The 41,119-nt window shown below is 47.2% G+C and carries 32 protein-coding genes; 9 read left to right on the forward strand and 23 right to left on the reverse strand.

Features of this window, described 5'->3' with window-relative positions; translation table 11 throughout:
• Nucleotides 1-152 precede the first annotated feature (152 nt).
• Together ACQSGY_RS29150 and ACQSGY_RS29155 are read right to left on the reverse strand one after the other, a co-directional pair.
• Nucleotides 153-716, reverse strand: a complete 564-nt coding sequence (locus tag ACQSGY_RS29150; RefSeq protein ID WP_427182057.1) for a hypothetical protein — start codon at nucleotides 714-716, stop codon at nucleotides 153-155.
• Nucleotides 717-868: 152 nt separating this feature from the next.
• Nucleotides 869-2,449: a hypothetical protein gene (locus ACQSGY_RS29155; protein WP_427182059.1), complete on the reverse strand. Its 1,581-nt coding sequence runs from the start codon at nucleotides 2,447-2,449 to the stop codon at nucleotides 869-871.
• A gap of 723 nt (nucleotides 2,450-3,172) precedes the next feature.
• On the opposite strand from ACQSGY_RS29155, the gene ACQSGY_RS29160 reads away from it, so the two are divergent.
• Nucleotides 3,173-3,751 carry a TetR/AcrR family transcriptional regulator gene (locus tag ACQSGY_RS29160; RefSeq protein ID WP_426334190.1) on the forward strand — a complete coding sequence of 193 codons (579 nt, stop codon included), beginning with the start codon at nucleotides 3,173-3,175 and terminating at the stop codon, nucleotides 3,749-3,751.
• 76 nt (nucleotides 3,752-3,827) lie between these two features.
• Nucleotides 3,828-6,014, forward strand: coding sequence for a YhgE/Pip family protein (locus tag ACQSGY_RS29165; protein ID WP_427182060.1), 2,187 nt, complete (start codon nucleotides 3,828-3,830; stop codon nucleotides 6,012-6,014).
• A 418-nt stretch (nucleotides 6,015-6,432) separates the two neighbouring features.
• On the opposite strand, the gene ACQSGY_RS29170 is transcribed toward ACQSGY_RS29165, so the two are convergent.
• The 4 genes from ACQSGY_RS29170 to ACQSGY_RS29185 form a co-directional block, all read right to left on the reverse strand.
• Entirely contained in the window at nucleotides 6,433-6,780 is a 348-nt protein-coding gene (locus ACQSGY_RS29170; RefSeq protein WP_427182061.1) for a DUF4190 domain-containing protein, read from the reverse strand.
• A gap of 1,255 nt (nucleotides 6,781-8,035) precedes the next feature.
• Entirely contained in the window at nucleotides 8,036-8,788 is a 753-nt protein-coding gene (locus tag ACQSGY_RS29175; protein ID WP_427182063.1) for an amino acid ABC transporter ATP-binding protein, read from the reverse strand.
• A gap of 33 nt (nucleotides 8,789-8,821) precedes the next feature.
• Nucleotides 8,822-9,481: an amino acid ABC transporter permease gene (locus tag ACQSGY_RS29180; RefSeq protein WP_427182064.1), complete on the reverse strand. Its 660-nt coding sequence runs from the start codon at nucleotides 9,479-9,481 to the stop codon at nucleotides 8,822-8,824.
• Between the two features lie 180 nt (nucleotides 9,482-9,661).
• Nucleotides 9,662-10,432 (reverse strand): amino acid ABC transporter substrate-binding protein, encoded by a 771-nt coding sequence (locus ACQSGY_RS29185; protein ID WP_289375267.1) that lies wholly within the window; start codon nucleotides 10,430-10,432, stop codon nucleotides 9,662-9,664.
• Nucleotides 10,433-10,762: 330 nt separating this feature from the next.
• Here ACQSGY_RS29185 and ACQSGY_RS29190 point away from each other — a divergent pair, with 330 nt between their 5' ends.
• The 3 genes from ACQSGY_RS29190 to ACQSGY_RS29200 all read left to right on the forward strand — a co-directional run bounded on the left by ACQSGY_RS29190 (nucleotide 10,763) and on the right by ACQSGY_RS29200 (nucleotide 12,954).
• Entirely contained in the window at nucleotides 10,763-11,278 is a 516-nt protein-coding gene (locus ACQSGY_RS29190) for a hypothetical protein (protein ID WP_111270582.1), read from the forward strand.
• Nucleotides 11,279-11,348: 70 nt separating this feature from the next.
• Nucleotides 11,349-12,026 carry an ATP-binding cassette domain-containing protein gene (locus tag ACQSGY_RS29195; protein ID WP_427182066.1) on the forward strand — a complete coding sequence of 226 codons (678 nt, stop codon included), beginning with the start codon at nucleotides 11,349-11,351 and terminating at the stop codon, nucleotides 12,024-12,026.
• Nucleotides 11,998-12,954, forward strand: a complete 957-nt coding sequence (locus ACQSGY_RS29200) for a hypothetical protein (RefSeq protein WP_427182067.1) — start codon at nucleotides 11,998-12,000, stop codon at nucleotides 12,952-12,954. Before ACQSGY_RS29195 ends, ACQSGY_RS29200 begins: the two co-directional genes overlap by 29 nt.
• A 95-nt stretch (nucleotides 12,955-13,049) precedes the next feature.
• On the opposite strand, the gene ACQSGY_RS29205 is transcribed toward ACQSGY_RS29200, so the two are convergent.
• From ACQSGY_RS29205 to ACQSGY_RS29230, 6 genes are all read right to left on the reverse strand, one after another.
• A complete protein-coding gene (locus tag ACQSGY_RS29205) occupies nucleotides 13,050-14,555 on the reverse strand; it encodes an alpha-glucosidase/alpha-galactosidase (RefSeq protein ID WP_427182068.1) in 1,506 nt (501 codons plus the stop codon).
• A 148-nt stretch (nucleotides 14,556-14,703) separates the two neighbouring features.
• Complete coding sequence (locus ACQSGY_RS29210; RefSeq protein ID WP_427182070.1) at nucleotides 14,704-15,468, reverse strand: ChbG/HpnK family deacetylase; 765 nt, start codon at nucleotides 15,466-15,468, stop codon at nucleotides 14,704-14,706.
• 27 nt (nucleotides 15,469-15,495) lie between these two features.
• Nucleotides 15,496-17,418, reverse strand: a complete 1,923-nt coding sequence (locus ACQSGY_RS29215; RefSeq protein ID WP_427182071.1) for a beta-glucoside-specific PTS transporter subunit IIABC — start codon at nucleotides 17,416-17,418, stop codon at nucleotides 15,496-15,498.
• A gap of 186 nt (nucleotides 17,419-17,604) precedes the next feature.
• Nucleotides 17,605-18,456 carry a BglG family transcription antiterminator LicT gene (licT, locus tag ACQSGY_RS29220; protein ID WP_216515830.1) on the reverse strand — a complete coding sequence of 284 codons (852 nt, stop codon included), beginning with the start codon at nucleotides 18,454-18,456 and terminating at the stop codon, nucleotides 17,605-17,607.
• A gap of 237 nt (nucleotides 18,457-18,693) precedes the next feature.
• Nucleotides 18,694-19,785 carry an AraC family transcriptional regulator gene (locus ACQSGY_RS29225; RefSeq protein ID WP_427182073.1) on the reverse strand — a complete coding sequence of 364 codons (1,092 nt, stop codon included), beginning with the start codon at nucleotides 19,783-19,785 and terminating at the stop codon, nucleotides 18,694-18,696.
• 74 nt (nucleotides 19,786-19,859) lie between these two features.
• Nucleotides 19,860-20,474: a Type 1 glutamine amidotransferase-like domain-containing protein gene (locus tag ACQSGY_RS29230; protein ID WP_427182075.1), complete on the reverse strand. Its 615-nt coding sequence runs from the start codon at nucleotides 20,472-20,474 to the stop codon at nucleotides 19,860-19,862.
• Between the two features lie 151 nt (nucleotides 20,475-20,625).
• Here ACQSGY_RS29230 and ACQSGY_RS29235 point away from each other — a divergent pair, with 151 nt between their 5' ends.
• Nucleotides 20,626-21,243 carry a histidine phosphatase family protein gene (locus ACQSGY_RS29235; protein WP_427182077.1) on the forward strand — a complete coding sequence of 206 codons (618 nt, stop codon included), beginning with the start codon at nucleotides 20,626-20,628 and terminating at the stop codon, nucleotides 21,241-21,243.
• A gap of 407 nt (nucleotides 21,244-21,650) precedes the next feature.
• Here the strand turns inward: ACQSGY_RS29235 and ACQSGY_RS29240 are convergent, their stop codons facing one another.
• From ACQSGY_RS29240 to ACQSGY_RS29255, 4 genes are all read right to left on the reverse strand, one after another.
• Nucleotides 21,651-22,139 carry a hypothetical protein gene (locus ACQSGY_RS29240; protein ID WP_427182078.1) on the reverse strand — a complete coding sequence of 163 codons (489 nt, stop codon included), beginning with the start codon at nucleotides 22,137-22,139 and terminating at the stop codon, nucleotides 21,651-21,653.
• A gap of 245 nt (nucleotides 22,140-22,384) precedes the next feature.
• Nucleotides 22,385-24,826, reverse strand: coding sequence for a rhamnogalacturonan lyase (locus tag ACQSGY_RS29245; RefSeq protein ID WP_427182080.1), 2,442 nt, complete (start codon nucleotides 24,824-24,826; stop codon nucleotides 22,385-22,387).
• A gap of 6 nt (nucleotides 24,827-24,832) precedes the next feature.
• Nucleotides 24,833-24,976: a hypothetical protein gene (locus tag ACQSGY_RS29250; protein ID WP_427182082.1), complete on the reverse strand. Its 144-nt coding sequence runs from the start codon at nucleotides 24,974-24,976 to the stop codon at nucleotides 24,833-24,835.
• A gap of 75 nt (nucleotides 24,977-25,051) precedes the next feature.
• A complete protein-coding gene (locus ACQSGY_RS29255) occupies nucleotides 25,052-26,035 on the reverse strand; it encodes a LacI family DNA-binding transcriptional regulator (protein ID WP_427182084.1) in 984 nt (327 codons plus the stop codon).
• An 86-nt stretch (nucleotides 26,036-26,121) separates the two neighbouring features.
• Between ACQSGY_RS29255 and ACQSGY_RS29260 the strand changes: the two genes are divergently transcribed.
• On the forward strand, nucleotides 26,122-26,949 hold the full coding sequence (locus ACQSGY_RS29260) for an HAD-IIB family hydrolase (RefSeq protein WP_427182085.1): 828 nt from the start codon (nucleotides 26,122-26,124) through the stop codon (nucleotides 26,947-26,949).
• 139 nt (nucleotides 26,950-27,088) lie between these two features.
• On the opposite strand, the gene ACQSGY_RS29265 is transcribed toward ACQSGY_RS29260, so the two are convergent.
• From ACQSGY_RS29265 to ACQSGY_RS29295, 7 genes are all read right to left on the reverse strand, one after another.
• Nucleotides 27,089-29,530 carry a glycoside hydrolase family 6 protein gene (locus ACQSGY_RS29265; protein WP_427182087.1) on the reverse strand — a complete coding sequence of 814 codons (2,442 nt, stop codon included), beginning with the start codon at nucleotides 29,528-29,530 and terminating at the stop codon, nucleotides 27,089-27,091.
• A 653-nt stretch (nucleotides 29,531-30,183) separates the two neighbouring features.
• Nucleotides 30,184-31,260, reverse strand: a complete 1,077-nt coding sequence (locus tag ACQSGY_RS29270) for an efflux RND transporter periplasmic adaptor subunit (RefSeq protein WP_427182089.1) — start codon at nucleotides 31,258-31,260, stop codon at nucleotides 30,184-30,186.
• Between the two features lie 71 nt (nucleotides 31,261-31,331).
• Nucleotides 31,332-32,699: an ABC transporter permease gene (locus tag ACQSGY_RS29275; protein WP_427182090.1), complete on the reverse strand. Its 1,368-nt coding sequence runs from the start codon at nucleotides 32,697-32,699 to the stop codon at nucleotides 31,332-31,334.
• Between the two features lie 23 nt (nucleotides 32,700-32,722).
• The gene (locus ACQSGY_RS29280) at nucleotides 32,723-33,406 is read right to left on the reverse strand and encodes an ABC transporter ATP-binding protein (RefSeq protein ID WP_145403616.1); all 684 of its coding nucleotides are present in this window, start codon (nucleotides 33,404-33,406) and stop codon (nucleotides 32,723-32,725) included.
• Nucleotides 33,407-33,643: 237 nt separating this feature from the next.
• On the reverse strand, nucleotides 33,644-34,801 hold the full coding sequence (locus ACQSGY_RS29285; protein WP_427182092.1) for a hypothetical protein: 1,158 nt from the start codon (nucleotides 34,799-34,801) through the stop codon (nucleotides 33,644-33,646).
• Nucleotides 34,798-36,264: a sensor histidine kinase gene (locus ACQSGY_RS29290; protein WP_184189264.1), complete on the reverse strand. Its 1,467-nt coding sequence runs from the start codon at nucleotides 36,262-36,264 to the stop codon at nucleotides 34,798-34,800. The genes ACQSGY_RS29285 and ACQSGY_RS29290 overlap by 4 nt, the downstream gene beginning before the upstream one ends.
• Nucleotides 36,261-36,974: a response regulator transcription factor gene (locus tag ACQSGY_RS29295; RefSeq protein ID WP_110898261.1), complete on the reverse strand. Its 714-nt coding sequence runs from the start codon at nucleotides 36,972-36,974 to the stop codon at nucleotides 36,261-36,263. The genes ACQSGY_RS29290 and ACQSGY_RS29295 overlap by 4 nt, the downstream gene beginning before the upstream one ends.
• 210 nt (nucleotides 36,975-37,184) lie before the next feature.
• Here ACQSGY_RS29295 and ACQSGY_RS29300 point away from each other — a divergent pair, with 210 nt between their 5' ends.
• Both ACQSGY_RS29300 and ACQSGY_RS29305 read left to right on the forward strand, forming a co-directional pair.
• A complete protein-coding gene (locus tag ACQSGY_RS29300) occupies nucleotides 37,185-37,661 on the forward strand; it encodes an RNA polymerase sigma factor (protein WP_427182095.1) in 477 nt (158 codons plus the stop codon).
• 183 nt (nucleotides 37,662-37,844) lie between these two features.
• Entirely contained in the window at nucleotides 37,845-40,667 is a 2,823-nt protein-coding gene (locus tag ACQSGY_RS29305; protein ID WP_427182096.1) for a DUF5689 domain-containing protein, read from the forward strand.
• The last annotated feature ends 452 nt before the right edge of the window (nucleotides 40,668-41,119 follow it).

The following is a 41,119-nucleotide window of genomic DNA, read 5'->3' on the forward strand; positions in this document are numbered from 1 at the left end:
TTTCCCCTGCTCGTTTTGCAAAGAAATTTACGGACAAATCCGTAGCGTAAGTGTCTACTTTCTTGACATAGGTCCATGGTGATCGTTAGAATTGGAAAAGGTCATAAACTGACTCAATAAGCCCGCCTGTGATCGTTAGCGTTCATTCGAGACTAATTCATTGCATCAGCTATACTGCTCAAGCTGCTCCTAACTTCTTCCACACTTCTATGAGCTCCAGCGATCTTAACCAGCTTCCATCTATTTTGCTGCTTTAAATAGTGTAAAGTCACCGCGCTGGGCAACAGGCACACTCGTTCATCACCCATTTCGAACCACTCCAGCTCCATTCCCACATTTGCCGCAAAACGTTGAATACGTTCTACTGTCTCCAATGCAGCTAACTTAGAAGTACCTGAACCTGAATCTGGCTCTGACTCTAAATCCATTTCTATTGCTAATCCTACGCTGTTTCCCACTTCGGTCCAAACATCCATACTATCGAACAAGTAACTCCCGTCCGTCTGAAATGTTAGATTTACCGTGTATCCATCGTAATCAAAGCTGACCACTTCCAGTTTCTCCTTTTCCACAATCCACACTTCATCCGCCTGCGCTTTGGCCTGCTCCAGTGTGATCTGAGCAGCTGCTGGTAAACATTGCGATAACTTCCCCTTTTGCACATACTCTTCCATAGAGATCGCGTCAATAAGTGACTTGGTTTGCTCGGTATTCATCGTTTGTTCGTCAGCCCCTTTCTGAGTCTGTCTATCTTTATCTATCTTTGCTCCTCATTAGCTTGCTCCACTCTTCTACAGAAATGAACAGATAAAGACGCTCGGTCAGGTGCAATATCCTGTCTGGGCGTCTTATTTTATAGTGTAGTCTTTTATTTCAAGTATCCTTTAGATTTCCAATATCGCTTCGCAAAGGACTCAACAGCATAGGGTATTTCCCCATCCAGCAAATCCTGATTCGCTTGCATCAGCTCTTTGCTTCCGCGTTCCAGCAATTGAACGGCAAATAGTAATTGGGGACCGCCTACATAATGAAGTTCAAGCAACAACGACTCTTCCTCATCCTCTTTCTCCTGAGCCGAGTATTCAATTAACACAATTTCCGTGCCGTCCGCATGCTGGTGTAGCGTATAGAAGTATTTCTCGACCTTCGTCTCCCCTTGTGTACCCGTATACTCTCTACCAATACGCAGCATAGCTGGCTGAGGAACATCATTAAACATTTGACCTGCTTGTCGAAATGCAAAGTAGAAGTCTTCAATCCACAACCCATGTCGGTCATCATCATAATAATCGTCATAGGGCTCCACGATAGGCAACGCTAATAAATCACGAATACGTTGCGGCGAAATTAAGGTGCGGGCATACTGGTAATTCGATACGGACTGCAGCAAGGTATCCCATCCACGGTTGCTTAATTGCTGAATATCCGAAGGTGAGTCTTCCGTAAATACGCTCCATTCGGAGTTCTCACTGTTCACATAACGATATGCGCCTGAGATCATCCAGACAGGAGTGCCCCCTTGCTCGGCAAGTTCATTAGGAAAGCCTGAAGCTTGGTCTGCTAGCTCTATTTTGAGCAACAATGCACAATCATGGTCGTCTTGAAAATACAGACTCCGGAAATAGCCCTCCGTATGCTCATTCCCGTAGACAGAACCTCGGCAAAACTGTCCATCCACCCAAAACTCATAGCTGTTCAGCAACTCACCCTCCTCTCTTACAGGTAATAATGAAGGGTGAGTAAGACGCTCAATGTTCGCAGCTGTGAACTGATGATCTTCGAACCAATCCGGTACATCTGGCGCTAGTTCTGCGGCATAAATATACTCTCGTTTAATGATAGGCTGTCCCTGCTGCAGTCTCTTTATCATCTCTTCTCGCCATGGAAACGGCTCTTCTGTATCTTCGTCAATTACACACTCAGGAACAAATAACTCCATCATGTCAAAGCCTTGCCATGGTCCGAGATCCTCCCACTCTTCAAGCTGACGCTTCACTTTCCGCTGTCCTTGAACCTGAATTCCATATTGCCCTGTACTTACTAGCAGCCCACCTTCTACGTTGCCTCTCACCGTCAATTCTCCATGGTTGTAATCTCCCCAGAACATATCCTCCACATAAAGATTACCTGTAATATATATTTCCTGCCCTCCCACGAGCATATAAGGCGTTGTAAGATCACCAAGCACAACCAGATTAGAAGTGGCCGCGTCGGATCCTGTGTTTCCAATATAACGATCAACGATCAGATGTCCCTCCACCATAATTAAAAAAGGCCCCTCATCCAGCAACAGCTCACTGATATGAAGATCACCTGAATGTAGCCATACTTCCTCGGCATTAAATTCACCATCATGTGCTTCATTCTGTGTATACATCCAGCTTTCGTGAGGCAACCTCGTTTTGATATCGGCAAAAGTAACCTTTTGACCTATGTGATGTATGGACATGTCCTGACACTCCTCATCGGTAGATATATGGATAACATCTTCAAAACTTCTAATCTCAGAGTGAGTAGCCGATTGCTCATATTGATCTCTCGATTACTCATTTTGATACCGACTAACCTCTATGATTTCAATTCACACACTCCATACGGAGTGCGACAGTGAAAAAAACGCGTATAGTACGTTCGTACACGTCACAAAACTACATTATTTCACTACTATTCTATGTGTTCCCGCCAACGAATTCAATCTTTTTCCAGCCCATGTTGCCAAAAGGCATCAAAACACTCTATTTTCACTACTTTCAAGGTGCTCCCGGGGGGATTCATGTGAGCTTCACATTCGCACCCTATAAATCACTTTCTGCCCTCTGCTTAATCTTCCTACGTTTCAATATTCAATATCCTTCTCTCTTCTACTATCCTTTTAAGTCTCCCCCTTTCTCTACTCTTCCATCTACCCACACCATCACAACGTTCACTCTCCAAACTATGACATAGATCACATCCAACCTCATACACAAGTGCTACATTAAATAACGACCAAATGACCAAAATAGTAAACTGGTCAATCACAAGTTAGGTTTATCTTTTTTCAAAACCTGTCACTATTGCTTCAACTGGCTTCATCTTTTAAAATTTTTTTTTCACTGCTTCACAGTGCTTCGCACGTGTTTCACCCGCCTCACCCATTAAACATATCTCACATCAAGGAGGTGCATATGCCGTGAAAACGATAGATCGAAGGCAACAGGTAATGGACTCTGCCGAGAAATCCTTTGCCCTGTTTGGCTACAAGGCCACAACGATGGAGCAAGTTGCGAGACTGGCCAATGTGGGCAAAGGAACGATCTATACCTTTTTCGAGAATAAAGAAGAATTGTTCGATGAGATCCTGCGCTCGATTATTGCCGATATGAAACAGATCACGGAGCAGACGGTGAATGAGGAAAACTCTTTTTTGGATAACGTACATCAGAGTATGGACTCTTTGCTGGAATATCGGGAGGAGCATGAGCTGCTGATCAAGCTGTTCCAGGAGGTCAATGAGTTCGGAACGCCGCAAGCGAAGGAGGGTCTGCAAAAGGTAGAGAAAGCCATCCTCGAATACCTCGAGCGTCAGATCAGTCGTGCCATGGAATTACAGCAGATTCGCACGGATGATCCCAAGCTGGTTTCGTTTGTGCTAATGAAGCTGTACGTCAGCCTGACATCCGATTGGAACAAAGCGCATCCTACGCTGCACAAGGATCAGATCAAAGCATTTGTAGGCCTCTTTCTCAAAAATGGATTGTCCCCCACTTAGAGAAACGCCCACAGACGCACACATACCATACTAGAGATAGAAACAAGGGATTAGCGTAAGATAGGGAGAGAACATCATGAAATCATTGCGTGTATTTGGGCAGGATTTGAAGTCCGCCTTCAAGAAACCAAAAGTGTTTATTCCAATTCTCGTTGTACTGTTCATTCCGGTATTATATAGCGGGCTGTTCCTGAACGCCTTCTGGGACCCGTATGGCAAAATGAATGAATTACCTGTAGCCGTGGTGAACACGGACCAGGGTGCAGTTTACAATGATAAATCGCTTGAGGTCGGTCAGAATCTGGTCGATGAGCTGAAAAAAAGCGATGATTTCAACTGGCAGTTCGTCACCCGCGAACAGGCAGAACAAGGCATGAAAGACAACAAGTATTACATGACCATTGTCATTCCAGAGGACTTTTCCGAGAAAGCAACCACGCTGATGGATGAGCATCCAGAGCCCGCAGAGCTGATCTACGAGCCCAACGAAGGCTACAACTTCCTTGCAGGCCAGATCGGCGGTACGGCGGTCAAGCAGATTCGCACCAAAGTCTCTGCCAAAGTCACTGAATCGTATACAGAGTCCCTGCTGGATAAGGTCGGAGATGTGTCGGACGGTTTAGCTACTGCCGGAGAGGGAGCGGATAAAATCCACGATGGAGCAAGCAAACTGAATGAAGGGGCGGCTACGTTAAAAGAAAACCTCGCGAAACTGGCGGACGGTGCAGGCAAGCTGCAAAACGGCACAGTTTCGTTAAAAGAAGGCACAGCCTCCCTTGCCAAAGGCACAGGTGATCTTCACACGGGCGCGAGCACATTATCCAGTGGACTCGCTCAATTAGCTGCTGCCGGCACCAAGCTCGGTGACGGTGCAGCTCAGGCAGCAGCCGGCGGCAAGCAGCTGCATGCCGGCGTGCAAGCGGCGCAGGAGGGCGCGTCCAAGCTGGACGCCGGAATCGCCGCTACCGAGCAAGGCAGTGCGAAGCTGACTGCCGGGCTGCAAGCCTCTGTTGAGGGCAGCGGCAAAGTCAGCGAAGGCGCCAAAGCGGTCGCTCAAGGTCTGGCACAGTTAGCCAAATCCAGCCCTGAGCTCGCGGCCAGCCCGGCTGTTCAGCAGCTGCTCGCAGCCAGTCAGGCTGTAGCCGCTGGTAGTGAGCAGGTATATCAAGGCGGACAGCAGCTCGTTGCCGGAAGCCAGCAGCTTCAAGCTGCACAGCAACAGCTGCACCAAGGCAGCAGTCAGCTAGTGCAAGGTGAGCAGCAGCTGGTGCAGGGCGCTGCTCAGTTGTCTGGCGGGCAAGAACAGCTTGCCGCTGGACTGGAGCAATTCAACGCCAAATTAAATGAAGCGGCGGCGGGTGGTGCCAAGCTGGCAGCAGGCTCAGAGCAGCTGAATGCTGGTGCGGGTAAGCTTTTGCAAGGTGTCGGCACACTGGAAGCTGGAGTCTCCACTCTGACGGACGGTTCTCAGAAGCTTGCAGACGGTGCGGGTGAATTGAAAGAGGGCACGGTCAAACTAACCGACGGCTCCGGGGAGCTCGCCACCAAATTAAACGATGCAGCCGAGCAAACCAGCAGTGTGCATAAAACAGATGAACTCGTTCAGATGTATGCTGAACCTGTGAAAGTCGATGAACACAAACTGAATCCGGTCCCGAATTACGGCACAGGCTTCTCGCCTTACTTCCTGTCTCTTGGTCTGTTCGTTGGTGCATTGATTGCAACGCTGGTCGTGCCAACACGCGGCAGTAGTGTAATTGAAGCAAGCGGTTGGAATCGATTTGTGAGCAAAACGCTTGCCTTCACGATCATGAGCGGTGTTCAATCGCTTCTGGCTTCTGGCCTCGTATTATATGGGCTGGGTCTGAAGGTACAGAGTGTGCCATTATTTCTGTTATTCAGCTTTGTAACAAGTCTGAGCTTCATGTACATCATTCAGGCATTGGTGACTTGGTTGGAAAATCCGGGCCGCTTCCTGGCGATTCTCATGCTAATCTTCCAGCTCACCACAAGTGCGGGTACGTTCCCGCTGGAGTTGATTCCGAACTGGCTAAAAGTGTTTAACCCATGGCTGCCAATGACTTACTCGGTAACCGGATATAAAGCCGTTATTTCCAGTGGAGAGTTTGGCGTCGCCTGGGATCAGATCGGAATCTTGTGCCTCTTTGCCATCCTCGGTCTGGCCGGTACGTTATCGTATTTCCTGAAGCATCGGACTGCCGAGGACAACAGTGTTAGTCATGAAGCCGTACTGCAGGCTTAGATTCATTTTTTGATATATGCAAGAATGCCAATCTCCACATAAAGGCGGATAATAGCGATTGGAAGGTTATTCTGTCATCGGAACGTAATAAAAAGGCATATCCCTCGTCCTGACCTGCTGTGTGTAGCAAGTGTGACGTGAAGGATATGCCTTTTACTGATGATGAGCTTGGGGATATCAACTCGTTGATAAACTAGAAAATTTACATGGATTACTTAGAAGACAATGACAAAGTATTTCTTCCATTGCTGAATTCACCGATATTTGTGCCACTCTTTTCGATAGGTAAACGCTAGCTCTAGTAACAATCCTTTGCTTCGGATACGGCTTTCTTTCAAAAAGCTTTTAGGCTAATCCACCCTATACTGGACTTGCTTTCTAATTAAACTATGCTAAACCGTCGTCATGCTCTGAGTACCTAGTATGTAGAATACATTTCAGCGCTAGAGAAAAGGAGTGCTGCAAACAGTACAATCAAAATAACAATCGCATAGAGCGCTGTACCAACAATACCACACACAAGTCCTGCAACGGCTAATCCTTTACCCTGCTCCATGCGCATGCGAATTTCCTTGAAGGATATGGATGCAAAAATAATAGCCGCGATCCCGATCAGAAATCCAAGGTATGGAATCGTAATTGACAAGATGCCCAGAACCAGCGACACAATTGACTTCGAGTTTGTTTTTGGCGGTGGTGCATAAGGTGTTGGCGCAAAGCTGTTATCGTAGTAACGATCAGCACTGTTGTAATTTTGTTGATTCAAGGTAAATCCTCCCTATATTATTGTATTCTCACATTATAAACGATAAGCGGGAATACACCTTTCCATTTAATGGTTTTTACCAAAAAAATATGATACATCGAATGCTGCTATAACCAGGTCGTGTCTTGAATACCACTGAAGCGCAATTTGAAAGGCCTTTTCTCCCGCTGCTGCGTCACTTTCCATTAACGTGCTCCGACATAACTGCGGGGAACTTTCTGGCTTGGAACGAAAGGCATGCCATTGATAGCAAAGACTTCGCCTGAATTGGCTTCCTTCAGCATCTCCAGACACACCCTAAAAGTGTTAACTTCCCACTGCTGACAGCTGAACTTCATCATGAGTGCCGTAAAATGGACCGCCCTCCTCAGCTACCTGCCCAGGTACAACACAAACTGAACTTTCGGCAAAAAACTGGACACTACACACTGGAGTGGACCCATGTCACAAAACTGACGCTACGCCGCTAATTAATCCATAAATTTCATCACAGCTAGCCAGTTTAAGCAGCACATATGAGCACCGGAAGTTGTAACGATTCCTACAGACGCTATTTTGCTCTTTTTAGCCGATTTAAAATTCTAACGATTCCCACAAACCTTATTTACTCAAAATACTGCAATTTCAGCTGCTTTTTGGTCATTTCAGTCTAAATAGCGCTCCTGGGAATCGTTAGATTTACAAACACTGCTTAGGGAGCCAAATAAGGCTCCGTGAGATCGTTAGCGTGTTAGGTGCAGTCCAGTGCAATAGGTTAGTTTATACGCAGCTTGGTATGTCTTTCAATTTTACGAAGAGGAGTCGCAGCCTGGCATTACGCAGACCAGAATCACTAAAAGGTAGCATGTATGTTTCATGGAGCGCCCCCTTGAGCATGGAATTTAAAGGAGGTGCCTCCTCGTCTCAATTCCCGCATTCTATACGAGGTGCCACGGGCACTATCGGCACTTTTGGCACGATCGGTTCAATCGGGAGTCCACCGCTACTAATTATGAAGGATTTCTATCCATGCACTCCATTGTAAAATGCGATAACAAAAAACACGTAATCAAAGCATATCGTATGCATTCGTTACGTGTTTTCGTACAACTTTATTTAGTTATATGAGCTCAACCGAGTACCATATTCCTCGCTACTCTTGCTCTTGCCCATACTCTCATTCTCATTCTCACTATTACTATTTCCCTTACTCTCACTCTTACTCTTACTCTTACTCTTACTCTTACTATTTCTCTTACTCCTGTGCCTCGCCCTGCTAATCCATATCTACCCGCTGGAGGAAGGTTTGTGTGCGGGCGAGTTTCGGAGCACCGAAGATTTGTTCTGGCGGGCCTTGCTCCGCAATTTCGCCATTGTCCATAAAAAAGACACGGTCTGCGACATCACGAGCAAAGCTCATCTCATGCGTCACGATCATCATTGTCATGTTCTCCTGCGCCAGCTGTTTGATGACACGCAGCACTTCCCCGGTCAATTCCGGGTCGAGGGCCGAGGTCGGCTCATCGAAGAGCAGGATGTCGGGCTGCATCATCAGGGCGCGGGCAATCGCCACGCGCTGCTTCTGTCCACCAGACAGGTTAGCCGGATACGCATCGGCCTTGTCCGACAGCCCCACTTTCGCAAGCAGCTCCATGCTGCGGGCGCGAATGGCTTTCGTATTTTCCTTTTTCAATGTCTTCGGTGCGAGTTCCAGATTCGCCAGTACAGTCAGATGCGGGAACAAGTTAAAATGCTGAAACACCATGCCCATACGATCCGTAATTTTTCGAATCTCGCCAGCACCCGCATACCGTCCTTCGTCCACGAGTGTCTGATTCTGAATACGAATTGTACCGCCCGTAACATCTTCCAGATGGATCAGGCTGCGCAGCATCGTGCTTTTGCCTGAACCGGAAGGTCCAATCACCGCAATCACTTCACCTGGAGCCACGTCAAAAGACACCTGTTTGAGCACATCAAGTGTGCCAAATGATTTTTTCAACTGTTTAACTTCTATACTATATGTCATATGCAGACAGTCCTTTGATTAATCAGATTGGATTTATTCATGGGAGAAGCGTTTCTCCAGAGCCTTGAACAGCAAAGTAAGCACCAGGGTCATAAGCAGATACATGATCGCCGCTACGAAAAACGGAATCAACTGCAAATCCCGATTTACTGCAGCTTGCGCATAATACAGCAGCTCAGGTACAGCTACTGCATAGAGCAGTGCCGTATCTTTCACCAACGTAATCGCTTCGTTCGCTGTCGCAGGCAGTACGACACGAATCATCTGCGGGATAATGACTTTGACCATCGTCTGCCACTTCGTTAATCCAAGCACCTTCGCCGCTTCATGCTGGCCTTTATCAATCGACAACAAGCCGCCTCGGAAAATCTCGGCAAAATAGGCTGCATAGTTCAGCACAAAAGCAATTCCCGCTGCCACGACTCGATCGAACACCAGATATTCTCCGATGACCGGAAGGAGCGGCAGTCCAAAGCAGAAAAACAAAATTTGCAGCAGCAGCGGTGTCCCGCGCATCAAATAAACATACGTATGGGCAATCCAAGCCAAAGGCTTGAACCTGCTTCTCATTGCTAACGTGATAATGAATCCAAGTGGAACCGACAGAATGATCGCAACCAGAAACATAAAAATGGTCGTCTGAGCACCCTCAAGCATTGGTTTTAAAATGGTCGATATATAATCCCAACTCATATTAAGTCTCCTCTAATCTGTTAACCCCGCACTCCTCGGAAGCTTATCGCTCCAGCGTGGAATACGGGGTCATCATTTTCGTGAGTGCTCTCTATATAAGAGAACGGCCCACATCGTTATATGTCAGGTCAACGGACCTGTCTGATCTCATCCCAAATGCAAATACTTTATCGCGTCAGATTACTTTAGAACCTTGTCTTCACCAAGCCACTTCTTGGAGATTTCAGCGGCTTGGCCATCTGCGTTCAGCTCATCCAGCGCCTTCTGCAGCTGGTTCAGCAGTTCTTCATTGCCTTTTTTGATCCCGATGCCGTACTGCTCAGGGGCAAGTGATTCATCCAGCAGCTTGAAGGTGCCTTCTTCTTTGGACATATAATATCTTGCAACCACTTCGTCAATGATCACAGCATCCAGACGTTTCGTCTTCAGGTCTGTCAGAGCAAGCACGTTATCCTTGAACTCGGACGCTTTGACCTTGTCCTTCAAAGGACTTGCCGCAAGCGCATCTGCCGCTGAGGACAGTGCTTGTAAGCCAACATTTTTGCCATCCAGCTCATCCAGCTTTGTAATCGGAGAGTCCGCGAGTGTAATTGCAACCTGACTGTTCTCCAGATAAGGCTTGGTGAAAAGAACCTTCTCTTTGCGCTCATCGGTAATGGTATATCCGTTCCAGATCATATCGATTCGTCCGCTGTTCAGCTCCGACTCCTTGGAAGACCAGTCAATTGGCTGGAACGTTACCTTTTTCCCCATTTTCTCGGCAGCAGCACGAGCATAGTCAATATCAAATCCTACAATTTCATTCTGCTCATCCCGGAATCCCATAGGTGCGAATTTATCGTCAATCCCGACAATAATCGTGTTATCGTCTTTGCTTGCAGAGCTCGAACAGCCTGCCATAATGACCATACATATGCTGATAAATAATAGTAAAATCGCTTTTTTTCTCATCTTCCGTACCCCTCCATGTCTATGACCAAGCCAAACGCTTTAGTTCGTTACCACGTTATCAGAGCCTTATAATAACATAGCATGAGAGAAGAGTCGAGCATCTTGCCCATTTTTCAGCGATGTATACCTAATATTTGTAAACGATTTGTGAAAATGCAGCCTGCACTTGCGCCGGTTCCACCAGCTATAGTTCATTCTATCTAACACAAAACAGTACAATAATAGATTTAAAAGAAACTTGATACTTTTTTTCTAAATATAGGTACACAAAAGCATTATTTTATGGTAAATTATAGATGTAATATAAAAAAAATAGTTGGAGGTTACTGAATGAAATTATCACGTATTACCACAAAAGTTGCATCAGGTGCCTTAGCTTTAAGTTTATTACTTTCTGTTTCTCCAGTGCTTGCTTCAGATGCTCCAGGCCTTACCGCTAATCAACTTGAAGTAATTGAAGCCGCAAACATCGGTGTACTAAGTGAGGTAAAAACTGTTAATAACGATGGTGTTAACTCACTAGCAGCAACCAATAAAGCTTACACAGTAAAGTATACTAGAGGAAGTTTCTTAGCTTGGTCTGACGCAGTAGTAGATTGGACTTCAAATGGTGATCAAATTACTTCAAGTAGTGGCAGTCAAGATGCAGGATATGTGTTCCCTAACATAGTAAGAAAAGGTGGGATAACCAAACAGAGTTCTTCAGCTGCTTCTTATCACATCTATCTTTCTAAAACAACCATTGGTGCCGGTGTTGTATCTCCTTGGGGAGATGTAACCGTCTACGAATCAGACTTTTCTGACTACATCAAAGTTAATAAGGACGGATCAGCTAGTAACTACTAAAATACTTATAACAACTGAAAACAACGACCAAAAAAATGGTCGTTGTTTTCAGTTACTAGAGGTGAAAATCATGATAACTATTTCTAACTTGTCAAAGGAATACAAAAAAAAAGTTATTTTCAATAATTTAAACTTAAAAATTCCAGAAAATAAAATTACATTTATCTCTGGACCTAATGGTTCTGGAAAAAGTACCCTACTAAAATGTCTCTTGAAACTCGAAGATTACAATGGGGAAATTAGATATGATAATTGTCATTTTGAAAAGGTGAGAGAAGAAGTAATGGTCGTATATGATAATAGCCCACTCTATCACAATTTAACTGGATCCCAAAATTTGGAATTATTAACCAATAATTCCTTTAAAAATATATATAAGAACAATCATGATATTCTTATGCCTCATTTTCTTAAACCAGAAATTTTAAAAGATAAAGTAAAAAACTATTCTTTAGGACAAAAAAAAAAATTAAGCCTAATGAGAGTTTTGCTGACTAAACCGAAATACTTATTTCTTGATGAAGCTTCAAATGGATTAGATCATGAGACTCTTCTGGATCTTAAATCTCTTTTGAGAAAGTTGTCAGTAGATACCACCATTATAGCAATAGGGCACCACTTTGAATATTACACTTCTATTATTGATGATCTTATTTTGATTAATGATCAATCCGCGATCCAAATTAAAGATTTCGAACTTCAAGAGGGGGAAGGATTGAATGACATCTACGAACGTTATATTAAATAGAACAAAAAAGGAATTAAAGTATCAGTGGTATTCACGCATTATATGGATCACTATGATTATTTCAGTTTTCATTTCTTTATTGAATATATATGGTTTAAAATCGAAGGCTTCGAGTTCTTACGATCTATACGTCAGAACCTATAATTTGTATAAAGAAGAAGGCATGGATGTTGATAAAATGCTTGATATGCCTATAAATATCAGCGGCACTGGCAATGAACAAGTTGTAGATAACCCTGTTCGCCTGCGTTTGGAAGAAGCAGCGACTTCGATAAATCATCTTACTATAAATTCAATTGTTATAAATACGTTAGAATGGATGACTTTTGTTTTCTTTCCATTAATATTTGCTATTTATTCTATATTCATAGCTTCTTATGATTATAAATATAAAACGGTCAGTATTAAAGCCACCCTGATGGCTCCATCACAATTAATTACCTCAAAGATACTCTCTATTTACTTAGGAGTCTTGATTGTTTTTGTTGTTACTTTAATTACTTCATTGATTACAGGAGTTATTTTCCATAATCAAATTATTTCTGAAATCCCAGAGCAAACTTTAACAAGATTTGATTATGCCATTGTTCCGAATAACCTTATGCTTCAAATTTTATTTAGCTTATTAGTCAGTCTTATATTTGCATCAATAGGTTTTTTCATGGGCATATTATTTAAATCCGCTCTTCTTCCCGTCATTTTATTTTTTGTATATGATTTTATAGTTCCTGTACTTGGTAAATACGATTTACGTAACTTAGTCTCTGTAATAGCTCATGATATCTTCGAATTTAAGGGAAGGTTCCAACTATTCAAACCTACACCTGTTTCAGAAGTGACTTCTTTTACAATTCTAATTATTGTTTTTGCCCTATCAATTTTTTTATCTTATGTTAGCTTTAATAAGCAAAGTAAGTACAATATGTAAATTCAAATTAAACCGCTACCTGAAACAAGCGAATACTAAAATCTACATCCGCTTGTCAGGTAGCTGTCTTAACCAAATAATTCTATCCTAACAAACTATTGCTGCACCTTCTCGCGATCCTTGCCTTTATCGGAATCGCCTGCGTTTTTGTTCGCGGCCTCCCGGTCCTGCTGCATCTCTTCCACGGTTTTGACTTTCAGACGTGCAGTGCCTTCATATGCCTTCGTTGGAATAAGATTGCCCGCAGCGAGTCTCGCTTCTGCAGCTGCAATCGCATCACCGTATTGCGGCAGCCACTGCGCCTGCGCTACCAGCATCTCGTCAACCATCTGCCAAATTTCCTTCGGATTGCAGACCGCACCGACCAGCGGGTCCATCATAAATGCCTGTCGCAGCAGCTTGTCGTCTCCACGTACTGCCGCTTCAACCGCAAGGCGCTGTACCGAAATGCTCACATTACACACCGCTGCCGGCCCCAGCGGCAGATCACCCACATGCGGCATCGAGATGCCATTGCGGTCCACATAACCCGGTGCTTCAATAATGGCATCATCCGGCAGATTGGAGATTACGCCATTGTTTACTGTATTGAAATGACCGCGGTACACACGCCCTGTCTCCAGCCCTTCAATAATGTACGAGCCATGTTCTTCACCACGTTTTTCTGCTATATATTGCATCGGCTCATCCTTCAGCCAGTTTGGAAAATCGGTCTCAAACCAGTTGCGTCCCTCCGTACAGACTCGCAAATAGCCGCCTGTCTCCCCGTTAATCCAGCTCCCGAGATCAATCCAGTCGTTGATTTCCTCCGGGCGTTTCCGATACCATGGCACATATTCGCTCAGATGTCCGTTGGATTCCGTGCTGTAATAGCCGAAGCGGCGCAGCATGTCGATTCGAACTTTCTCGGTACGGCTGTACTCCGTGTGCTTCTCAAACGCTTCAAGCAAGTCGCCGGTAAGGTCCTTGCCTTCATGCGACGCCTGAATATACCACGTTTGATGATTGATGCCTGCACATACGATATCGACTTCACTTTTTTTCAACCCGTAAACTTCTGCAATCTGATGATGACCATGCTGTACCCCGTGACAGAGCCCGATCGTCCGCACACCACCGTATTTATTGCAAGCCCATGTCAGCATCGCCATCGGATTAGAGTAGTTCAGGAGCAATACATCCGGCGCACTCTGTTCACGAATGTCCTTGCATATTTCGAGCATCTCGGCAATACCGCGCTGTCCGTACATAATACCGCCTGCACATAACGTATCACCCACACACTGATCCACACCATATTTCAGTGGAATATCTACATCGGTTGCAAAAGCCTCCAGCCCGCCCACGCGAATGGTACATAACACATACTTCGCGTCTTTGAGTGCTTCTCTCCGGTCTGTTGTCGGCTGAATTTGAATGTTCAGTCCATTCTCCCGAATGTCACGCTGACACAGTTCCGTTACCATGTCCAGATTATGCTGATTAATATCGCAGAAGGCGATCTCGATGTTATTAAACTCCGGTACAGTAAGTAAATCCCGCAGCAGTCCACGGGTAAATCCAATACTGCCTGCTCCAATAAACGCCACTTTAAACGACATGCACATGTCCTCCCGTAATCCGAACCTTGCGGCTTCGGTTAATGACTTGCTTCATGGGTTCATTGTAGCAATGGAGCGATAGAGAGCGTTATCAAAATCATGACCTGTTCACAGGCAAGTTGTCAAAAATCCTAACTTATATATTCTTCTACAGCTGGCTGTAGCTGATGAGTTCAATACCTTGATCTCTCACATACTGTCGCAGTGCCGGATTCATCAATAAAGCGAGATCGTGCTCACGCTCTTCTACCAGTGATGAGATACTGCGCAGTTCCTCATCCGCATATCCTGGATGTCCAGCAATTTCAACGATACAATCGGTATCTTTATACTGTTCCAACACACCACGGAACCAGGCTTCCTGAAGAGAAGGCATAGCCGGATCACCACATAACATATCTGTAGATTGAATACCTGCATCCGCAAGCCTTCCCTCCAACTCGGGAGATAAGATATCATCTCTTCTCATGGGAACGTTATATTCCCGAGCCAGCTCTATGATTAACTCAAGCATTTGCGCATCTTTTACACTCACCCCATGATGGGTGTCCAGATGGTTCAACCTTAACCCGGAAGCCAGAAACTTCTCAATCTGTGCCTTCAGCTCAGCTCTGACCTCCCCGGGATTATAGGACGCAGGGATAAGTTCAGGTTTTCGATAGAAGCGACCTGATTCGTTGACGATACTCTGAACAGCTGAGGCTTCCAGCACAGGGGTCATGAACGTCAGGTTTAAATGCACGCCCATAGCTGTAATGCCCGCTTCAAGGGCCATGGCACTGCTTCGCTCAAAATGTACCGAATTCACCAGGGCTGAGGTATCTGTAATCAGACCTTGTTTCATCCCCAGAACGATACCTTCGCTGACTTTCATGGTGATCCCATAATCGTCTGCATTGACAATCAGCTTCATCTTGCTTCTCTCCTTTTCTGTTTACTATTAGGATCGAACAGATAACAGTTCCTCTTTTACAGCAACCGTACCTTCTGACAGCAGCGGTGTGATGACACGGAATTGATCGGAATTGGTTACCACAATCGGAGTTGTCAGTTTAAAGCCTTCGTTCTGGATACGATCCATATCAAACTCAATCAGCACCTCACCTTGATGGACCCGATCACCTTGCTGAACCTTCTGTGTAAAATACTGCCCTTTTAATCTCACCGTATCTATGCCGATATGCATGAGAATTTCAACCCCTTCATCCGAGGTGACTGCAATGGCATGTGCACTTTTCATCGTGACCGAAACGACGCCGTCCACCGGGGATACCAGCTGACCTTTGGACGGAATGATGGCTATGCCTTTGCCCATCGACTCCGAGGAAAAAACGACATCCTCCACGTCATGAAGCGGAATAACCGTACCTTCGAGCGGACTTGTAATCAAGCATTCCATCGCTGTATCCGTGTTGATGCCAGCTGCGTTTTGTTCCATTTTTCTCGTAGATGATTCAACATTCAATAACCGCTCACTTTCACCTTCCAATAACTGCTTATTTTCATCTTCAGCACCCTGATCCGTCTTCTTACTCTCATAACCAAACAGCACAACACATAAGGCTCCGCCAGCAATAGCCGTTAATACACCAATAATGTAGAACAGCATTGGACTCTGTGCCGGCAGTGTGAACACATTAAGGAAAAAATTGAATACAATCAGCTTCACGCCGAGATAACCCATCAGACCGCCGCCGATGGCTCCAGCCGCCACCAAATATATAAGTGTTTTACGATAACGCAGAATGATCCCATACAGAATAGGTTCAGTAACCCCGGACAGTATTGCAGAAAGGAAAGATGAACCACTTAAAGCCTTGAGGTCCTTATCCTTCGTTTTCAGGAATACCCCGAGACCGATTCCCATAGAAGCCGCTACCGATGTCCCTGCAAGAGGTGCAATGAGATCTCCCCCTGCACTCAGATTCCCCATAATAATAGGCACTGTCGCCCAGTGTAATCCAAGCAGCACAAGAAAGGACCAGGTTCCCCCCAGAATAATTCCGGCGATGACAGAGTTGCTGTTAATGAGGAAATTAACGATATCACCAATCCACTGGCCTACATATTGACCGAATGGACCAATCAGCATAGCTGTGAGCGGGACCATAATAACAAGGGAGAAGAATGGAACCGCGAATAGCTGTACATTTTTATGCATGATTTTTTTCAGAAACTTCTCCAGTACCGCATAGATGCTAACGGCGATGAACATCGGAAAGACCGATGAAGCGTAATTCATTAACGATACGGGAATCCCTAGAAAATGAGTTGTACTGCCTGCTGCTGTCAATGCTGTAAAATTCGGTTCCATTAACGCGGCTCCGATCGCTGCCGCCACATAAGAATTCACATTCAGAACTCTGGCAATCGTGATGCCGAGCAGGATGGGCAAGAAATAAAAGATGGAGTTGCCTGCCGCAGCCAATATGGCATATGTTCCACTATCTACAGCAATCCAGCCCGCTCTTTCGAGCACAATTAACAGCGCCTTGACCAGACCAGCTCCGGCAAATACCGGGATTAATGGCGTAAGACTTCCTGATATCAGGCCAAAGATGGCTGAACGGATGCTCTTCTTTTCTTGTTCAGAACCAGCAGCAGCCCCTGCTCCGTCGAATTCCCCTTCCGCAACGATATGTTTGTACACCTCGGAAACGTCATTGCCTACAACAACCTGAAATTGGCCGCCGCTTTCAACGACCTTCAGGATGCCCGCCGTGTTTTCCAACGTCTTGCTGTCGGCCTTCCGGTTATCGTTCAAGACAAATCTTAAACGGGTAGCGCAGTGAGTCAGCGATTGAATGTTCTCCCTTCCTCCAACGCGGTCTACAATGTTTTGAGCCAATTTGAGATGATCCATGTTGTTCCCCCCATACTGTTGTTATATCACTACAATTCACGTCTTACTCCATCATCATCTACGATGACAAAATAAAAACCTGAACTGAAGCTCGTCTACTGACCTTAGTCAATACACAAGCCTCAATTCAGGTTTCGCCTGCCGAACAGTCACAATCCCTTTATATAAAATTTGTATGAACACCGTTCATTCTTCCGCAAGATCATGCTCACGATTGGTGACCCGATGAATATGGATCATAAAATACACCATTTCTTCATTCGTTGTTTTCTTCTCGTAGTTAATCTCCAGATAGTTTCTAATCTTTCTCGCGCATGCATATGATTCGGGATACTTGTCCTTCACATGATCATATAACGAATCTCTTTCTTCCGGTATCAACTCATCATGCAAAATTCTGTACGCAAAATATCGCAAGTGTGTGAGGAAACGGCTGTAATTAATCGAGCTTTCGTCCAGTTTGATTCCGAAGTGATATTTGACGATGTTCGCCAGATCGTTAACAATCTTTGTCATCTGATAGGTTTGTTTCATATCCTGCCCGCGCTGCTGTGCATTGACAAAATGAAGGGCAATAGAGCCCGCTTCATCCTCTGGCAGCTTGATGCCTGTTTTCTGTTCAATAATGTGTAATGCATTCAGCGCAACCTCGTATTCGGCTGCATAGAATTTTTTGATCTCCCATAACAAAGCGTTCTTTACAATGATGCCTTCAGGAAACCTTCTGATTGCGAAGCTGATATGATCCGTTAGCGTGATGTAGATGTTGTCACTGAATTTAAGAGCAAGCTGTTGTTCGGCGTATTCAATAATTTCATTGGATAACTCCAGATGTTCGGTTGGGATCTCACCAATCAGACTCATCAATTTATCAGACGTCGCTTTTTCAACGACAAACTTTTTCTCCACTTGGGAAAAATCAATAACATCACTATTATGTTTGTTGTATCCGATCCCTTTTCCCATCACAATCATTTCGTTCCCGTTATCGTCCGTCAATAAAATTACGTTATTGTTAAAGATTTTCCTGATCTTCATCTCCATCACCCCCATCTCATCACTTGCCTGCATAAAAAAAACCTAAATTGAAGCAGCAACATGTACAACTCATGTCTACTACGAACAATTTAGGTATCGCCTGCCGAACAGTCACAATCCTCAATATATATGATATTAAACGCTACACAATTGTCAAATCCGTTGCTTTGAACAAAGGATATCATGAATACCCTTTCAATTCAACATTAAGTTTCTACCAGCCCATCAATCCGTTCCTTACCTTGAATCATCAGGGTAGTTCCACTGAGTGCGCTCTATGGAAGCCCGATATTGAACAGGTGTGCTGCCCGTATATTTTTTGAAAAGCATGTGAAAATATTGCCGGCTTCCTACGCCAACGTAGTCCGAAATTTCGGTGATCGGGATGTTGGTCTGCTGCAGCAGCATCTTGGCCTTCTCCATCCGCAGCATCGTTAGATACTCCGTGGGGGTCTGCCGGGTATAGTTACGGAAAATGCGGTGCAAATATCCCGGATGCAGATTAACTGCAACGGCCATGTCCTTCACCTGAATGCTGCGATCCATATTGTGATACATGAATTCAATCGTACGTTTCACATACAGCTCTGTATGATCCAGTGCACTCCGTTCCATCTCTCCTCGCAGTCTGGCGATCCGAACGAGCAATTGCATAAATAACGAGCGTACCAGCGTTCCTTGCTCCGGGGAGGTCAGATTTCTTGCCTCACGATGAATGGTGCGCTCTTCAGCGGGAATTACACCCATTCGAACAGCCTCACTCCCTGAAGCCTCTGAAGCCTCCCAACCTTGGGGTGGCTCTTGTCCTAGCTTGCGCTCCCTGCGCTCCTGTCTTTGCTCCATGAGACCGCGCTGGTCCAGCTCCAGCACCAGGCTTTTCATCGTGTGATACACATCTTCCGGGTCTGGCAGCACAAGATAAGGAGCGGCACAGGTAAGTAAGGTGTGCAGCTCTTCCTCTTCAAGCGCAAGCTGCCGGATAGAGGGCTGTCCGGGGGCCAGACGGACAAAACCAAATTCAACATTCAGCATTCGGCATGGCACGCCGTCCTGCACCAGCAGCCGATGAGGAACCCCTGCATCCAGCAGAATGAATTGTCCTTTTTTCAGCACAGCCTGTTCCGAGCTTCCGTCCTTCATCATCACATCCACCCGGCACATACCTGCCATGATGTACATAATCTCCGTGGAATCATGGGTGTGATAGGACATCTGGTAATTCTCCCACTGCTTGTAATAGTACGCAAAAAAACGCGGCCCACAATCCTCTGTTCTGAGCTGTTCCTGAAAAAGACTGCCCGTCCAGCAGCGAGCCGGATGCATCTCCATCCTGTACACCTCCCTATACCTGCTGTATGGAGTACAGCAGCCTTTATTTTGGAATAAACCTCAAGAGACTGACGTTAGATTTCAACGATTCGATGCTGCTCTCCATTCACGACAATGACCTGCGCATTCGTAATCGGAACAAGCGGCAGGGTGGACTCATATTCCGCAATGACTTGTGCCGCCGATTCAACAAACGGGAAGCAGCCCACATGCGGCACAGGATAAAAATCAACCGCATTCAGCCCCCGGTAATCGGACAACTCCGGAGCTGCAGCACAGTCATCCATAGCCTTCACATACGCAATATCCGGAGCCAAGATGATGGAGCCGGCCGACTCTCCGATATAAATTTTCCCCTCTTGAATATGGGACTGGATTAACAAATCTGCTCCGCTTCGACGAAGCTCCTGTAACAGAAAAAAGGTGTTGCCGCCCGATACATAGATCAGATCGCTCTGCTGCAGCTTGCCAGTCACTTCTTCCGGTGTTGCAGTTGATACGTCCAGATCCTCTACGATAAGTCCCCATTTCTCCAAAGCTTCTCTGCCCGCATGGACGTAAGCGTCATAGGACTCCGTGGCAGCAGCTGTAGGGATAAATGTAACTCTTCTGCCTGCGAGCTCCTCCTCCAGTGTATGTAACAAACTAGCTGTCTCCTCAAACGAAGCTGATAAAAACAATTTTTTCACGTTCTTCAACCTCCGGCCTTTTCGATTTCATGATATGATTTCATTATAACCCTTTGAAAACAGGATTCCATTATGCATTATCACAGCTTCTATGGAAGTGAAACCAAAAAATTGTGCATTCCCAAGACAATTCGTAAAGGAGAATCCATGGATGAGTACAACCTTTTATCTGGTCAGACACGGTATCAAAAAAAGTGATATCGGTGATGTGCCGCTTACCACGGAAGGCAGCCATCAAGCCCAATTAACTGCCCAATACTTTGCAAACGCTTCATATCCTGTGCATCGTATCGTGGCAAGTCCGCTCCGACGGGCACAAGAAACGGCCCAGGCCATCGCTTCCCTTACCCAAGCTGCTGTAACGGAGGATGCACGGCTGCGTGAGCGCGCCAATTGGGGCGATGATCCTGAGCAAACCTTTGAACAATTCGTAGCCTTGTGGGACCAATGTACAGCCGACCCCGAATTTATTCCGCATGTCGGTGATTCCGCCAAAAAAGCAGGCATGCGCCTCGCCTCTCTTCTGGCCGAATTAGCCGCGCAGGAGCCGGCCGGCAGTCACATCGTACTGGCTACGCATGGCGGGCTGATTACCGATTTTCTGGTGCAAACCTTCTCGGAGCAGGAGCTGAATGGCTGGCATCCCAATTTTCTGATTGAGCAGAAGCGTTTGATTCCCGAATGCTCCATCACCAAGCTGATTTATAAGGATGCACAATTTACGCTGGAGTCTTTTGCTTCAGCAGACCACTTGATGCAAGTGAACTGAGGATTAGTTTAGACTTAATTTTAGTGTTACATTAATCCGGATATAGGGAATGGTAAACTAAAAAAGAGCCATAATTTTATGGCTCCTTCCTGTATACGTATGCATTCTCAGAGATGGACACTTTTTAAACTTGTAAAAAATATGTTGCCGCAATAAATATAATCATGTTACATGGCATAACGTACACGGCCATTTTTTTAGCTTTTGTTTTTGTTTCATATTTCGCCTTGTTAAATAAAGATTCTATAAAAAAAGTGGATGAACAGGTTACCGCCGCAAGAAAAAAGTAAAGCACTACATTACTGGTGTAAAATTGAGTATAGGCCAGAGATAATATTAATACCAACAACAAAAAATTAGTTGAGATTACATAACGATCAAAAAAAATTTTCATCTTTTACTCTCCTTTATGGGCATAATAACGAACCCCCAACCCATATAGCTCCTGTAACAGCAGTAATTGCAAACAGCACTGGTGTAGTTGCGACACCTAAAATCAGCATTGCTGCATTCATTTGTATTCCATGGAACAAGCCAAGTAAACTCAGAGCAGTTGAACAAGCACTAAATGGTTGAACAGTCGGGCCATCTTTTTGTTTCTCTTTAATGAGACTATTTATTTGATCAATATCATTTCTTATCTTTTCATAGCTGGTATTTGGCGCTTTATTAAGTATATCTTCTTTTAGTTGAGACTCATTAACTAAGTAAAATACCCCTGTTGATGAATCAACTTTTAAATGTTCCATAATTAGGTTAGCAACAAATACCTCTTCTTTTGTCATACCATTTGCATCTAAAGTATTTTGATTTTGTGCATAGACACTGCCCACCACGCTAAAGAACATCACGGACACCAACATCATGATAGAGAACTTACTTTTTAAAATCCTCATACTTCAAACAGCTCCTTTATTTGATATGAATCAATTGTATGATTAGATTCCAAAAATGTAAAATATATATAAAAGATATAAATATTTATATTTTTTTTGGGATAAACTATGAAGTTAATCACCTACTGGAAACAAACAACGTCCTATGATCGGATTTATGTTAAAAGAAGAAATGATACATAAAGCTCTGGTGTTAACCGACGTAAAAGCACACAATATTTCCAGAGCTTTTGACATTTCACTTTTCACTTATCCCCTTTCCCTTTCCCCGGAGTGTAGTAATGAGGCAGTGTCACTTTCGACCAGTCGATATCAGATGCCATATAGAAGGATGGGTAAGATGGCTGGTTATACCCGCTATTCTGTCCGGCAATGCCTACGCGGTACATCGCATCATGCATCAGCGTATACAGCTTGCGGTTAGTTTTCTCCGTGCTCAGATAGATGCGGATGGCTGAGCTGTCCGCTGTACGAACCAGCATCTCTTCTCGCCAGTCTCCGAAGATATCTGCCACCAGCGATGGCGTGCCTTTCGTATGGTTATTCGTCAACGTGCCTGTCGCAGTCAGCAGCGTGCCGCGTTTCCAGTCCTTAATCGAAGGGGTGACATCGATAGAACCGTCTACAATCTGGGTTGTCATGTCGGCAGCCCAGCGAATGCTCATGTTGGTTCCGGGCGCCTGATCACTTATTTTTTCACCCTGTGCCGTCCATAATCCTACGGCCCATGTTTCCAGTCCGCGCCGGGTTGGATCAACATCTCCGATCATGCCGCGTCCCGTGTCTTTACCCGTGTATCCACCATAGATTACTTCGCCCGTCTTTGCATCACGCAGAGAGTATCCATACGGCGCCCAAGGTCCCCCCTCATGCACCATAAAAATCTCCAGCCCCGGGCGATCCGGGTCGATATCTGCAACATGCAGTGCATCGCCGTGCCCCAGACGGGCAATCGTTCCCGGTGCGGCACTCTGAGGTGGCATCACATCGGTGGAGCTATACAACACGCTTCCATCATGGTCGATCGTGGCCGAGCCGTAGATAATCTCGTGTTTGCCGTCACCGTCCACGTCCGCCACACTGAAATAGTGTGCACCTTGCGTTGTAATTGAACCGTACTGCGGGTCTGTGCCATCTACTCCGTGCGGCCCGTCATTAAACGGATTTTTCATCGGTGTCCAGCCGCTGTCTACCATCCATTCCTTCTGCAGCTTTTTGCCATCCCAGTTGTAGGCAACCAGAGTGGAGCGGGTATAATATCCCCTTGCAAAAATCGCAGACGGTTTCTTGCCATCCAGGTACGCAACCCCTGCCAGGAAACGGTCTACCCGATTCGCCGGCTCAATGCGTGCCATAGCATAATCGCCCCACATCAGGCCGTCATCATGACGTTCCGGCTCGTACGGGACCGTTTGCAGTTCTTTTCCCGACTTGCCTTCAAACACGGTAATGTATTCCGGGCCATCCACAATAAAACCTTCAAACTGCCGCAGCTCATTGCGAGCGCTCCGCTGCGGTGCGTACACATCCATAAAGTAGTCTGCCAGACTCTCCGCATCCTGCCGGGATAGAGGATAGTTATACCTTTTCTCGATGCCAAATGCCTCTTCCAGCGTTGCAGGCCAGTTGCCTTTGACAACCTCCTCATGCTTATGCCAGTTCCTGAACATATCCACAACATGATCATAGTACCCCTCAGCACTAAGGCGATAATCGTGCTCGTTGGTCACTCCTGCCTTGCGGTCTTCCTTCGGCAGTGTGATGTACTTCTGCGAGGTGGGTTTGCCCTTTTTGTTATATTTGATGATCTGTGTGCCCGGCGCGGTCTTGAACATCAGCTCGGCTTTGCCATCTCCGTCAAAATCATAAACCAGCATCTGGGTGTAATGCGCCCCCGAACGAATGTTAACCCCGAGGTCGATCCGGTACAGCAGTTGTCCGTCCAGCGTGTAACAGTCTACATAAGTGTTACCTGTGTAGCCTTTTTGCGATACGTCCTTGGCGTTGGAGGGGTCCCATTTAACGAAAAATTCATACTGTCCATCACCATCCACATCCCCTACGCTCATATCATTCGCTGAATAGGTGTATGCTTCACCCGCAGGTGTTACCCCATCAGCCGGCTTCTGCAAAGGAATATCCATGTACCCGTTTGCCCAAGGTTTGACGGATGTACTGCGTTTGCTTTCTTTGCCTTTGCTGTTGACCGCTGCAACTTCATAACGAGAAGCTGTCGTGCCTGTGCCGTCCACATAGTTCGTGCTATCTGTAACCGTAGCAATCTTCCTGCCATCCCGATAAACGTTAAAATCCGTGCCCGTCAGTCCCTTGTCGCTGTGACCCGTCGCCTCATCTCCAAGTAATCTCCAGCTCAGAAAAACACCTTCGGATGTCGATGCCGCTACCAGCCCGCGATCCAGCTTTTCGAGTTGAATGCCTTTCACCTGGCTGCCTCCTTTGTCTTTGGAAAATATCCCGGCCATGGCTTCCGTATTTTCATTTCCTTGGTTCTGCGAAGCCTGCACTCCGCTAATGCCAGCAGTCCCGCCCAAGATCAGGGCCAGACTGAGTGTAGATGAGAGCACCTTGGCCGCAAATGGTGAACATAAAGCCCCTATTCCTCCACGTCTGGATTGTACTCCTGAAGACGATCTTTGATGTACCGGTGCAGCTGTTTTTGAATTCATCTGCCTTCACGCTCCTTTGGACTCGATGTTTGCGCTTTCATAAATAAAGAACGTTTTTCCAGGCAGCACTGCCCGCTCCTTCATCCATTCTTTCAATGGATTCCAGTGCACGCATTGCTGCCCACCCGGTACTATTATAGACAGCTTCATCTTCTGACCATAGGCAAATATCCGTCTAAAATAATTAATTATCAGTGTATATCCAAGCGTAGAGTATCATCGGAATCATCCGGACTCACGAATAATCAGGGATGTTTTATACGTTTGCACAACCGGGTCAGACTGCAAACCTCCCAGCCTTTGAATCAGGCATTCCGTAACATCCCTGACCATATCCGGGATACGGTTAGGCAATGTGGTCAGTTCCGGATTGGTCATCCGACTTACAGGATGATCATCGAAACCGATCACAGACACCTGCTCCGGAATGGATACCCGATACTTCTGAGCTGCCTTCAATAAACCCGCCGCTACGTAGTCACTACCCGTTATGATTCCATCCGGCCATGCTGACGAGGCAAATAATTGTTCCCCCCACGCATACCCGTCCTCCATCGTGACCAATCCTGAATGGCACTGGGAGCTTGAGCAGGGTAGTCCTGCTTCTTGATGGGCCTGTTGAAACCCGCACCATCTTTTCTCCTGCAGCCGTGTCTCATGATCCATACCAAACAACAGTTGACGATGCCCTCTGGAGAGCAAATAGGCAGTCGCCTGGTACACTGCATCCTGCTCATCCAGGCGAAAGACATCCAGCAGTTCGCCTTCCATAGCTTCATTGCAGATAATGGCCACGCCTGGGCCTGTAAACTCTTTAATTTCTTTTTCGGTGTACTGTGAGTGAGCAATAATGACCGCATCCATCTCCCGGTGCAGCAAGCGGGCATATACTTCACGTTCAAGCGTTTGGGATGACTCGGTTTGATAGATGACAACCCGGTATCCTCTGGACCCCAAAGAACGACTTAACTCACTCACGAGCTGACTGAAATAGGGATGCTCCACATCCGGAACAAGCACGCCAATGTGACGGCTCGCCTGAAGGCGAAGCTGCACCCCATGTGTGTTCCGGATATATCCCAGCTTTCGGACAGCCTCCTTCACCTTTTCCCTGCTTTCATCGGAGACATGCGGATGATTGTTCAATACCCGGGATACGGTTGATTTGGACAGACCGCTTGCACGTGATATATCAATGATGGTTGGCAAAAAAAACACCTCGTCATAAAGAATTGACCTGGGAACGTTCCCAGCCTCTAAGATACAGGTAACTAACCTTAGGAGGTATGACACAGATGGAAACGATACACATCCCGGTTAAGACCCAATATCTGATATTGTTTGATTTTGATGAAACGTATTTCCCTCATGAATGTTTGCCGGAACAGCTGGAGAGCGTATACGAACTGGAACAATATTTGAAGACATTGACATTAAGCCATCAAATAAAGACAGCCTGGATTACCGGAAGCAGTATAAAGCAGATTCAGACTAAAATGAAAATGGCCGGCATGACACATCTCCCCCATTTTATTGCGAGCAATCTGGGTACAGATCTGTGGGAGCTCTCTTCAGATGGAACATGGACTGCAATTCCTTCCTGGCAGCAAAAGATTCAAAGCTCCGGATATTCCCGCGGAGAAGTCGAAAACCTGATCGCAGAACTGAAACAAATCTACAATATTGTTCTCCATGAACAAACACAATTTGGGCAATCCGGATATAAAATGAACTACTACTATTATGCAGAATCCACAGTCAAAACCCAATATGATCTGCCTGTAATTAAACATCTGGCTTCCCGTTCAGGAATCGGAAACAACATCAATCAATGCAATCCCAAAGCAGGCGACCCCGCGGGTGCCTATGATGTCGATTTTATCCCGGCAGGGACGGGAAAAAAAGCAGCGGTTCAATTCCTGATGCAGTATAATCAGGTCCCCCCCACTAATACACTTGCCTTTGGTGACAGCGGGAATGATATTGAAATGCTCCAGACGGCAGCTCACGGTTATCTTCTCCAGAATGCCACAGCCGAAGCAAAATCATGCCATAAATCCATCGCCCCTTATCCCTACGCTAAAGGAATTTTACATGTATGCAGACAGTTCTTTCAGGGGTAACAAATTCGCAGCCAGAAAACATAAAGTACCGCCGCTTTTCCAGAAGGAGAAGGTGGCGGTACTTTATGGTTAACAGCGGAATGTTTATCCTTGCTGCTCATCCTTGCTTAATGACCAAGCATTAACAACGATGGGTATATTACGGTTCAATTCCCCATACAAGGCTGCCACCTTGATAGAGCGTGACTTTGTCCCAATCCTGATAGGATGTTTTGGTAGGATCATAGGAGTAGTCATTGCTCTCGTCAAAGTTGGACCAGTCTGTTTTGTAGATGCGAAGCTGGATGTCGCCGGACTGCCCGCCAGCAGGAATGCTGCCCGCGCCGGAAGTAAAGCTCAGCTCCACATATCCGTCTCCAAAGGTACGAACGATGTTGGCCCCGCCAACAACGGCCCAGTCAATCGCAGAATCCAGTGCCGCTGTGCCTTCTTTGGAGAAATAATAACGAATTTTCAGATCACTGAGATTAACTGCGGTGCTGCCCAGGTTTTTGATGTTGAAGAAAGGTTTGATCTGGTTGTCCGTTGCATTGCTATCTCCTGCACGGTATTGCAGTACCAGATCACTTGTCGGAACAACGACACCTGCCGGGGTTGCAGACACAGCAGCCGAGTTGGCGCTTTGTCCAGCTGCGTTCACCGCACTCACCACATAATAATAGGTTGTACCATTTGTCAGGGAAGTATCGATATATGATGTTGCAGTCACATTCGAAGCAACATTCACAAACGGACCTGCTGCGCTCAGTGCACGTTTCACATTATAGCTGGTCGCACCGGCTGAAGCTGTCCACGACAGACTTACCTGTGCATTGCCAGGAGTTGCTGTTAATGCCGTAGGTGCTGCCGGAGCCGTTGCACCTGCTGCTGGTGTTGCCATAACAGCTGACGAATTCACACTTTCACCTGCTGCATTGCTGGCTGTCACGACATAATAATACGTTGTTCCGTTGATCAGACCCGTATTGGTGTAAGTTGTTCCGCTAACATTGGCTGCAACCGTCACAAATGGACCGCTGGCACTCAGTGCACGCTTCACACTATAACTTGTCGCACCGGATGAAGCTGCCCATGACAAGGTCACTTGAGCATTACCGGCAGCAGCTGTTACAGAAGCAGGTGCTGCCGGAGCTGTGTTTCCACCTGGAGGATTGCCTCCGCTGCTCTCAGGCAGTACAGGGAAGGAGTTTTTCACCAGCTGTACAAACTGATCATGGAACCAGTGTCCGGATACCGGTGCGTTAGGCATTGCACCTGTGAGCACGCCATCCTTCGTTGTATACGTTGGATCACACATCCGGTCGAAGCCTTTACCTTCATTGTTCGGAATTTCGGAGCTGGAGCCATCGGATTCACCAGGTGGTTTTACCCATACATAAGCATCCAGATGCGCAGGTCCTGGAGCTGCCTTCGGTGCTTCACCGATACCTGCTCCACTTGCGTTACACCAGTTGCCCCGGTGCTCCCGGCGATCGACACGACCGGAGTTCACATAATCATTGATGTTGTTGCCCGTAGCTGTGGAAGGACGATTCACCCCGCCCCATCCGTTACGGCTGGTATCAATGAGGAAACCGGTGCTGGCAGGCCATCCTGCCTGTACAAAATCAGCATACAGCGCAGCTGTAAAATCAGTTTCGTCAAAGTACGGATTCCATTCATAGAACTTGGCCGAGCGAATCGGCTGTCCGCCAATATTCAGGTCCGGGTTGGACAGGTTTGGCTCGGACAACGGTGTTGTATTGGCCGTATTTGTAATGAATCCATCTGCACTGCTCAGTCCACCCAACGTTCCGCCTACCACATCGGTATACAGTGCAACCGCACCTGAGCGGTTGTTATCCCATCCAAGCCAGCCGGAGTGACCGATATCCAGGTAGTTGTATACATTCGGAATGGCGTGCAGCTTGTCCAGTGCATACTTTATTCCAGCCTCATATATACCTGTTGAAGCGGCTTGACCACAAGCTGGTGTGCTGAGGTTGGTTACCAGGTTCGGCAGACTATCCGGTTCAATGATGGCGATAATCCGGATGTCCTGATATTTCGGATCGGCAAAAATATCGGCAATAACGTCAATATAATCCGTTTTATATGTCTGCAATGCGGCCTGTGTTAAAGGAAGCTCCCCGTTAGATGCGAGGGCGTGACAATCCCGGCCTGGCAAATTGTAAATAACGAAGGACGCCGTAATCGGTACGCCTGGCTTCTTCTGGGCAAGCACAGCATCAAGATGCTCTTCCACGCTCTTGCGGCCAGCGTTCTCGGCTCCGCCATAGATGGCAGCAATCCGGTCAATCCATACCGCTGTTGGATAGGATTTTACCGTCTCCATCTGTGCTTTCAGCTTGGCATCACTGGTAAGAGCAATGGAAGTATCCACAAGCGCAGAGTAATCCTCATTGAGGTAAGCCGTTGCACCGACAAAAGGATTATTCACATGCGCTTCAGCTGCCTGCGACACGCCTGGAGACATGCCCGGAAAGATTCCTGCTGCCAGCAAGGCAGCTGCCATCATTTGTTTTACACCTTTACGCAGCAACTTCTTGCCTTTCGATTTAGTCTTCAATGTTGTCTTCATAGTTCCACCTTTCCCTTATATAAGATTGAATTGGACTCGTGTCCGCTGTTCCTCTGTGTGTAAGCAGGATGCATGGCACAAAGAGCTTCAGACCTATGGGCGTCTCGTTCACCTCCATACGAAAAATAAAAATAAAGTGCAAAAGCCAAAATAAACAATCCGTCAAGGGTATCCAGTAGAATTGCTGTGTGAGTGTGTGGGGGTCAAAACATGAGAGTGCAAAGCCATAAGAGTACAACGTGGTGGGTGTGGGTGTAGCTGAATTCAAATTCCAAGGAGCCAGGAGTGAAGGGTCCAACCTAGTGAAGCGATGACTTGTGTCACTGTTACTTTCGATGTTACCGTAAGCGCTTACCAATATTACTTTGTTAAAAATCACCTCACGGTGATTCGACTACCTGCTCACCTCCTTTATAGTGTGATTATACGACATGTAAATATTACCTGTAAATTGAATTATATAAAATTAATTATATTTTTTTCCACATTTGAAGCAGGATTTTGACATAACCTGTTATAACAAAAAAAGCCCATTACGGCTGAAAACCACAATGAGCCTTATATCGTACAAGGAAAATTCCGAAAGATAGATTTCATACCATCTACTCTTACACCTTCATGCCATCCTCTCTTCTTCCTTTATGCGTCTCATTCTATGGAATAACCACGACATCGCCCGGCTTCAGGCCGCTCACAACCTCTGTTTTGTCACCTGACTCCATCCCTGTCTTCACGTTCACTTGCTCGGTATGCCCATTCCCTTTATCCAGTAACACATAAGGCTCGGGCTGATCACGCATAATGGCCAGGCTGGATACTGCCGTTACCTTGTCCTTGCGCATCGTTTCAATATCTCCTTCCAGACTGACACCGCCATACATCCGGGCATCCGGCTTCAGATCAATGACAACATCAAACTGCGAAGCCTGCTTCAGATCGGTATCCGAGCTTTTGCGGGCGAACTTCGATACCTTGCTCACCGTTCCCGTAAATTTCAGATCCTTCTGAGCACTCATCCGTACCTGCACGGGCATTCCCGCCCTGAGTCTGAACATCTCTTCTTCACCAACAATGGTTAGAAATTTCATTTTACCCGTATTGGTAATGGTTCCTATGAGCTGCCCTTCCGTAACGGCCCGGGTTTTGCTGTCTCCCTCATTCATCTGAAAAACCCCGGAGCTTGCTGCGTATACCACTGCTTTGCTCATCATGTCCTGTTTCTTGCGGATTTCTTTCTCCTTGAGCACCAGCGCCTTCTGACTCAGCTCGTTGGCCAGACGTTTGCTTTCCCGATCTGCAAAAGCCTTCTTGCGCTCCTCCTCCGTCACACCAAGCGTTTCGGTCATGCCAGCCTGATCAATGCTGATCTGATTCATCTCTACATCCAGCTTCGCTTTGTCCAGATCACTCTGCATCTGGTCCAATTCCGTCTGTAATGCAGACGTATCCAGCGTGAACAGAATATCCCCTTTTTTCACCTGATCACCGGTCTTGACATGCCACTGTTTGATGCTGGAAGCATACGGAGCGAACACATCCGCCTGCTCGGTATACACCGATTTGCCCTTAACGAGTATCGTTTGTGTCATCGTCTCCTGCGTCACATCAAATGTAATAGGAGGTGGAATCTCGATAGGAGCCTCTGGCTTGGGTTTGTACTTCTCATACGCCCAGTATCCTGCCCCCGCCATAAGTACAATCGTAATGATGATGCCGATCCATTTCTTCATGCTCTATATTCCCTTTCACTGATAAGTTTGACTCTGAAAAATAAACTGGTGACTCTGCTCGTCCCTTGACGTCACATGGATTTAATGACGCTCAGCGCGTTGGTTCGGGATGCACTTATCGCCGGATAGATCCCCGACACCACACCCACAAGCACCGCAAACACGATCCCGAGCGGCAGCGCCGACTGCTGAATGATTACTGTCATCGGTCCACCCGTCTGATCAGCCATCTGACTGGCAAGCAGGCGGTTCACCCCATCCAGAGCTGCATATGCAATACCTACACCCGCTACACCGCCCATCAGTCCCAGCATGGCAGCCTCCGCAATGAACATCTGGCGTATCTGCCACAGATTGGCGCCCAATACCTTCATGACTCCGATCTGCTTGCGCCGCTGATGGGTAGACATAATCATGGCTACAATGATGGACAACGAGGCCAGCACCATAATAAAACCGCCAATGCCTATCGCTGCTTTCTGATACATAGCCAGCTGACCAGCCATCGCTTCCTCCTGAAACAGATTGCTTTGCGTGTTTAGCGTCAGCTTTTGAATCTGCTCTTCCACCTGCGCTACATGACTTTTGTTATCCACCTTGACCAACGCTGAATTGAGACGTTGAAGAGCAGAGCCGTCAGCCTGCTGTAGTCCCAGCTCATCCTGTAAAGCACGCGCCGTATCCAGCGGTATGTACACCTTTTTGTCGCCTTGCGCGCTCATATCATCCATAGCTGAAGGCTTTATCAGCTCACCCGATACACGGATCGATCCGCTCATTTTGGTCTTGCTTGCATTGGAGAAATCCTGATAACGGAATACAACACGCTGCTGCATCAGCTGATCCTGCTTGCCCATCATCTCGTTGTATTGCTGCAGGAGATCATTGTTATAGGGATCGGCATTCAGCTGATCAAATAGCTTCTGGGTCACCTTTTGATCTATAAATCCATAAGTCGCTCCGTAGTTCACCACAGCTATCCGTCCATTCCCTGCTCCATTCCCTTGCGCATAGCGGAATCCGAACCCATGTAACGTCTGCATCTCGGTTCCGATCACTTCCACATAGGTGCTACGACCATCGGGAAGCACCATATCGAGCATATCCAGCTTCAACATGGGAGCAACAGCAACGACATGTGGAAGGCGCTGAATAATCCGGATTTTCTCCATCGTTAGCGCGCCGCGCTCGAACTTGGTCTGACCGCCTCCGCTGCCATTTCCCGTTTTGATTCCCTCATTCGGGCTGATCGTAATTTCATCCATTTTATAGTTTGCGTTCAGCGTGTTTTCGCTGTATGTCTGAACCGACTGCCCTACACTAAGTGCAATAATCATCGCTGCTGATCCGATCGACAGACCGATCATACACAGCAATGTAACCATTTTACGGCGAATGATCTGTCCCCAGGCCATGCGCACGACATCCCGTATTTTCACTGTTCCTCTCCTTCTGCTCTGTCTTATACGCTCTGAGCCTGCTGCTCGACCAGCTTTCCCTGCTGCAGGGTCAGCACAACCTGCATCTGCTCCGCAACCTCCGCTTCGTGGGTCACGATGACAAACGTGGTCTTCATCTCCCGGTTCAGCTGCTGCAAAATAGCGATAATCTCTTCCTCTGTTTCTGTATCCAGATTGCCTGTCGGTTCATCCGCGAAGATCACCGAAGGCTCGGTGATGAGCGAGCGTGCGATGCTGACCCGCTGCTGCTGGCCGCCAGACAGCTGGGAAGGAAACAGCCCCGCCTTCTCGCCCAGTCCAACCTGCTCCAGAAGGCGAAGTGCCTTTTCTTTACGTTTGGACGGTCTGACCCCCATAAACACCAAGGGCAGCTCAACATTTTCCCGGATCGTCAGATTGGATAACAGCTCGTAGGATTGAAAAATAAAGCCAATATGACTGCGCCGAAACTCGGCCAGACGATTCTCGCTGAAACGTACGATATCCTGTCCGGCAATCCAGATCTTCCCTTCGGTTGGCTTCATTAAGCCTGCCATCAGATTTAACAGCGTTGATTTACCCGAACCTGAGCTGCCCAGCAAGGCAACCATCTGGCCTTCCTGAATCGTCAGGTTAATATCTTGCAATACAGGAACCACCCCTTGTGCATTGCGGAAGGCATGGGATACATGTTCTACATGAAGCATTCGTGCTTGTCTTCCTTTCTATTTTCCTGATTATGTATATCCATGTAACATTCTCTTCATTATAGTGTGCAGATGTAACATGGCTGGACGAAGTTGTATCCAACTTGTAACAAGTCGGCACAAAAAAGCCCTGCAGCCAAACGCATAACGCTTGACTGCAGGGCCTCTATTTTATTCGAATAGCTTGTATTATCCACTGATCTGTAGTTTCCATGCAGCAGTGATCCTGGAACCACCCTACCATGCTCTGAAGCTAAAACGATACAACTCGCTCTTTTTGGTGGAGCTGCTTACAAAAAACAGCTCTTCCTCCAACCACTTCAGCTTGATAAAATTGTCGATATTGCGGTATAACACCGTATCAGACGCCAGACTTTGATCATTCAGGAAAGCGATATGCAGCTCGTTCTTCTGGTTCTCCGTCGTATTCACGTAAGCAATCCGCGATTCATCTGCGCTCAGATCAAAATTCCAGAACGCTCCCTCAGCCAGTAAATTCAGCTTGTTTTCTTTCGCTTGATAACGGTACAGTCCCTGAACCTTGTCCACTTCTCCCAGAAAGACCATATCTCCATTCTTTAGCACCCTATACTGCTGTATCCCCTTGGCTCGCACATAAAGTGACACTTCCGGGTTCTTCTCCAATGAGACACGGTACACGGCATAATCATTTTCATGCATGACCAGCACGTAAGCCTGTTTCAGATTCTGACTAATTTCAAAAGCGTCAATCACAATGTAAGTATAACCTGATTTTCCCTCAGGTGTTTCAACACCCACTTTATTCAGCATTGCTTTGTCCGTGAAGAGAAGCTGCTCCTTCCCGGTTTTCAGATTGGTTTCAATAAACCCTCGTTCATCATGGCTGATCGATATATTATTGCCAACAAACCGTCGATAGAATGAGTTCTCTTTGCCCAGCTTGGTCCGCTCACCACTCGTCATGTCGTACACAAAGGTTGTGGGCTGTACCTGCCCTGAACGATACTGTGAATACATCAGCTTCGTTCGATCGGCGTTGAATACAACGCCATAATCGGTATTGCCCGCGATATCCTTCACCTGATTATCATTCAGATGCAGAAGTAATAATCGAAGTCCCGAATATGAGCGCTCCGGGCTGTTGACGACAATCGAATTCCGATCCTTGATATCAAAATCATAGATGGCAAAGTCATTCGGAATTTTAGTCGCCGACTCGATCTGGATTGTGCTGCTTGCTGGCGGAGCCAGCTGACTGTTGAATTGCTTGTCAGGCAAAATCACGGTGCGCGGTTTAAGCTGACCGATGCTGAACAGACTGCCGATTCCGAATATCCCGCCAACAAAGGCGATAAGCAGCCCCGAAAGCATCAGCTTGTCGCGATGTTGACGCCAAAAGCCGGTACGTTTCATGTATTTCTTTCCCCCGGCAGACGGATATGGACTTGAGTTCCTTCGCGCATGATACTTTTCATATCTACAGTTCCTCCATGACGCTCCACGATGTTTTTCACAATCGACAGTCCCAGACCTGCACTGCCCTTCTCTATTCGATTAACACCCTTCTCTTGATAAAAAGGTTCAAATACATAATTCAGCGCTTCCGCACTGATTCCCTCTCCCTGATCCCGGATCATAATTGCGATGGACTCCTGTTCACGGCTGGACTGCACCTCAATAATCGAATTCACATCACTGTACTTGACCGAGTTATCCAGCACGTTCAGGAAGACCTCCTTCAGCTTGTCCCGGTCCCCCTGCACATACAGCTCTTCCTCAAGCTCATAATGGATGCCGATATTGTACTTGCCTGCCTTGATCGACATGTCCTCACACGCTTCCCGAATAATCTCGGATACATCCACCCGTGCGAAGCGATAGTTCTCAATGACTGCCGAGGATACCGAAACCTCCAGAATATCCGCAACCATCGTGTTGAGACGGCGGGTTTCCTTAATGATATAATTCATGCCTTTGTCGAAAAAGTCCCTGTCCGTAAAGCCGTTATCCCGCAAAATCTGTGCATAGCCCAGAATGGTCGTCAATGGTGTTTTTAATTCATGCGTCACATTGTCAAAAAAAACCTTGCTGCGTGCCTGGACTTGCTTCACTTCGTCCCGTTCTCGCTCAATGACATCAATCTGCTCCCGTACCCGGTCAATCATGACCGTAAAGCTCGCAGCCAGCTCCCCGATCTCGTCCTTCGTGGCGATCTGAATATCGGCATTCAGACTGCCTTGGGCCACTTCAGCAGAACGTTTCGTGAGCACGCGGATTGGCTGAGTAATTTTCCGGGAAATAAAGATCGAGGCAATAAAAACAAACACAAATATAGCTGCTGCGAACAGCTTGATCGTATCCTGAAAACGCAAATTGCGCCGATACAGGTCGGTATAATCCTTCTCAAGCTGCACAATGCCCACCAGCTGCTGGTCACTCTGAATTGGAAACGATAGGCTCGCCATGACTCGCCCTTGATCCACCATCGTTGTATATGCAATCCGGGATTGCATGGCTTCTCTGAGATCGGGTAAAGCCGTCTGCTTCGCCAGCTTGCTTTCACTCGTGCTGGAGCCGTACTTTGAAGCATCTGGACGATAGAGAGTGATTTCACCGCCAACCGCCGAGCCGATCTGCTCCTCCAGCTCCCGGCTGCCAGCCTCCAGCGAGCCTTTGCTGATGCGTTTGTTATGGATGAGAAAATATTGATTCAGAGCGATATCCAGATTTTTTTTGGACTGCACCATATCCTCGCGCACTTCACGGTACATATTCTCCTGGGCAACCTTGTTAGACAGAATCAGCAGGGCCGAGAAGCCAATAAACACGATTACCGAGAACAGCACGACCATTTTGAACTGGATCGTCCATTTCATGTCTGCACCTGAATATTCAGCTTGTAGCCTACGCCAAACACCGTTTCTATCATCGATATGCCCTGGTCGCCGCTATCCAGCTTTTTGCGAATGCGCTGCACGTGGATGTCCACGGTCCGGGTATCCCCTGCAAAATCAAATCCCCACACCTTGTCCAGCAGCTCCGAACGTGTATGTACCTTGCGATGGTGGTTCACGAGGAAAAGCAACAGATCATACTCCTTGTTGGTGAGTCCTGCCCGTTCGCCATCCTTCCATACCTCGCGCTCATCCTTGCGTATTTCGATATGTTTGCCCAGTCTGACCACCTCATAAGACTGGTTCTCCAGCGTTTCACTGATCAGGTCGATCCGGCGGAAAATCGCACGTATGCGCGCAACCACCTCGCGGATGTCAAAAGGCTTGGTAATATAATCGTCAGCACCCAGCTCCATGCCAAGCACCTTGTCCAGCATATCCGACTTCGCCGTAATCATGATGACGGGAATTTTGGAATTCACAGACAGCTGTCTGCACACATCAAATCCGCTCATGTCCGGCAGCATCAAATCCAGCAGAATCAGATCGGGCTTGAACTCCCGCAGCAGATTCAATCCTTCCCTGCCCGAAGCCGCCTCCTTGATCTCAAAGCCTTCCTTACGGAGTGAATAGGACAAAATATCTCGAATGGATTCTTCATCCTCGATAATTAATATCTCTTTTGGTCTCATAATACATTCGTAATCTCCCTGCTCTATGAATTTCATCTGCCTATATTTTGTATCCCAAGGTGTCTGCTTGAACAGAGGAAATCAAGAAATGTTACAACTCCGATACAACTCTGAACCTTTTGGAAACAACCTCCCGCTATACTGGCATTAACGAACATCAAACCGACCGGAATCAAGGCTTGATCCATGTCCAAGGGGGATTCACATCTTATGAACCACTCACAGATCAATGATGCTTATATCAACTATAAATCAGAAATCACCAGGTATCTATCTCAAATCCTGAAACAACCACAGGACGCAGAGGACTTGACACAGGAATGCTTTATTCGCCTGATGAACGTGGCTTCACCTGTGCCTGACGATCGAATTCTATATTATCTGAAACGCATAGCACGCAACCTGGCTATGGACAGCTTTCGCAGACGTACCCGCACCCTGCGGCGTGACAGCCGGCTTGAAATCCCTACATATCATGTGGATACACATCAGATGGAGATTAACGAAGGGGTTGACGAGATTGTCTCCCATATTAACAACACCGAGCATCGCAAAATTCTGGAGCTGCGCCTGATCCACGGATATTCGATCAAAGAAACCGCAGAGATTGTCAATCGCAGTGAGGGCATGATCAAATCGTCCGTCTTTCATGCCGTCAATCGCATTCGTGCCAAAGTCATCTCGTAGAGATGGCTTTTTCTTTTATTTTCGCCGCCCCCTGCAGTCCCCTGTCACTCAATAATCCCAATTGCCTATTCACAAGACCAAATACCTAATTTTACAAAGTTAATTCTAAATTTTACATTTTGTTATGACTATGTCAGATTTTCATGTGGTAGAATATGGACGAACTTATGAATCAGCTAATATATGGGAGGGATTTGGTTGGGTAAATTGACACGTTTGCGGGGAGTCTGGTTAAAATCACTCCTGGCATTGTCTATGGCTTTGCCGCTTCAGGTCGGATTATGGAACGGAGATGCTGCGGTTCATGCGGAAGGACCGACAGATCCGGCTCCATTCATTCAAGCCAAGGTCGTTAATGAAAATGCTGGCAAAAAGGTTCTGTTTGACAACTCGCACGGACAGACAGCCGGCGCAGCAGATTGGGTCATTGATGGCGGCTTCTCCGATTTCGGGAACGCTTTGGCCAATGACGGTTATTATGTAAAGGAACTGCGCAAAACGACACCTTTTACCTATGATGATCTGAAAGATTATAACGTATTCGTTATTGCCGAACCTCAAATTCCGTTCAAAACGTCCGAACAGGCCGCTTTGAAACAATATGTGGAATCCGGCGGCAGTATCTTCTTTATTGGAGATCACTACAATGCCGACCGTAACAAAAACCGCTGGGATGGCTCCGAGGTCATCAACGGATACCGCCGCGGGGCATACGAAGACCCGGCCAAAGGTATGAGCACTGACGAACGCAGCTCCGAAGCGATGCAAAATATCACCAGCTCGGACTGGCTGTCCGATAACTTCGGTGTTCGATTCCGCTATAACGCCCTTGGTGACATCAATGCGAACATTATTGTGCCAGCGGATCAAGCCTTTGGCATCACCGAAGGTGTATCTGCTGTAGCCATGCATGCAGGCTCCACACTGGCCATCACAGACCCGGAGAAAGCGAAGGGCATCGTGTACCTGCCCAAAACCAACGCCAAATGGAATAACGCTGTAGACCAAGGCGTATACAATGGCGGCGGCATCGAAGAAGGTCCTTATGTGGCTGTATCCAAGCTGGGTGCGGGTAAAGCTGCCTTCATCGGAGATTCCTCCCCGGTGGAAGACGCCTCACCGAAATATTTGCGCGAAGAGACGGGCACACGTAAAACGACGTATGACGGCTTCAAAGAGGTCGATGATGCTGTGCTGCTCGTCAATACGGTAAACTGGCTCGCTACACAAGAAAACTACACTAAACTGTCCGAAGTAAGCGGCCTTACATTGGATACAGCGACAGCACTGCTGCCATTTGAGGAGCCTGCCGCTTCCACCGAGCCGCAAGCCGAGCCTTGGGCTGCACCTGCTGCCGGATACAAATGGTATGACCGCTCCACGTTCAAGCCAGGCTCTTATGGGGGTCCTGCATCGAGTGCGAACGCGGCATACAGCTTCGTGAAGCAGGATACGCTGCCTAACGCAGAAGACTTCCAGATTCGTGTCGTTGTTGAAAATATGGCCCCTAATACAACGGTTTCCGGTTATAGCGCCGGAATCTATCTGACTGGCGGGACACAGGTAGCCATGATTCAGAATGAAAATGGTACATGGCCTAGCTCATACGGATACAGCGCAGCGTTCAGCGTAACATCGGATAGCAAAGGTCGTGCGATCAAAGACTTGAATGTACGCATCAAGCCGGGAACAAACGGCAATGCCAGCCTGCGTCTGCGCCTAAACGGCAGCAACCTGATCACGAATGCTGTGAGCATTGCCAACGTGCCTGCACAGCCGCTGCCAGAGGAAGAAGGACCGATTCCGGCAGCGATTACGGTTGCTGAAGCACGTACTAAGGCAGTGGGCACAACGGTAACGGTGGAAGGTGTGGTCACAAGCAAGCCGGGTTTATTTGGCGGGCAAGCCTTCTATCTTCAGGATGACACCGCAGGAATCTATGTGTTCCAGAACACCAGCGGCTTCACTGTGGGCGACAAAGTGAAAGTGACTGCACCAACAACAATCTATAACAGTGAATTCGAGTTAACGGATGTGGTTGCGATTGAGAAAACCGGGACTGCTCCTGTCCCGGCTCCGGCTCTCGTTACCACGATCAGCGATGCCAATCAGGGGCAGCTTGTTCAATTGAAAAACGTGACGGTTCAGAACATCATTAGCGCCACGCCTGCCGGTTCATTTGAATTCGATGCGGTAGCCGAGGAAGGCACAAGCACGCATGTCCGCGTGGATACACGAACAGGTGTAAGTGAGACCAGCTTCCCTTATGCTGCTGGTGACAAGCTTGATATCACGGGCATTGCAGCGATTTTCAAAGACGTATATCAATTGAAGCCTAGAAGCCTCGATGATATTGCAGCTGCGGAAGAGCAAGGTGGAGGCGAAGGGCCTTCCACTCCAGCTGAAGGAGCACCGGGTAAACCGGTGCTTTCGTCCGATAACGGATATGCGAGCGGATTGTCCGATGGCTCCTACACCGTAAGCATGAATCTGTGGTGGGGCGAAAATGCCACTGAGTACAAGCTTTACGAGAACGGCGTGCTCGTGGATACGCAAAAATTAACGGCAGCTTCCCCATCTGCACAGTTTGCGAAAACAGCGATTACCGGCAAGGGGAACGGAACCTACACCTATGTTGCCGAGCTGATCAACGCCAAAGGGGCTACTCGCAGTGACGAGCTGACCGTTAAAATTGCGCATGCCGCTCCAGGTAAAGCCGTTCTGTCTCAGAACAACTGGGATGGCGATGGTGACTACACCGTAACGATGAACCTCTGGTGGGGCACCAATGGAACCGAGTATCGCCTGTATGAAAATGATGTATTGATCGACACGCAATCGTTGACTGCCGCTACGCCTTCTGCACAAATGGCAAAAACCGACCTGAGCGGTCGTGCCAACGGAACGTACACGTACCGTGCGGAGCTTGTGAATGCTGCAGGTGTGACCAGTACGGAAACGATTACGGTTCAGGTAAGCAAAGGAGCTTTGCCACTCGCGAGCTAGTTTAAAAGTAACGCAAGAATCAGAAGTAAACGTAGGATTAAAGGTAAACGCCAGGATAACGGAAGTAACAGCAGTAGTAAAAGAGCAGAATCAGCTGTGTAAACCAGGCACCCCTGGGACGCAAGCTGGAACGCGAGCTGCGACGCGAACTGGGACGCGAACTGCGACGCGAACTGCGACGCGAACTGCGACGCGAACTGGGACGCGAGCTGGGACGCGAACTGCGACGCGAACTGGGACGCGAACTGCGACACGAACTGCGACGCGAACTGCGACGCGAGCTGGGACGCGAGCTGGGACGCGAACTGCGACGCGAACTGGGACGCGAACTGCGACGCGAACTGGGACGCGAGCTGGGACGCGAACTGGGACGCGAACTGGGACGCAAACTGGGACGCAAACTGGGACGCAAACTGGGACGCAAACTGGGACGCAAACTGGGACGCAAACTG

The sequence above is a fragment of the Paenibacillus sp. TC-CSREp1 genome, from assembly GCF_050171015.1.
In the GTDB taxonomy this organism is placed as follows: Bacteria; Bacillota; Bacilli; order Paenibacillales; family Paenibacillaceae; genus Paenibacillus; species Paenibacillus silvae.

What these genes read in the sequence shown, in the direction of transcription:
- ACQSGY_RS29150 (WP_427182057.1), bottom strand. Translation starts at nt 716, where the DNA reads ATGAATACCGAGCAAACCAAGTCACTTATTGACGCGATCTCTATGGAA.
- ACQSGY_RS29155 (WP_427182059.1), bottom strand. Translation starts at nt 2,449, where the DNA reads ATGTCCATACATCACATAGGTCAAAAGGTTACTTTTGCCGATATCAAA.
- ACQSGY_RS29165 (WP_427182060.1), top strand. Translation starts at nt 3,828, where the DNA reads ATGAAATCATTGCGTGTATTTGGGCAGGATTTGAAGTCCGCCTTCAAG.
- ACQSGY_RS29175 (WP_427182063.1), bottom strand. Translation starts at nt 8,788, where the DNA reads ATGACATATAGTATAGAAGTTAAACAGTTGAAAAAATCATTTGGCACA.
- ACQSGY_RS29180 (WP_427182064.1), bottom strand. Translation starts at nt 9,481, where the DNA reads ATGAGTTGGGATTATATATCGACCATTTTAAAACCAATGCTTGAGGGT.
- ACQSGY_RS29185 (WP_289375267.1), bottom strand. Translation starts at nt 10,432, where the DNA reads ATGAGAAAAAAAGCGATTTTACTATTATTTATCAGCATATGTATGGTC.
- ACQSGY_RS29190 (WP_111270582.1), top strand. Translation starts at nt 10,763, where the DNA reads ATGAAATTATCACGTATTACCACAAAAGTTGCATCAGGTGCCTTAGCT.
- ACQSGY_RS29195 (WP_427182066.1), top strand. Translation starts at nt 11,349, where the DNA reads ATGATAACTATTTCTAACTTGTCAAAGGAATACAAAAAAAAAGTTATT.
- ACQSGY_RS29200 (WP_427182067.1), top strand. Translation starts at nt 11,998, where the DNA reads ATGACATCTACGAACGTTATATTAAATAGAACAAAAAAGGAATTAAAG.
- ACQSGY_RS29205 (WP_427182068.1), bottom strand. Translation starts at nt 14,555, where the DNA reads ATGTCGTTTAAAGTGGCGTTTATTGGAGCAGGCAGTATTGGATTTACC.
- ACQSGY_RS29210 (WP_427182070.1), bottom strand. Translation starts at nt 15,468, where the DNA reads ATGAAGCTGATTGTCAATGCAGACGATTATGGGATCACCATGAAAGTC.
- ACQSGY_RS29215 (WP_427182071.1), bottom strand. Translation starts at nt 17,418, where the DNA reads ATGGATCATCTCAAATTGGCTCAAAACATTGTAGACCGCGTTGGAGGA.
- licT (WP_216515830.1), bottom strand. Translation starts at nt 18,456, where the DNA reads ATGAAGATCAGGAAAATCTTTAACAATAACGTAATTTTATTGACGGAC.
- ACQSGY_RS29225 (WP_427182073.1), bottom strand. Translation starts at nt 19,785, where the DNA reads ATGGAGATGCATCCGGCTCGCTGCTGGACGGGCAGTCTTTTTCAGGAA.
- ACQSGY_RS29235 (WP_427182077.1), top strand. Translation starts at nt 20,626, where the DNA reads ATGAGTACAACCTTTTATCTGGTCAGACACGGTATCAAAAAAAGTGAT.
- ACQSGY_RS29240 (WP_427182078.1), bottom strand. Translation starts at nt 22,139, where the DNA reads ATGAGGATTTTAAAAAGTAAGTTCTCTATCATGATGTTGGTGTCCGTG.
- ACQSGY_RS29245 (WP_427182080.1), bottom strand. Translation starts at nt 24,826, where the DNA reads ATGAATTCAAAAACAGCTGCACCGGTACATCAAAGATCGTCTTCAGGA.
- ACQSGY_RS29250 (WP_427182082.1), bottom strand. Translation starts at nt 24,976, where the DNA reads ATGAAGCTGTCTATAATAGTACCGGGTGGGCAGCAATGCGTGCACTGG.
- ACQSGY_RS29260 (WP_427182085.1), top strand. Translation starts at nt 26,122, where the DNA reads ATGGAAACGATACACATCCCGGTTAAGACCCAATATCTGATATTGTTT.
- ACQSGY_RS29265 (WP_427182087.1), bottom strand. Translation starts at nt 29,530, where the DNA reads ATGAAGACAACATTGAAGACTAAATCGAAAGGCAAGAAGTTGCTGCGT.
- ACQSGY_RS29270 (WP_427182089.1), bottom strand. Translation starts at nt 31,260, where the DNA reads ATGAAGAAATGGATCGGCATCATCATTACGATTGTACTTATGGCGGGG.
- ACQSGY_RS29280 (WP_145403616.1), bottom strand. Translation starts at nt 33,406, where the DNA reads ATGCTTCATGTAGAACATGTATCCCATGCCTTCCGCAATGCACAAGGG.
- ACQSGY_RS29285 (WP_427182092.1), bottom strand. Translation starts at nt 34,801, where the DNA reads ATGAAACGTACCGGCTTTTGGCGTCAACATCGCGACAAGCTGATGCTT.
- ACQSGY_RS29290 (WP_184189264.1), bottom strand. Translation starts at nt 36,264, where the DNA reads ATGAAATGGACGATCCAGTTCAAAATGGTCGTGCTGTTCTCGGTAATC.
- ACQSGY_RS29295 (WP_110898261.1), bottom strand. Translation starts at nt 36,974, where the DNA reads ATGAGACCAAAAGAGATATTAATTATCGAGGATGAAGAATCCATTCGA.
- ACQSGY_RS29300 (WP_427182095.1), top strand. Translation starts at nt 37,185, where the DNA reads ATGAACCACTCACAGATCAATGATGCTTATATCAACTATAAATCAGAA.
- ACQSGY_RS29305 (WP_427182096.1), top strand. Translation starts at nt 37,845, where the DNA reads ATGGGAGGGATTTGGTTGGGTAAATTGACACGTTTGCGGGGAGTCTGG.